The organism is Streptomyces sp. NPDC046915, assembly GCF_040644935.1.
GTDB lineage: Bacteria > Actinomycetota > Actinomycetes > Streptomycetales > Streptomycetaceae > Streptomyces.
In genome coordinates, this window is record NZ_JBEYXB010000023.1 from 1 (window position 1) to 56997 (window position 56997).

The 56997-nt window shown below is 69.3% G+C and carries 49 protein-coding genes and 2 pseudogenes (1 of these 51 only partly in view); 28 read left to right on the top strand and 23 right to left on the bottom strand.

Annotated features, from left to right (window positions below; all coding sequences use genetic code 11):
• The first annotated feature begins 189 nt into the window (after positions 1-189).
• Together ABZ915_RS39780 and ABZ915_RS39785 are read left to right on the top strand one after the other, a co-directional pair.
• A complete protein-coding gene (locus tag ABZ915_RS39780) occupies positions 190-810 on the top strand; it encodes a hypothetical protein (protein WP_361813625.1) in 621 nt (206 codons plus the stop codon).
• An 89-nt stretch (positions 811-899) separates the two neighbouring features.
• A complete protein-coding gene (locus tag ABZ915_RS39785) occupies positions 900-1361 on the top strand; it encodes a hypothetical protein (protein ID WP_361813627.1) in 462 nt (153 codons plus the stop codon).
• A 453-nt stretch (positions 1362-1814) separates the two neighbouring features.
• Here the strand turns inward: ABZ915_RS39785 and ABZ915_RS39790 are convergent, their stop codons facing one another.
• Positions 1815-2861: a terpene cyclase gene (locus ABZ915_RS39790; RefSeq protein WP_361813629.1), complete on the bottom strand. Its 1047-nt coding sequence runs from the start codon at positions 2859-2861 to the stop codon at positions 1815-1817.
• Positions 2862-3351: 490 nt separating this feature from the next.
• On the opposite strand from ABZ915_RS39790, the gene ABZ915_RS39795 reads away from it, so the two are divergent.
• Entirely contained in the window at positions 3352-4653 is a 1302-nt protein-coding gene (locus ABZ915_RS39795) for a hypothetical protein (RefSeq protein ID WP_361813631.1), read from the top strand.
• Here the strand turns inward: ABZ915_RS39795 and ABZ915_RS39800 are convergent.
• Both ABZ915_RS39800 and ABZ915_RS39805 read right to left on the bottom strand, forming a co-directional pair.
• A complete protein-coding gene (locus ABZ915_RS39800) occupies positions 4637-6355 on the bottom strand; it encodes an asparagine synthase-related protein (RefSeq protein ID WP_361813633.1) in 1719 nt (572 codons plus the stop codon). The two genes, ABZ915_RS39795 and ABZ915_RS39800, sit on opposite strands and share 17 nt — an antisense overlap.
• 61 nt (positions 6356-6416) lie before the next feature.
• On the bottom strand, positions 6417-6971 hold the full coding sequence (locus tag ABZ915_RS39805) for a lasso peptide biosynthesis B2 protein (protein ID WP_361813635.1): 555 nt from the start codon (positions 6969-6971) through the stop codon (positions 6417-6419).
• 375 nt (positions 6972-7346) lie between these two features.
• On the opposite strand from ABZ915_RS39805, the gene ABZ915_RS39810 reads away from it, so the two are divergent.
• Entirely contained in the window at positions 7347-7655 is a 309-nt protein-coding gene (locus ABZ915_RS39810) for a hypothetical protein (protein WP_361813637.1), read from the top strand.
• A 195-nt stretch (positions 7656-7850) separates the two neighbouring features.
• Positions 7851-8432 carry a glycoside hydrolase family 25 protein gene (locus ABZ915_RS39815; RefSeq protein WP_361813639.1) on the top strand — a complete coding sequence of 194 codons (582 nt, stop codon included), beginning with the start codon at positions 7851-7853 and terminating at the stop codon, positions 8430-8432.
• Positions 8433-9870: 1438 nt separating this feature from the next.
• Here ABZ915_RS39815 and ABZ915_RS39820 read toward each other — a convergent pair.
• Positions 9871-10746, bottom strand: a complete 876-nt coding sequence (locus tag ABZ915_RS39820; RefSeq protein ID WP_361813641.1) for a sigma-70 family RNA polymerase sigma factor — start codon at positions 10744-10746, stop codon at positions 9871-9873.
• A gap of 84 nt (positions 10747-10830) precedes the next feature.
• Between ABZ915_RS39820 and ABZ915_RS39825 the strand changes: the two genes are divergently transcribed.
• Positions 10831-11289 (top strand): carboxymuconolactone decarboxylase family protein, encoded by a 459-nt coding sequence (locus ABZ915_RS39825; protein WP_361813643.1) that lies wholly within the window; start codon positions 10831-10833, stop codon positions 11287-11289.
• Between the two features lie 192 nt (positions 11290-11481).
• On the opposite strand, the gene ABZ915_RS39830 is transcribed toward ABZ915_RS39825, so the two are convergent.
• Together ABZ915_RS39830 and ABZ915_RS39835 are read right to left on the bottom strand one after the other, a co-directional pair.
• Positions 11482-11847, bottom strand: a complete 366-nt coding sequence (locus ABZ915_RS39830) for a darcynin family protein (protein ID WP_361813645.1) — start codon at positions 11845-11847, stop codon at positions 11482-11484.
• Positions 11848-11920: 73 nt separating this feature from the next.
• The gene (locus ABZ915_RS39835; RefSeq protein ID WP_361813647.1) at positions 11921-12814 is read right to left on the bottom strand and encodes an NAD(P)H-binding protein; all 894 of its coding nucleotides are present in this window, start codon (positions 12812-12814) and stop codon (positions 11921-11923) included.
• Positions 12815-12921: 107 nt separating this feature from the next.
• Between ABZ915_RS39835 and ABZ915_RS39840 the strand changes: the two genes are divergently transcribed.
• Positions 12922-13902 carry a LysR family transcriptional regulator gene (locus ABZ915_RS39840; RefSeq protein WP_361813649.1) on the top strand — a complete coding sequence of 327 codons (981 nt, stop codon included), beginning with the start codon at positions 12922-12924 and terminating at the stop codon, positions 13900-13902.
• A gap of 78 nt (positions 13903-13980) precedes the next feature.
• The gene (locus tag ABZ915_RS39845; RefSeq protein WP_361813651.1) at positions 13981-15429 is read left to right on the top strand and encodes an IS701 family transposase; all 1449 of its coding nucleotides are present in this window, start codon (positions 13981-13983) and stop codon (positions 15427-15429) included.
• On the opposite strand, the gene ABZ915_RS39850 is transcribed toward ABZ915_RS39845, so the two are convergent.
• The gene (locus tag ABZ915_RS39850; RefSeq protein WP_361813653.1) at positions 15426-16517 is read right to left on the bottom strand and encodes an IS630 family transposase; all 1092 of its coding nucleotides are present in this window, start codon (positions 16515-16517) and stop codon (positions 15426-15428) included. The two genes, ABZ915_RS39845 and ABZ915_RS39850, sit on opposite strands and share 4 nt — an antisense overlap.
• A gap of 115 nt (positions 16518-16632) precedes the next feature.
• Between ABZ915_RS39850 and ABZ915_RS39855 the strand changes: the two genes are divergently transcribed.
• The gene (locus ABZ915_RS39855) at positions 16633-18081 is read left to right on the top strand and encodes an IS701 family transposase (protein ID WP_361813651.1); all 1449 of its coding nucleotides are present in this window, start codon (positions 16633-16635) and stop codon (positions 18079-18081) included.
• Positions 18082-18091: 10 nt separating this feature from the next.
• Here the strand turns inward: ABZ915_RS39855 and ABZ915_RS39860 are convergent, their stop codons facing one another.
• Positions 18092-18658 (bottom strand): GNAT family protein, encoded by a 567-nt coding sequence (locus ABZ915_RS39860; RefSeq protein ID WP_361813655.1) that lies wholly within the window; start codon positions 18656-18658, stop codon positions 18092-18094.
• Between the two features lie 244 nt (positions 18659-18902).
• On the opposite strand from ABZ915_RS39860, the gene ABZ915_RS39865 reads away from it, so the two are divergent.
• The gene (locus tag ABZ915_RS39865; protein WP_361813657.1) at positions 18903-19877 is read left to right on the top strand and encodes a hypothetical protein; all 975 of its coding nucleotides are present in this window, start codon (positions 18903-18905) and stop codon (positions 19875-19877) included.
• 257 nt (positions 19878-20134) lie between these two features.
• Here the strand turns inward: ABZ915_RS39865 and ABZ915_RS39870 are convergent, their stop codons facing one another.
• Together ABZ915_RS39870 and ABZ915_RS39875 are read right to left on the bottom strand one after the other, a co-directional pair.
• Positions 20135-22042 (bottom strand): lamin tail domain-containing protein, encoded by a 1908-nt coding sequence (locus ABZ915_RS39870; protein WP_361813659.1) that lies wholly within the window; start codon positions 22040-22042, stop codon positions 20135-20137.
• A gap of 389 nt (positions 22043-22431) precedes the next feature.
• On the bottom strand, positions 22432-24102 hold the full coding sequence (locus ABZ915_RS39875; protein ID WP_361813661.1) for a trypsin-like serine protease: 1671 nt from the start codon (positions 24100-24102) through the stop codon (positions 22432-22434).
• Between the two features lie 487 nt (positions 24103-24589).
• Between ABZ915_RS39875 and ABZ915_RS39880 the strand changes: the two genes are divergently transcribed.
• Complete coding sequence (locus ABZ915_RS39880) at positions 24590-25357, top strand: hypothetical protein (RefSeq protein ID WP_361813663.1); 768 nt, start codon at positions 24590-24592, stop codon at positions 25355-25357.
• A 155-nt stretch (positions 25358-25512) separates the two neighbouring features.
• Here ABZ915_RS39880 and ABZ915_RS39885 read toward each other — a convergent pair whose 3' ends face one another.
• From ABZ915_RS39885 to ABZ915_RS39900, 4 genes are all read right to left on the bottom strand, one after another.
• On the bottom strand, positions 25513-25920 hold the full coding sequence (locus ABZ915_RS39885) for a hypothetical protein (protein WP_361813665.1): 408 nt from the start codon (positions 25918-25920) through the stop codon (positions 25513-25515).
• Positions 25921-26222: 302 nt separating this feature from the next.
• Positions 26223-26762 (bottom strand): hypothetical protein, encoded by a 540-nt coding sequence (locus ABZ915_RS39890; protein WP_361813667.1) that lies wholly within the window; start codon positions 26760-26762, stop codon positions 26223-26225.
• A 680-nt stretch (positions 26763-27442) separates the two neighbouring features.
• Positions 27443-27925 (bottom strand): nuclear transport factor 2 family protein, encoded by a 483-nt coding sequence (locus ABZ915_RS39895; protein ID WP_361813669.1) that lies wholly within the window; start codon positions 27923-27925, stop codon positions 27443-27445.
• 400 nt (positions 27926-28325) lie between these two features.
• Complete coding sequence (locus ABZ915_RS39900; protein ID WP_361813671.1) at positions 28326-29336, bottom strand: NADP-dependent oxidoreductase; 1011 nt, start codon at positions 29334-29336, stop codon at positions 28326-28328.
• 138 nt (positions 29337-29474) lie between these two features.
• Between ABZ915_RS39900 and ABZ915_RS39905 the strand changes: the two genes are divergently transcribed.
• Both ABZ915_RS39905 and ABZ915_RS39910 read left to right on the top strand, forming a co-directional pair.
• Positions 29475-30068, top strand: a complete 594-nt coding sequence (locus ABZ915_RS39905; protein WP_361813673.1) for a TetR/AcrR family transcriptional regulator — start codon at positions 29475-29477, stop codon at positions 30066-30068.
• 257 nt (positions 30069-30325) lie between these two features.
• On the top strand, positions 30326-30979 hold the full coding sequence (locus ABZ915_RS39910; RefSeq protein ID WP_361813675.1) for a hypothetical protein: 654 nt from the start codon (positions 30326-30328) through the stop codon (positions 30977-30979).
• A gap of 307 nt (positions 30980-31286) precedes the next feature.
• Here ABZ915_RS39910 and ABZ915_RS39915 read toward each other — a convergent pair whose 3' ends face one another.
• Positions 31287-32405, bottom strand: a complete 1119-nt coding sequence (locus ABZ915_RS39915; protein ID WP_361813677.1) for an NAD(P)/FAD-dependent oxidoreductase — start codon at positions 32403-32405, stop codon at positions 31287-31289.
• Between the two features lie 53 nt (positions 32406-32458).
• Here ABZ915_RS39915 and ABZ915_RS39920 point away from each other — a divergent pair, with 53 nt between their 5' ends.
• On the top strand, positions 32459-33151 hold the full coding sequence (locus ABZ915_RS39920) for a TetR/AcrR family transcriptional regulator C-terminal domain-containing protein (protein WP_361813679.1): 693 nt from the start codon (positions 32459-32461) through the stop codon (positions 33149-33151).
• A gap of 99 nt (positions 33152-33250) precedes the next feature.
• Here the strand turns inward: ABZ915_RS39920 and ABZ915_RS39925 are convergent, their stop codons facing one another.
• Positions 33251-33928, bottom strand: a complete 678-nt coding sequence (locus tag ABZ915_RS39925) for a TetR/AcrR family transcriptional regulator C-terminal domain-containing protein (protein WP_361813681.1) — start codon at positions 33926-33928, stop codon at positions 33251-33253.
• 117 nt (positions 33929-34045) lie between these two features.
• On the opposite strand from ABZ915_RS39925, the gene ABZ915_RS39930 reads away from it, so the two are divergent.
• The 6 genes from ABZ915_RS39930 (at position 34046) to ABZ915_RS39955 (ending at position 40422) form a co-directional block, all read left to right on the top strand.
• Positions 34046-35128, top strand: coding sequence for a hypothetical protein (locus tag ABZ915_RS39930; protein WP_361813683.1), 1083 nt, complete (start codon positions 34046-34048; stop codon positions 35126-35128).
• 11 nt (positions 35129-35139) lie between these two features.
• The gene (locus ABZ915_RS39935; RefSeq protein WP_361813685.1) at positions 35140-35700 is read left to right on the top strand and encodes an ester cyclase; all 561 of its coding nucleotides are present in this window, start codon (positions 35140-35142) and stop codon (positions 35698-35700) included.
• A gap of 118 nt (positions 35701-35818) precedes the next feature.
• Complete coding sequence (locus ABZ915_RS39940) at positions 35819-36655, top strand: MBL fold metallo-hydrolase (RefSeq protein ID WP_361813687.1); 837 nt, start codon at positions 35819-35821, stop codon at positions 36653-36655.
• A 243-nt stretch (positions 36656-36898) separates the two neighbouring features.
• Positions 36899-37441 (top strand): isochorismatase family protein, encoded by a 543-nt coding sequence (locus ABZ915_RS39945; protein ID WP_361813689.1) that lies wholly within the window; start codon positions 36899-36901, stop codon positions 37439-37441.
• 41 nt (positions 37442-37482) lie between these two features.
• A complete protein-coding gene (locus ABZ915_RS39950; protein WP_361813691.1) occupies positions 37483-37680 on the top strand; it encodes a hypothetical protein in 198 nt (65 codons plus the stop codon).
• A gap of 78 nt (positions 37681-37758) precedes the next feature.
• Positions 37759-40422 (top strand): SpoIIE family protein phosphatase, encoded by a 2664-nt coding sequence (locus ABZ915_RS39955; protein WP_361813693.1) that lies wholly within the window; start codon positions 37759-37761, stop codon positions 40420-40422.
• Positions 40423-40473: 51 nt separating this feature from the next.
• Here ABZ915_RS39955 and ABZ915_RS39960 read toward each other — a convergent pair.
• Positions 40474-40661, bottom strand: a pseudogene (locus tag ABZ915_RS39960) (pyridoxal phosphate-dependent aminotransferase); the annotation flags it as partial.
• A 185-nt stretch (positions 40662-40846) separates the two neighbouring features.
• On the opposite strand from ABZ915_RS39960, the gene boxC reads away from it, so the two are divergent.
• The 5 genes and pseudogenes from boxC to ABZ915_RS39985 form a co-directional block, all read left to right on the top strand.
• Entirely contained in the window at positions 40847-42577 is a 1731-nt protein-coding gene (gene boxC, locus ABZ915_RS39965; RefSeq protein WP_361813696.1) for a 2,3-epoxybenzoyl-CoA dihydrolase, read from the top strand.
• 4 nt (positions 42578-42581) lie between these two features.
• Positions 42582-44003: a benzoyl-CoA 2,3-epoxidase subunit BoxB gene (gene boxB / locus ABZ915_RS39970; RefSeq protein WP_361813698.1), complete on the top strand. Its 1422-nt coding sequence runs from the start codon at positions 42582-42584 to the stop codon at positions 44001-44003.
• A gap of 10 nt (positions 44004-44013) precedes the next feature.
• Positions 44014-45591: a benzoate-CoA ligase family protein gene (locus ABZ915_RS39975; RefSeq protein ID WP_361813700.1), complete on the top strand. Its 1578-nt coding sequence runs from the start codon at positions 44014-44016 to the stop codon at positions 45589-45591.
• Positions 45592-45630: 39 nt separating this feature from the next.
• A complete protein-coding gene (locus tag ABZ915_RS39980; RefSeq protein ID WP_361813702.1) occupies positions 45631-46650 on the top strand; it encodes an NAD(P)/FAD-dependent oxidoreductase in 1020 nt (339 codons plus the stop codon).
• A 34-nt stretch (positions 46651-46684) separates the two neighbouring features.
• Positions 46685-46909, top strand: a pseudogene (locus ABZ915_RS39985) (4Fe-4S binding protein); the annotation flags it as partial.
• A 361-nt stretch (positions 46910-47270) separates the two neighbouring features.
• Here ABZ915_RS39985 and ABZ915_RS39990 read toward each other — a convergent pair.
• Entirely contained in the window at positions 47271-48101 is an 831-nt protein-coding gene (locus tag ABZ915_RS39990; protein WP_361813704.1) for a PaaX family transcriptional regulator C-terminal domain-containing protein, read from the bottom strand.
• A gap of 395 nt (positions 48102-48496) precedes the next feature.
• Here ABZ915_RS39990 and ABZ915_RS39995 point away from each other — a divergent pair, with 395 nt between their 5' ends.
• Entirely contained in the window at positions 48497-48745 is a 249-nt protein-coding gene (locus ABZ915_RS39995; protein ID WP_361813706.1) for a hypothetical protein, read from the top strand.
• A gap of 344 nt (positions 48746-49089) precedes the next feature.
• Here the strand turns inward: ABZ915_RS39995 and ABZ915_RS40000 are convergent, their stop codons facing one another.
• Together ABZ915_RS40000 and ABZ915_RS40005 are read right to left on the bottom strand one after the other, a co-directional pair.
• Positions 49090-49782, bottom strand: coding sequence for a response regulator (locus ABZ915_RS40000; protein ID WP_361813873.1), 693 nt, complete (start codon positions 49780-49782; stop codon positions 49090-49092).
• A gap of 8 nt (positions 49783-49790) precedes the next feature.
• Complete coding sequence (locus ABZ915_RS40005; protein WP_361813708.1) at positions 49791-51440, bottom strand: ATP-binding protein; 1650 nt, start codon at positions 51438-51440, stop codon at positions 49791-49793.
• 99 nt (positions 51441-51539) lie between these two features.
• Here ABZ915_RS40005 and ABZ915_RS40010 point away from each other — a divergent pair, with 99 nt between their 5' ends.
• On the top strand, positions 51540-52529 hold the full coding sequence (locus ABZ915_RS40010; protein ID WP_361813710.1) for a tripartite tricarboxylate transporter substrate binding protein: 990 nt from the start codon (positions 51540-51542) through the stop codon (positions 52527-52529).
• 147 nt (positions 52530-52676) lie between these two features.
• Positions 52677-54113, top strand: coding sequence for a gluconate:H+ symporter (locus tag ABZ915_RS40015; protein ID WP_361813712.1), 1437 nt, complete (start codon positions 52677-52679; stop codon positions 54111-54113).
• 39 nt (positions 54114-54152) lie between these two features.
• Here ABZ915_RS40015 and ABZ915_RS40020 read toward each other — a convergent pair whose 3' ends face one another.
• The 3 genes from ABZ915_RS40020 to ABZ915_RS40030 all read right to left on the bottom strand — a co-directional run.
• On the bottom strand, positions 54153-54590 hold the full coding sequence (locus tag ABZ915_RS40020) for an ester cyclase (RefSeq protein WP_361813714.1): 438 nt from the start codon (positions 54588-54590) through the stop codon (positions 54153-54155).
• 143 nt (positions 54591-54733) lie between these two features.
• Positions 54734-56071, bottom strand: coding sequence for a carotenoid oxygenase family protein (locus ABZ915_RS40025; protein WP_361813716.1), 1338 nt, complete (start codon positions 56069-56071; stop codon positions 54734-54736).
• Between the two features lie 3 nt (positions 56072-56074).
• Positions 56075-56997, bottom strand: partial view of an MFS transporter gene (locus ABZ915_RS40030; RefSeq protein WP_361813718.1) — the 3' portion only. Its footprint extends 358 nt past the window's final position; 923 of the gene's 1281 nt are visible here — the last part of the coding sequence; the start codon falls outside the window, past its right edge; the stop codon is at positions 56075-56077.

Below are 56997 nucleotides of genomic sequence, written 5' to 3' on the forward strand. Positions count from 1 at the left end.
TCCCAGGCACCCATATACCTGCACGTCAGAAGGGCTGGGATGGTTCCACCGTCGCCGAACGGGCGTCGAGCGTTGCGCCGGGCTCCCGTGCCGGCCGATGCTCTTGGTGTCGCACCGACCAGGGCCGGACCGACCCACCGGCGTCGCCGCGACAGCCAAAACCCATGCACTCATTCACGGGGGACATCCATGCCCAAGCGCACCCGAGCAGGCGCGCTCATCGCACTCACGGCCGCAGGTCTCACCTTCGGAACCGCGCTCGCCGCACCGGCGAACGCCGCCACGAAGGCACCCGGATTCCTCGCGGCCAAGGACCTACCGCCGCACCCCTCCTCGTCCTGGACGGCCGGCAAGGTCACCGCCGGCGTGCCGGAGGCGGTGGAGCTGGACCGCTGCCTGGGCATGGTGCTCGGCGACGACCGGGACTCCTGGCACCGCGACTTCCGGACCGACCTCGACACGAGCGCCCGTCAGGTCGGCGTCGAGTCGTCGAGCGTCAGCGTGGCGAAGGGCCGGTTCTCGCGGCTGAACCAGGACATCAAGTCCTGCGCGGCACGGACCGAGAAAGCCGACCCGGACCTCGAGGTCACGTTCAAGGACTACGGCACGCTGCCCGTCGAGGAGGGCGCCCATCTCTACGGCCTGCACACCGAGACCTCCTGGGGCGCGAGCGACATCCGCCTCCTCGCGGTCGGGCGGGACGGCAGGACCGTGACGGTCGTCGACTGGGGCCGGCTGGGCGGCTTCAAGGACGCGCCGGTGAAGGCCTTCAAGAAGACGGCCACCACGGCCGTGAACAAGCTCCACTGACCGCACGACCCGGGCCGCCCTCTCGCCACGGGGGTCGGGAGGGCGGCCCAGCAACGATCACCACACACTTCGGAATACGGAGAACACACATGAACAGCAAGACCCGCACCGCCCTGACCGCCGGCGTCCTCGCCGTCGCCCTCGGCCTCGGCGCCACCGCCCAGGCGGCCTCCGCCGGCACCCCGCGCAGCGTCAGCGGCAAGCCGTCCGACAACATCACCCGCATCGCCGACTTCTACGGCGCCTACATCGACGCGGTGACCGACGAGGACAGCGGCAACCTCGGGGCCGCACTGCGCGGCCACTACCTCACCGCCGGCTTCCAGAAGGAACTGAACGCCTGGGAGAAGAGGGAGCACGCCGACGGCGTCCTGCGCGCCCAGAACGTCCCGCTCGCCTGGAAGGTCACCGACAACGGCACCGCCGACTACACGGAGGCCGTCATCACCCTCACCTGGAGCAAGAACAGCACCACCAGGCTGGTCGTCGACATGACCCGCGGCAGCCGCAAGATCTTCCACATCGGGGAGAAGGGCATCGGCGGGAAGTAAGGACAGCGCCGCACCGTGAGGACCTGGAACGGCCGCAGCCCGAAGCCCAAGCCGGCTTCGTGCAGCGGCCGTTCCACCATGTCCGTCCCCGATGGCCCGGGGCACCCGGGCCGCCGCGCGCGACGGCGCCGCCGGGCGGGTTGTGGTTCCGCTTGCGATCCGCGAGCGGGAGCCGCTGGCACAGTCGGCCGATACGCTGCGAGCGATCTACGACCAGCCTGCCGGACGCAGTCATCCTCCATCCCGAGCGGGCAAGGCTGCACCGCAGGAACAGTTCGATCGGCGGACCACCCCTGTGGCGGAGTGACGAACCGTGGCCCGAGTGCTCCTTGCCCGACGAGAACAGCTCTGTCGGTGTGCCTGCCGCGGCCATGGTGACGGTCGCGCAGATCTTCCGGTGCGACGCACCCTCACGGCATGACGAAGACGGCTACCTTACGCAGGCGTGCGCGCTCACTGCTGAGCGCGTGACCGACTTCCCCTTCCGTGAGGAACTGCCGGCAGAACTTCGTCGAAGTATCCGGGGCCTTTGCTGGGCAGGACGTCAAGTGCGCTGGTGTAGCGCAGGGTCTGGGTCTGCCAGCCGTGGTAGCCGCTCATCCACGCGGCCATGATCTGGACATACGTGTCCACGGCCGCCCGTTCGCGCCCCGTGATCCCGAGTTGTTCGCACAGGGCCGGCACCTGCTGGGCGAGTTCCAGGAAGCGGGCGCAGCGTTGTTCGACGTCCCGTCGGGCGGCGGTGACGGCTTCGTCGCGGGTGCAGTGCCGGGCGTGTTCGATGACGAGGACGACGTTGTCCATGTCGCCGCGGGCTTCCTCTTTCTCGAGTGAGTACACGTCGTTGCACATCAGGGTGACGTCGATGGCGGCCTGGCGCATGATGCGCAGTTGCGGGCTGTGGAAGGCGGCCGCGGGGACGGTGATGCCGGCGGCGCGTTCCCCCAGGGACAGGGGCAGATCGGTCCCGGCGATGCCACGGCGCACCTGGAGGTAGCTCTCCATGTCGCCGGGCGTGCCACGCAGCCGGTTGGCCGCCTCGTGGGGGTGGGCGGCGAAGTAGTACTCCCACTCGTGCGCGCACCGGGCCACCCAGGCGGGATGTGCGCCGTCGGTACTACGTGCCCATACGTCGGCGAACGCCGTCGAGCACGCGCCCGCGTCAGGCCGCGGAGTGGCGCCGTGAACGATGTCGATCAGCTGCCGGCAGACGGCTGCGGCTCGGGCGGGATCCTGACCGAGGGGGCCGTCGAACTGGTCGTCGAAGACGAAGAAGAACGCCATCGCGTCCGCGCACAATTCCAGCGCGGCACCTCGGGCGTGCGGGAACCCGAGCGCGGCCAGACGCGGCATGTCCCAGGAGGTGTACCACTCCAGCGACCTGCCCGGCCCGACCAGTCCCAGGTGCTGGACCCACGCCAGGTTGTGACGGCGCGCAGCGTCAAGATCCGGGTTGAGGGCGAGAGGGAAGGGCAGGCCGAAGTCGATGTTCTGCGGCACGCGCCCTCCCGAGCGGCTGGGGTCATGGTCAGCATCTCGGGATCACCCGCGGTCAACAAGGGCGACATCGCGTCAGGTCATGCCGGTGGCGACTGTCTTGTTCGGGCTGCGTGAGGAGGGAGTCGGCGTCGTTGGCTTGGTGGGTACATGCCGCTTTGCCCCGGGCGGTGCCGCTCTGGGCCCGCCTCCCGGCCGTCCTGCGGGCACCGGGGGAGCGGTGCTCAGCGCGGCTGCCGCGAAACCGGGCACGACCACGCTCAAGCTCGAGCGATACCTGACCTGCCCGGCAGCCACCTAAAGCGCCGGTGCAGACTCCCCCTCAGGGCTGCACCGTCCGGACCACAGAGCCGACACGAAGCGGTGATCTTGTGGTCAGCCGGACGCAGGTCAGGTGGATCACCACGGATCATGGTGTGCGAACCGTTGGCGGCCGTCACCGTCGGCGCGGGCAGAACGCCGCGGACGGCAGGTGGCCTCAGGAGACGATCGCGTGAAAACACCGCTCAAACCTCGGCCCGGCCCGCGTCCGCGACCGCCCTCGCTGAAAACCCGGCGGGCCCAGCTGGACATGGCTGTGACCCTGCTGGTCCTCATCATGACAACGCTGCTGCTGTGCCGGTTCGGCTTTGCCGACTTCTCCCATGCCCTGACCTTCCCCGGTCGCCTCACCGGTGCCGTGCTGATCATGTTCGCGTTCACCACACTCCTGGGCGTTGTGGCGGTCCTGGACCACTGGATCCGGCACAGTTTCCAGTACTCCGGCCTGGTCGCACTGGTCGGCGCACTCGCGGCGTTCCTGCCCAACGCACTGCTCTGCCTCCGGACGCTGAAGAACGGTGATTCCCTGTTTTTCCCGGTGCTGTTCGGCGCACTCGCAGCGGGCGCGGCATGGGCTGTCTTCAGCGTGTGGCGGACGTTGGCCGCGGTCCCCGCTCCGAAACGGGTGGCTGCCGCGCTGATCGTCTCCACGCTCTTCGCCGTCGCCAACTTCGGCTACCAGAACCTCTATCTGCCCTACCGGCGTGTAACCCGGCCTCTCATCACGTTGGCCGTGGGAAAACCTGTGCCGAGCAAGGACGGCAAGGCCTTCGCCGTACCGGTCGACATCACGCTCCAGAACCAGGCCGACGTCGGTTTTTATGTGCTCGGCACCGAATTCCACGCCATGGGGCAACGGGTGCCGCTGAGCCCGAAGGACCGGCTCCGCGAGCAGTGGCGGAGCGATGCCGAGCGGTGGGCGAACTCCTCGGGGGAAGTGAACCCGCTCTCCCGCAGGGAGATTCACCAGGCCGGTCAATTGGTGGAGGCAAAACCGTGGATGTTTCCTGGAGACTGGATCGAGTCGAGCGACGCATTCACCACGCGAGTGGTGGTGCAACTGCCCATGAACACGCCCTATGACCAGCTGGCGTTCTATGCCACCGCAAGCCTCGCGCGCAAGGACCAGATCGTTCTGGATCCACCGCTCCGGTTCGTGACCACTTCCTGGAAGGGTGGCAATGTCGCGGCATGGGTGAAGAAACAGAAGGGCGACGCCCTCGTCTACCAGGCCCGGGTGCACGAGAACAACGCGATCGACGAGAACACGAGGGACCCGCGCTTCGTCACCGTCTACTGGAGGTTCGGCACACAAGGTGCGGCCGTGCAGTCAAGCGTTGCGCGTATGGGCGAGGAGAGTCGCCTCAGGTTGTCCGGAGAGGAAACACGCGAGCTGGTGAGCCGGTACGGTCTCGTCGATCTCGCCGCCGGCCCCGTCGAGCGGACCCTGTGGGACATCAAGAGCCAGCGGTGAGTCGCTCCAGCCAGGCCACCAGGGCGAGCGAGCTGTTCACACGGTCCCAGGAGTACGAGTCCCCTATGCCGAGCTGAGCCTCCCGTACCGCCCGGCACAGCGTCTCGACGTCGAACATCTCCATGACCAGCGGATGCCGGGCGGAGCGGCACAGGGCGATGAGTTCGTCGCCGTGTGTCCGCAGGCCCCGGGTGTAGAGGTCGTTGAAGGGAACCTTGACCGCCCTGCCACGGATCGGGGCAGGGAGCAGATCCGCCATGGCCTCCCGGAGAACGGCCTTCGGACGGCCCGGCCGGAACGAGACCGCGGCAGGAAGGCGGCTCATCGTGTTGATGACGTCCGGGTCGAGGAAGGGGTGGGAGAGGAAGAACCCGTCTCGTGGGGCGCGGTGCCACGACAGCGGGTCGGGAGCGGCGAGGTAGTTGGCGGCCTCGTACAGCGACTGCTCCGGCCTGCGCCCGAACGCGAAGCGGCTCTCCGCGAGACCGGCCTCCCGGTAGCCGTGCGCCCGCGCGAATCCGGCTCGCAGCCAGGGGGGGCGGTTGAAGGTGCCGAGGCCACCGAGCACCGTTCCGCCGCGGACCAGCGCGGTGACCCTTTCGGCCGTCACCGGAAGAGCCGGCTGGACGACGTAGGCGTGGACGACGTCGCGCAGGCCCCGCTCGGTACCCGCGGCCCAGGCGCGCGCCTGCCGGGTCATCTGCCGGAGCCGGCCCGTGCGGGCGAGCCGGTGCAGGTGGAAGGGGTTGGCGTCCGCGACGGGATCGGCACCGCAGCCGGTCAGGAGGGTGTCGCAGCCCAGTTCCGCGGCCGCGGCGTGGAGTCTGCTCCAGAAGGGGGCGCGGAAGGCGTGCGCATGAGGCTCGTCCGCGTCCCCCGCGTGGTGCTGGAAGTCGTCGAAGTCCGCCACGTCGTCGGCATCTACGATCACCTGGCGTGCCGCGGGTGCGTGCCGGCGGATGGTTTCCATCGCGATGTCGAGGTACGGCTGCTCCGCGGCCAGCTCTCCGTGGGAGAAACGCCCGGCGAGCAGCGTGAGCTCTCCGGGACCACCGCCTCCCTCGGCCAGCAGACGCGCGGCGAGCAGGGCGACGCTGGTGGAGTCTGTACCGCCCGAGACATGGCATACGGTGGCCGTGCCCATACGGCGTCCGACGGCGTTCTCGAGCGCCAGGCGCAGCTCCTGCGCGGCCTCACCGAGGCCGGGTCCGTCCGCCGTCGGCGCGGGCGGGCCGGTGGTCCGACGGACAGGGCCCGGCGTACGACGGCGCAGCCGGCCGGTGAGGGACAGCTCCACCACCTCTCCGCCGAGGACGCGGTGCACCCCGGCGAACGGGGTGAGGTCCGTGTGCGGTTGCGCCAGATTCCCGGTGAGGTACCGGCAGAAGTACCGGGGTTCCAGCTCCGTGGCGCTCCCCAGGCTCCGGGCCGAGGTGCTCACGGCATTCACGAGGTCGCCGGACGTCCGGAAGAACAGGGGGATGCGCGCCTGCTCGTCGCGGGTCAGGAGGACTCGGTCGCGGCACACCAGAACGGCGGCGTAGTCGCCGGCCGGAAGCGGCGGGGCGGCTCCCTGCCGGCCGAGGGCGTCGAGGAGGCGGTGTGCGCCGACCGACCGGTCGCGGGCCGAGCCGACCCAGCCGACGACGGCCGCGGTGCCGGCCGACGAGGAGACCGTCGTCACGAGTCCCTGACGCGCCATGGCGTCGGCGGTCCGGACCCGCGGTGCGCCGCGGGTCCATTCGACGCGAAGCGCATCCAAGTTACTGTCCGCCGCAGTCGATCGAGAGCACCGGTGTGAAGGCGTGCCCGCCGGGATCGGCGTCCGGGATGCACACGCCGGCCGAAGTGGTCCAGGCATGCATGGCGAACGGGTGTTCGTGCACACCGACATGGAGTACGGCGTGCAGGCCGTACCGCCGCAGCAGGACGAAGGCCGTCACGGCCTCGGACTTGCAGTCGCCGTTGACGAGCCAGCTCATGCGGCTGTGCATCTGCACCGCCCGTTTCAGCCGTCCGACCTCTTCCTCGGACGGAAGGTCGGCACGGGTGTAACCCGGGGCGGCCAAGGACAGCAGCCGGAGGACACGCCCGAAGCCAAGGGTCCGGACGAGCAGGTGCACCCCCCGTAGCCAGGGTCCGACGCGGGCGTCCGCGCGCTCCTTCCGGCGGCCCGTCGCGCATCCGGCTCGCATGAGAACGGTGATCAGCTCGGCGCGCTCCTCCGGACTGCCCTCAGCGAACTTACGGACGTCCGCCTCCGCCATCCCGAGAAATCGCGTCCGTTTCCAGTCGGCGATCAGTGCCCCGTCGGACATCCGGACAACACGGCAGTGCGGTGACAGGATCCTCGCCATGGCTGCCAGGGCATCGGTATCCACTGCCACCGCACATCCTCCGGGGTTCCGCCTTGGATGACGTCAGGACTGGTATCCGTGACCGTCGTAGAATCCGCCGCTGTAACCCCGGATCAGACGGCCGTTGCCGAGAAGGACCAGCTGATGCGGCCTGTGACGCCGCAGCAATCGGAGAAACATCGCCTACCTCCAGAATCGGGCAGGACCGATCAACTCCAGGCTACGCCGCCACGTATGACCCGCAACCGGACCGGCCGCTTCCCACGTGCGGTACGCAGGCGCGCCGAGGCCAGCACGTCGCCTTGACCATACGGCCGGGGCCGTTCCCGAAGGAGTTTGGGCATCTTCCGGGGCCAGGATGCCCCCCACACCTCGCTCCGGCCGAGCTGGTCCGCGCAGCGACGCCAGCGGCAGAAGTCGGCGGCCGCGCGAGCGATGGTGAACATCCGCCGGGTCGTGGACGGCGGCATCGTCACCGAGGTCACCACCCGCGAGTTGCGCGGTCCGGCCACCGGACAGATCGTGGAAGAGACCGTGGAGGACCGCACCGTGCCGGACTGTCGCGCGGACGCTGGTATCCGCAGCGGCAGCACCGCGAGCACTACGGCAAGAATGGCGTGGTGGCCGTGGAGATCACCGGCCTGAGCGGGCCCGCCGACGCAGATGAGCAGCCCGTGGACCTGCTCGCGCTCGCCGCGCGCCTGGACCACAGCCTGTTCGCGGTCGAGTACCCGCCTGAGCGCGAGCCACGGTGGTGTCGTCGACGCCGAAGTCGTCGACGGCTGCCCCGCGTGGCTGCCTCACGGTGCTCCCTCCGGATCAACGCATCGGAGGACCACCATGACGATCAAGGGCTACGACGTATCCGCCTTCCAGAAGGCGAACTTCCCCACCGCCGGCACCAGCTTCGCGTTCATCAAGGCCACCGAGGGCCGTTCCTACGTCAACCCCAAACAGAAGGAGCAGACCGCGCACGCCCGCGCAGCGGGCCTGGTCGTCGGCTTCTACCACTTCCTGCACCCGGGCCACATCAAGGAGCAGGCGGCCCACTTCGTGCAGGCCTGCGCGAGCATCGAGCACGACCTGCTGGTCGTCGACTGGGAGACCAACCCGGACGGCACCGCGGCGACCTGCGCGGAGAAGGATTCCTTCATCGCCGAGGTCAAGCGGCTCCGCGGCTCCGACCACAAGGTCGGGCTGTACTGCAACCGGGACTTCTGGACTCGCCGGGACACCACCGGCAATGCGGGTGATTTCCTCTGGATCGCCGAGTACGGCGTGCACGCGGGCAAGCCCCACATTCAGGCGAAGTGGACGTTCCACCAGTACACCGACGAGCCGCTGGACACCAACGTGGGCAAATTCGCCTCCAAGGCCGAGCTGCTCGCCTTCGCGGGCGGCACCAACGGCAGGGGGAACTAGATCGATACAGTGCAACGCCACCGCGAAGGTCTCCAGGACCAGCGGCTGAACGGCGATCTCGTGGGGATCACCCCCATGTGTGCCCGGTCAACGTCCGGATCAGCACGCCGGGAGCGGCGGTCAGGGTGAGGGCGGTCCCGCCCAGGAGGAAGGGCAGAGCGGGGACCCAGAAGCAGCGGAGTGAGGAGCAGCTCCGTGGAGGTGATCAGCGGGGGATCGTTGCCTGACACCAGCCAGAGCCGACGGGTCGGCAGCGCAGCGAGGGATTGGCTGGGCACCCCGCGCCGATAGATCATCTCCCGGCCGTCGGCGTCCACGTGGACGTAGCGCTGTTCCCATGGAGTGCTGCTGGAGAAGGACTTCTCGGTACGGCTGTACTCGGCCTCGACCCGTCGCCCCTTGACGGCACCCCAGATCTGGGTGATAGCCAGCCGGCACAGGACCCACCCGCCACCGGCCAGACCCACCCCGAAGATCGCGCACAGGAAACAGAAGAGCGCCACCGGCCAGCCCGCCAGGAAGCCCACCGCCACGCAGTAGCCGGCCAGAGCCGTAAAAGCCGACCGCAGCAGCAGCTGTTGCGGGGCGTAACGGTCCCTCAGCCGCGGCTTCACCTCGTCGAGCGCCGGTCCGGTCCCACCGCCGCTCCGTTCGCCCCTCTTCCTGCGCCTCACGGTCTTCCGGCGCACGAGTCTGCGGCGTCCTGCCCAGTGCGATCCGGTGCTGCTGCTCCGCTGCCGCTTCGGCCGGCGGGGCTCCGACGAGACGGGCGTTCAGCCGGTTCAGTGCCGCCAGCCCCTCGTCCAGTTCCCGTCTCGCAAGCGCCGGGTCGCGGACAGCCTCTCGCGCCCTCTCATAGGCATCCAGGGCACGGGCGTACTCGACGGCCATCACGTGCGTGGTGCCCGGACGATCCGTGGTGAACGGATGCCCGGCCGGCAACTCTCCGAATACCGTCAACTGCCCTCGAAGCGGACGGCTTCCTCCCGCGCCTTGCGCCGGCGCCGGCCCGGTGAAATCACCTGGCCATCATCCTCCGGGGGATCGCTCGAGGCCAGGGGGGAGCCGCCGACCGTCGGTCGACACCTCGTCCGTGGCGCCCCGGCAGAGAGGTGCTGCGGAGTGGTGCCGAACAGCCCCGACGCACTGACGGCCCGCCACCGGCCCCGCATTTCCGGCCGAACCGGCCACCCGCGGCCCACTCCAGCCCATTGCGGCAACGTGGGCGCTCCGGCAACGTGGCGATAGCCGCTCCACCCGGTGGGCGGCCTGGCGGGAGTGCTGCTCGACACGTTCGTGCTGCAACGGCCGCTTTGCTTCGGCCGACCACCTATGACATCGCTGACCGACGGCGCTCGTGACGCGTCCCATGTCCTGCCGGATGGGACGCAGCAGCTGGTCGGCCAGCGCGTCGGCAGCGGCCTTCGCCGGTAGGGCGTCATACCGGGTCCGGCAGGTCCATGAGCGCGAGTTCGGCCGGGTCGACCACTGCGGTGATCTCGGTGATGTGGCCGTCGGTGACAGTGAAGGCCAGAAGGGAAAGGGGGGTGCCGTCCTCGCTCCAGGAGATGACGCCGGGGCGGCCGTTGACGGTCGCCGCATGTCCTCGTGCCGCGCTGCCGGCGACTCCTGCGCGGGCGGCGACTTCGGTGGCCCCGAGCGTGACGAACGTGCCGTTCGGGGTGTGGACGGTGAACTTCACTTCGGGGTGGAGAACCTGGAGCAGCTGCTCGAACCGGCCGTCGCGGGCCGCGGTCAGGAAGGCCTGGACCACCTCGCGTTGTTGTCGTCCGGCGCTTGCCGGCTGCTGCGCGGCTTGTACCTTCCTGCGGGCGCGGCTGGCGAGCATTTTGGTCGCGTCGGCGGATCTGCCGAGAATGGTGCTGATCTCGCCGTAGGACACGGCGAACACGTCGTGCAGCACGAACGCCAGCCGTTCGTCAGGGCGCAGCGAGTCGAGGACCGTGAGAAGCGCGAGGCCGACGGAGTCCCCGAGTGCCACGAGGTCTTCTGGAGCAGGCGCATCGTCGAGCGTCACGGTGACTTCGGGTAGCCGGTCGTCGAAGGAGACTTCTGGGCGCGTCCGGTCCGACCGCAGGACATCAAGGCTGATGCGGCCGACCACGGTGGTCAGCCAGCCGCCGAGGTTGTTGATGCTGTCGGTGTCCTGGCGGGAGAGGCGCAGCCACGCCTCTTGGACCACGTCTTCCGCATCGGCATGTGATCCGAGCATGCGGTAGGCGACGGCGCGGAGCCGGTCGCGGTGGGACTCAAAGGCATCGGCGATCGGGTCCGCGGGATGGGTGCCGGCCATGGTGTTACCTCCCTGGAAGCTGCTCCGTCATAGGGATGACGCGCACAGGCGCCGCAACGTAACCCGATAGGAGAGCACTCCCACATGGAGAACCGGCTCAAGAACAAGAACACGAACAACCCCGATGTATGGACCGCGATCCAGCACCTTCAGAAGGCGATCGCGGCCGGGGGCGTCGACCCGAAGCTGCTCGCGCTGGTCCACCTGCGCGTCAGCCAGATCAACAGCTGCTCGGCGTGCGTCTACGCCAGTGTCGCTGGAGGGAAGAAGGCCGGTGACACCGACGAGCGGCTGCACAACGCAGCGGCGTGGCGTGAGGCGCCGTTCTACACCGATGCGGAGCGCGCGGCACTGGCACTGGCCGAGGCCGCCACCCGGTTGCAGGATGGTGCGCCGGGCGTCACCGACGAGATCTGGGAAGAGGCCAACGCCCATTTCACCGAGGAGCAGATCGGCGCGATCAACCTGGAGATCGCGCTGACCAACTTCTTCAACCGGATCAACCGCACCATCAAGGAACCGGCCGGCAAGACCTGGGGCTGAGCCGGGGGCGGGACCGCGAGGCCGGGCAGGCGTGAAGCCCCTGGTAGGACTGGTCTGCCAAGACGATGTCCGTTCGAACCAGAGGCTTCACGTTGGTCAACCATGCTGCCGCGCCCGACGTCCCACGCCGCTGCGCCGCCCCACAGGCCGCTCCGAGAGGGCATCGGCCCAGTTGCGAGGGCCGGCGGTGTGTCAGGTGGTGATGGTGGCGACGGGTTCGAGGCCGTAGGTTCGGGCGTAGCCGTTCTCGGTGCCGACGAGGAGGTCGATGACCTCGAAGTAGCGGTCCCAGAACGGGGTTTCGCGCAGTGCGTCGATGAGGAGCTGGTAGGCGTGGTGGTCTTCGGCTTCCCACACCCAGACGTCGGTGACGCGCGCGGAGTAGAACTCGGTGTCGTAGAAACGTGACCGGACACCGGTGGTCTTGGCCTCGATGGCCGGCAGGACCTGGGTGGTGAAGGCGTCCACGCGTTCCTGGACGGTCAGGGCGAGCCACTCGGGTGTGGTCTTGACAAGTATGAAGGCCGTGACCGGCGGTTCGGTCTTTTCAGCGGGCATCAGGATGCCTCCCAAAGTGGCAGGTGGTCTTGGTTCGCCGGGCTTCATGTGTTCCGGCGACGGGTGTTGGGCTTCAGGAGAGGACGGCGGGCTTGAGGGTCTGGGCGCACCACTGCTCGAAGCTGGTGGGGAAGGTGGTGTCCGGAGTTCGGGCGATGCCGGCGTCGAGACCCTTGTCCTTGGCCCGCTTCATGTCGACGATGCCCTGGACGAATGCGTCGTTGAGGCCGTAGCCGACGAGGGTGGTGTACAGCTCGTCGAGCGGCTGGCGTTCGTAGCGGACGGGGCGGCCGAGCTGTTCGGTCATGATGCGGGCCAGGTCGTTGGGGGACAGGTCCTGCGGCCCGAGAACCGGGACACTGTCGGTGCCGGTCCACGAGCGGTCCAGCAGCAGGCCGGCCGCGGCGGCCGCGATGTCGGCGACAGCGACGAGGGGGGCCTTGCGGTCGGCGTCGACGGAGTCGGTGAAGACGCCCTTCTCGCGGATCGAGTCGGATTCCTCCAGGAGGTTCTCGAAGAACGACGGGCTGGCCAGGGCCCGGTAGGCGACGCCGGTGTCGGCGATGAGGTCGTCCATGGCGAGGGAGGCGGTGACGAGGCCGGCCCGGTCGGCGAGCGGGGTGCCGCGGCCGAGCGCGGAGACGCCGACGACGTGGCCGACGCCGTGGGCGGCGAGCGCCTTGACGGCGGGGCGGGTGAAACCGCTGTAGGCGTCGTGCGGGGTCAGGGAGGCGTCCGGGGGAACGAGCCAGAAGACGGCGTCCGCACCTTCGAACGCCTGGTCGAGGACCTCGGCTTCTGCGTGCGAGCCGGTGACCACCTCGACACGTCCGCGCGCCACGTCCGGAAGCCGGGCGGGATCGCGCACGATCACGCGCAGTTCCTCGCCCGCGGCGGGGGCGGACTCCAGGAGCCGGGAGAGCAGGTGACGGCCGATGTTCCCGGTGGGAGCAGTAATGACGATCATGAATACCTCGTAGGTCGTGCTGGTTCGGTACGCCCCTCATCCTGCTGAGGATCTCCGTGCTGCCACAATGGGAACTTCGGCACGGAATCATTGACTGAAGTGGAATAATGCTGGTGAGCAGCCCGGATCAGGTCATCGACGCCAATCTCGCCATCGCGCTGGACGCTCTGCTGGCCGAGCACAGCGTGACGCGCGCCGCCGCACGTCTGCACACCTCGCCCGCCGCGATGAGCCGCACCCTCGCCCGTCTGCGCCGCATCCTCCAGGACCCCCTCCTGGTCCGGGCCGGACAGACGATGGTTCCCACCCCGCGCGCCGAGGCCCTGCGCGAGGAAGCCGCCACAGTGGTACGCAGCCTCGGAGCGCTGCTCAGTCCCGGCGCGAGCGTCGACCCCGCCGGCCTCCGCAGCACCTTCACCCTCCAAGCCGCCGACCTGGTCGGCGCGGCACTGGCGCCCGGACTGCTGCAACTGGCCCAGCGGGAGGCGCCGGGGGTCTCGTTCCGGATCCGGGCCGAGGAACTGGAGGCCGGACCCGCCCTGCGCGACGGCCGCATCGACCTGGAGATCGGATCCATCGACCACGTGGACCCCGAAACCCAGGTCGAAGAACTGGTCAGCCTCCGCATGGTGGCGGCCGTCCGGCCCGGCCATCCGCTCACCGAAGGGCCGCTGACCCCAGCCCGGCTCGCTGCCGCCCAACACGTCGCGGTCAGCCGCCGTGGCCGGTTCACCGGCCCTCTCGACGCAGCCCTGGCCGAGCAGAACCTCCACCGGCGGGTCAGCGTCGTCCTTCCCAGCCATCTGGCCGCGATGACCCTCGCCGCCCGCAGCGACATCGTCTGTCTCGTACCCGCCGCACCTCCCGGCGCCGCCCCTTCGCCCCTCACCCACGACGCCGGCGCCCTCGGACTGCGCCTCCTCGACATCCCCCTGGCACTGCCACCACTGACCATCGGCATGGCCTGGCACCCCCGACACACAGCCGACGGAGCCCACCACTGGCTCCGCAACACCGTCCGCCGGACTCTCTGCACACCGACAGCACACCCGAACCAACGATCCGAGGATCTAAACGAAGGGGCCTAGCGGTGGTTTGTTGACGGCGGGTTCTTGCGGGAGTATGCCGTGAGGTGAAGGCGTCAACTACGGCCGGGGGAGCCCGAGATGACGAAGCGGCTGCCGTGTCCACCCGCACCCGGTCCACTGGAAGCGTACGCCGTCCGCTTCGATGATCTCTTCGGGACGCTGGCCCAGCGACGTGGGTTTCGCGAGTACCTGGCCGGGCTGCTGCTGCCCCGCGATCGGAACAAGACGCTGACCTGCCTGGCCGGCGCCGAACCGGTGGCCGGTGCGCAGCACGCAGCGGTGCAGCGGCTGCAGTTCTTCCTGTCCGAGTCGAACTGGGACCAGGAAACAGTCAACGCCCGCCGCCTGGAACTACTGCTCGCCGACCCGGCCACCGCCCCGCACCCAGGCGGGGTGCTGGTCATCGACGACTCCGGTGACCGCAAGGACGGGACGGCGACCGCGCACGTGGGCAAGCAGTATCTCGGCTCGGTCGGGAAGATCGACCGTGGTGTGGTCACCGTGACCACGTGCTGGGCGGACGAGCGCGTCTACTACCCGGTGCACGCCTGCCCCTATACCCCGGCCCATCACTTCCCCCGCGGCAAGAACGACCCCGGCTTCCGCACCAAATTACTGATCGCGGCCGATCTGGCCGCACGGGCCAAGGCAGCCGGGCTGGTCTTCCGCGCGGTGGCCGCCGACTGTGCCTACGGCGACCAGGACAGCTTCCGCGCCGACCTGCACGCCGCCGGACTGCCGTTCGTGATGGCCCTGAAACCCCGGCACGGCACCTGGGCCTACGGCCCCGACGCCCACACCCCCGTCGATGCCGCCTGCCTCCTGAGCTGGCAGGACCCGGAACATCCCGGGGACTGGACGCGCATCGAGCGCACCTTCCGGGACGGGCACACAGTCACGTGGTGGGCCGCCGAGGCCCGGCTGGGCTGGTGGGGCCCGGACGGCAACGTCCGCCTGGTGGTGGCCACCGCCGACCCGGCCACCCTGCCGGCGAAGGCAACCTGGTACCTGGCCACCGACCTGCCCCGTCCCGACTCCCCACGCGCGGCCGACTCGCCCTACCCGCCCGCCGCCCTCGCCGAGATCGTGCGGATCTACGGGCTGCGCCACTGGGTCGAGCAGAGCTACAAACAAGTCAAGGACGAACTCGGCTGGGCCGACTTCCAGGTCCGCTCCGATGCTGCCATCCGGCGCCACCAGACCCTGGTGAACTGCGCTTTCAGCTTCTGCTGGGACACCTGGTTCGCCCCGCCCCCGCCCAGTCCAGCCCACCAGTCACACGGTCCTGACTCACTGTCGGGCCCGTTAGAGAGGGGGAGAACCGGGACCCCAGCAGCCCCAACCGGCCTGCTGGCCCCAGGCACTCCGAGCCGTCCGTGGCTGGCTGACGCCCTGGGCCACGCTGCAACGCTACTGGCGGGCATGGTCGACGAAGCCCCCGCCCCCAGCACTCCAGGAACTGATCAACACCGTCGGCAACGGCAGACCTCTCAACCTCTACTGCCCGGTCTAACAAACCACCGCTAGTGACCTGAGTCGGAGATTCGTCGGCAGTAGGAGGCGACTTTGTCGAGGATCTCGTCGGCGGTTTTGGTCCAGGCGAAGGGCCTGGGGTTGTCGTTCCAGTCTGCGAGCCAGCCGCGGATGTCGCGTTCGAGGGCCTGGACGGAGCGGTGGACGCCGCGCTTGAGTTTCTTCTGTGTGAGCTCGGCGAACCATCGCTCGACCAGGTTCAGCCAGGACGAGCTGGTGGGCGTGAAGTGCAGGCGGAAGCGCGGGTGGGACAGCAGCCACTGCTTGATCGCGGGCGTCTTGTGGGTGACGTAGTTGTCCAGGATCAGATGGACCTCGAGGTCGGCGGGCACCTCCTTGTCGAGCTTGGCCAGGAACTTCTTGAACTCGACGGCCCGGTGGCGGCGATGGAGGGAGCCGATCACCTTGCCGGTGGCGACCTCCAGGGCGGCGAACAGGGTGGTAGTGCCGGCGCGGACGTAGTCGTGACTGCGGCGCTCAGGAACTCCGGGCACCATGGGCAGCACGGGCTGGGACCGGTCGAGGGCCTGGATCTGCGACTTCTCGTCCACACAGAGAACGAGGGCCTTCTCCGGCGGATCGAGGTAGAGGCCCACGACGTCGCGGACCTTGTCGATGAACAGGGGGTCCGTGGACAGCTTGAACGTCTGCGACCGGTGAGGCGCGAGCGCGAATGCCCGCCAGATCCGGGAGATGGCCGACTGTGACATGCCGGTGGCCGCCGCCATGGACCGGGTCGACCAGTGGGTGGCGTTCTTCGGCGTCTCCTCCAGCGTTTTGACGATGACCCGTTCGACGTCTGCGTCGGTGATCTTCCGCGGGACACCGGGCCGGGGTTCGTCGGAAAGGCCGTCCAGGCCGCGTTCGAGGAAACGCCTCCGCCAGGTGCGGACCGTGTCCGGTGTGATCCGCAGGCGACGGGAGACTTCCATGATCGAGTGCCCGTCGGCGCACTCCAGCACGATCCGCGACCGCTGGGCCAGTGCTTGGGCCGTTGTGCGGCGACGCACCCAGCCTTCCAGCACGGCCCGCTGGTCATCAGTCAGCGACAACGGCGGAATCTTCGGACCCGGACGGCTCATACCCAACCAACGACGAATCTCCGACTCAGGTCACTAGCGGTGGTTTGTTGACGGCGGGTTCTTGCGGGAGTATGCCGTGAGGTGAAGGCGTCAACTACGGCCGGGGGAGCCCGAGATGACGAAGCGGCTGCCGTGTCCACCCGCACCCGGTCCACTGGAAGCGTACGCCGTCCGCTTCGATGATCTCTTCGGGACGCTGGCCCAGCGACGTGGGTTTCGCGAGTACCTGGCCGGGCTGCTGCTGCCCCGCGATCGGAACAAGACGCTGACCTGCCTGGCCGGCGCCGAACCGGTGGCCGGTGCGCAGCACGCAGCGGTGCAGCGGCTGCAGTTCTTCCTGTCCGAGTCGAACTGGGACCAGGAAACAGTCAACGCCCGCCGCCTGGAACTACTGCTCGCCGACCCGGCCACCGCCCCGCACCCAGGCGGGGTGCTGGTCATCGACGACTCCGGTGACCGCAAGGACGGGACGGCGACCGCGCACGTGGGCAAGCAGTATCTCGGCTCGGTCGGGAAGATCGACCGTGGTGTGGTCACCGTGACCACGTGCTGGGCGGACGAGCGCGTCTACTACCCGGTGCACGCCTGCCCCTATACCCCGGCCCATCACTTCCCCCGCGGCAAGAACGACCCCGGCTTCCGCACCAAATTACTGATCGCGGCCGATCTGGCCGCACGGGCCAAGGCAGCCGGGCTGGTCTTCCGCGCGGTGGCCGCCGACTGTGCCTACGGCGACCAGGACAGCTTCCGCGCCGACCTGCACGCCGCCGGACTGCCGTTCGTGATGGCCCTGAAACCCCGGCACGGCACCTGGGCCTACGGCCCCGACGCCCACACCCCCGTCGATGCCGCCTGCCTCCTGAGCTGGCAGGACCCGGAACATCCCGGGGACTGGACGCGCATCGAGCGCACCTTCCGGGACGGGCACACAGTCACGTGGTGGGCCGCCGAGGCCCGGCTGGGCTGGTGGGGCCCGGACGGCAACGTCCGCCTGGTGGTGGCCACCGCCGACCCGGCCACCCTGCCGGCGAAGGCAACCTGGTACCTGGCCACCGACCTGCCCCGTCCCGACTCCCCACGCGCGGCCGACTCGCCCTACCCGCCCGCCGCCCTCGCCGAGATCGTGCGGATCTACGGGCTGCGCCACTGGGTCGAGCAGAGCTACAAACAAGTCAAGGACGAACTCGGCTGGGCCGACTTCCAGGTCCGCTCCGATGCTGCCATCCGGCGCCACCAGACCCTGGTGAACTGCGCTTTCAGCTTCTGCTGGGACACCTGGTTCGCCCCGCCCCCGCCCAGTCCAGCCCACCAGTCACACGGTCCTGACTCACTGTCGGGCCCGTTAGAGAGGGGGAGAACCGGGACCCCAGCAGCCCCAACCGGCCTGCTGGCCCCAGGCACTCCGAGCCGTCCGTGGCTGGCTGACGCCCTGGGCCACGCTGCAACGCTACTGGCGGGCATGGTCGACGAAGCCCCCGCCCCCAGCACTCCAGGAACTGATCAACACCGTCGGCAACGGCAGACCTCTCAACCTCTACTGCCCGGTCTAACAAACCACCGCTAGCCGTTGCGGTTCAGCTCTTCCACTCGGAGGCGAGCATCGCGTAGACGTACTCGCTGCCCCAACGGTCTCCGTCGAGGTCGTTGTCGACCAGATGCGCCTCGCGGCGCATGCCAAGACGCTCGCACACGCGTACCGATGCCGTGTTGAGGACATCGAGTCGGGCGAAGACCCGGTGGACCCCCAACTGGTTGAAGGCCAGCGAGACAAGGGCGCGCGCCGCTTCGGTGGCGTAACCCCGTCCGGCGCACCGAGGGTTGAAGATCCAGCCGATCTCTGCCTGGCGGGCGTGCGCACTCTTCAGGGTGAGGACCACTTCGCCGACGACTCCTGGCTCGTCCGCCCGGCACACGGCCAGCAGGAGCACATCACCATCGGCCTGCCATGCGGTCCCGTCGGCCCGCGCGGCAATGGACTCGGCACAGCCCTCGCGGGTGAGCGGCGGCCGGTAGAGGTAGTGCGCGACCTCTGGCAGGGACTGGTACGAGTACCGATCATCGATGTCACCCGGTGCGAACAACCGCAGGACCAGCCGTTCGGTAGCGATGGTTTCCGGGACGTACTGTGAGACGGCGGTCATCGAATCCCCCATGTCCTGCAACTGGCTTGTCCGGACAGACTAGTCAATACCGCGCGGCCATCGGCTCCGCGGGCGTCCCGCTTGCAGAGGTCGGCTCGGGACGCGACGCCGTGGTGCGCAGATGGGGTGGTCCGCAGGGCGGAGGGGCGAGTCGGACCAGCGGGGGAGCGGGGTGCGCCTGGGGGCTGATGCGGAGGGGTGCGTGGGCGCCGCAGGATGGGAATCTCCAGCGGAGGGAGACCTGGTGGAGCGTTGGGACCGGATCGGGCGTGTGGCGGCGTATGGGGCGGCGGCGGCCCTCGTGCCGTATCTGGTGATCAAGGTGTCGTGGGTGGTCGGTTCGTTACTGGGGCTGCTGCCGGTCGGGCAGGGGTTCAGCCTGGGCGGGTGGCTGGTGCTCAACACCGTCACGATCGGTATGGCTGCGGCCGGGATCGCGCTGGGGCTGGCGCTGGTACGGCCGTGGGGGATGCGGATCCCCGGCCGGCTGGTGGGATTCTTCGCCTGGGTCGGGTCGGGGTTCTTGGTGTCGATCCTGCCGTTCGTGGTTGTCAGCGCGCTGGTGAACACCGGGACGGGGAGTTCGGCAGGCTCCGGGAGCTCGGGAGGTGATGCAGCGATGCCGGGCTGGGAAGCGGTGCTGCTCCAATGCAGCTTCGTGGGAACTGGGATCGCGCTGGCCGTCGCGCTTCCCGCCTATCTGTGGCGGCGCTGGCCCCGCGCGCTGCGCCGGCCGGAGCGACCCCGCACTCGCACCTCCTCGGGACCGCTGTGGCCCGCCGTGACCGGCGCCGTCCCCGGCCTGGCCTGGCTCTACTGGGCGGCCGGTGGCCTCCTGGGCATCTCGTACCGCGATGAGCGGCCGGCGAGCTGGCATGTGCTGGCCGGGGTCAGCGCGTGCTGGGCTCTCGCCGCGTCCTTTGCCGTACTGGCTCTCGTCCGGCGCCGGCCGACCCGGCTGCCGTATCCGCTCCTGCTTGCGCTGGCGTGGCTGGGATCGGGCTCGATGTTCGCGTGGAGCGGCTGGAGGCTGCCGGCCACGGTGTACGTGGCGCTGGCGCACCCGAGCGACGTCAGCTATCCGGAGAACGTCGCGGTCGCCGTGGCGCTGCACGTCACGGCCGTGCTGACGGGGGTGGGGATCATGCGGACGCTGGTGCGCGGCGGCTCTGAGCGGGCGAGCGTGCCCGACAGCCCCAGCAGTCGGCCGAGCGGGTAGGCCGCCGTCCGTGAAGCTGGCCGTTCAGGACGGCCTTGCACCAGGAGCACCTCGATGCTCCCGTGGCAAGGCCCGCGGTGACGTCAACACGTCTACAGGGCGCAGGCGGTCCCGGGCAGGCACGACGAAGCTCCTGGTAGTCAGCGGGTGGCGTTGGTCGTCACCCCGTCTGCCAGGAGCTTCATCGCTGCGTACTGCTTGGGCGCCTCACCTCGGAGGCGGCACCGTGGGTGCGCCGTCTCCCGTGGTCGGCAGGATCAGCAGGGGAACGTGCCGCTGTAGATGGCGTGTCCGTAGGAGGAGCTTCCGGAGCCGAAGCCGTAGATGCCGTCGTCGCTCCAGACCGCCTCACGGAAGCCGTTGACGCAGGTCGACGTCGGCGCGATCGCGAAGCCCTCCAGGTTGTCGGTCGGCATGACGGCCGGGTTCGTGTAGGTCATGTCCGGAACGATCGCGCCGCCGGCGTTGACCTTCATGAACGTGTGTGTCTCGCCGCAGGTGTTGTCGCAGGTCGCGATGATGCGCTGGGTTCCGGCGTCGAACGTCACATCCATCACGGAGGCCTTGCCGGTCGCGATCGTGCCGAACGTGGTGAACGTGCCGTCGGAGTTCAGGCCGTAGACATGCAGCGTGCCGTCCCACTCCAGGCCGGCGAAGAACAGGCCCGACCCGTGCAGCGGGTAGTTCGCAGGGTTGTAGGCGGCGCCGGTGAGCGGGTCGACCCAGCCGTTCGCGGTCAGCCAGCTGTCCGGTACGTAACCGACGCCCTCGAAGCCCAGGTTGGCGTCGTCCTTGCTGCCGGTGTTGAGCTGCGGGAACTGCGAGGTCATGTCCCACTGGTGGATCGGCGTCAGCGTCGATCCGGTCGCGGCCGGGTCGAACTCCATGATCGTGTCCTTGGGGACCGTGTTGTTGGAGTTGTCACGCTCGGAGGTCACGTAGACGTGGCCATTGGTGCCGACCGTCAGGCCCTCGGAGTCCGGCTGGCCGCTGCCGCCGGCGAAGCGGATCTGCTTGCCGCTCGCGCTCCACGACGCGTCCGGGATCCACTTGCCATTGCTCTTGACCAGCTTGTACAGCCAGTTCTTGTTCTTGGCGGCCCACAGCACCGACGGGTTCGCCGGGTCGAACGCCAGGCCGCTCAGGTCCCGGCCTTCAGGGCCGGTGGAGGTGGTGAACGCGCAGACGTTGTCGGCGATCGTGACGTCCAGCCCGCCCGGCCACGCCAGGGTGCCCGCCGGGGTGGAACCCGTACCGGAAGGCGCCTCGGGGGTGCAGCCGCTGGTGAGCGAGCCGCCGCCACCCAGCAGTTGACCGCCGCCACCGCCGGTACCACCGCCACCGCCGCTGCCCGAGCAGGAGTTCGCGCTGCCGAGCGTCGCGGTCGTGGAGGTCTGGAACCAGCCGGTGCCGTTGGCGCAGCGCTCGTCCGACGGCTTGGCGCCGTTGGCCGCCCAGGTCACCGAGTCGACGGTGCTGCCATTGCTGTCGAGGAGGAAGACCGAGTCGTTGTCGCCCAGACCGAGGGTGGAGTTGAACGTGACATAGCCTCCCGCAGGGATACTGGTCGCGCTCGGCGAGGAGGAAGAGACCGAGACCGGGGAGTGGGTGGTGTCACCGTCGACGTACTTCCACGACCCGACGCCGACCGTGCTCGTTCCGCCGTTGTACAGCTCCACGGTGTCCGCGCCGTCCGAGGTGACCTCGTTGATCCGCACCCGGCTCGCCGCCGGTGTCGACGACGGGCAGCCCGAGGCGTTCGAGGCGCCGAAGGTAGCCGCCGCGGTCGTGGTCACCCACCCCCCGGTGCCGTCGCCGCCGCAACGCGCCATCGCCGGCTTCGCCCCGTTGGTGGCCCACTCAACGCGGTCGACCACCGTGCCGTCGGCGGTGTAGATCACCAGCTTGTCCGAATCACCGAGCCCCTTGGGCGAGTTGAAGGTGACGAAGCCGCCTGCCGGGATCGTGCTGGAGGACGGGCTGAACGTCTGCGGCGAGAAGCTGTCGTCGGACATCTTCCAGCCACTGATGCTCACCGCGATCGAGCCGGTGTTGTACAGCTCCACCGTGTCGCTGTTCGACGAGGTGACCTCGTTGATCCGAACATTCTGGTAGCCGGCCTGGTCCGCGGCAGCCGCAGGCTGAGCGGCAACCGTCCCTGTCACGAGCAGTCCTGAAAGCGTCAATGCCGCGGCGCATACAGAGGCGACGCCGGCACGCGAGTGTGAGGTAGACACGAGGCGGAACTTTGACGACACGATCTTGAAACAGGGTGTACTCCAGCTGAATGCCACCTACTGGCCACCGGAACGCTAGGCGCACATCGCCACCGCGCGCTCGGGTCGTGCCGCTGTCCGCCTCGCCGCCGTCGTACGCCGCGGCGGTCGAGCGGGTGCCTCGTCGGCGCGGGCATCGCCTACGGCTGACCACCGTCCGCGCAGTCCCGCAGTCCCGCAGACCGGCGGCCGACTCCGGGCTCGATGATTCAGGGCACGCCAAAAGCCCCGGCCGGCGCGCGAGTTGTCCCGTGGCCGACCGGGTGGCTTCGGTGGGCTCAGGAGGTCGGGGCGACGAGCATGTGCTCGGTTCCCAGCCGGTTGGCGAGCGTATCGGTGTACATGGTGGTCTCGCCGTCGGACCAGCGGATGACGAGGTCGTCGGTACGACCGTTTCCGGTGTAGTGGCCGGTCGTCATGGCCGTGTCGTGGGTCCAGAGTTTGCTGGGGGCCAGGATGCGCTGCTCGGTGCCGAGGCCTGACGTGGTGGTGCCGACGTAGTTGTCGAGTTCACCGTCGGTCCAGCGCACCATGAGGTCCCATTTCGGGTTGCCGGAGAACTCACCGCTGGTGAGGAGTGTGGCGCCCTTCCACGTGTCGTTGGGGGCCTTCAGCTTGTGCGCCTGGCCGAAGGCGCCGGCGCTGACGTTGGTGTAGAGGGTCAGTTCCCCGTCGGCCCAGCGCACGATCAGATCGGTCACGTTCTGGGAGGCGCTGAAGCGACCCGCCGCTATCTGGATCGCCTTCTTCCAGGTGCTGTTGGGTTTGATCATCCGGGTGCCCGCCCAGTTCAGTCCCTTGGAGCCGACGTCGCCGTAGAGGGTGACCTCGCCGTCGGACCAGCGCACCAACAGGTCGAACTGGTCGGACCCGGTGAAGTCACCGGCGGTGATGGTTGCCGCGTGGGTCCACGTGCTGTTGTGGGCCAGCAGTTGCCGCTGGGTGTCGTAGCCGCCGTGTCCGTTGCCGGGGTGGAGTGTGACCGCGCCGTCGGCCCAGACCACGATCATGTCGCTGTGGCCGGTCCGGCGGAAGTCGCCTGAGGCGAGCAGCTTGGCATGCTGCCAGGTGAGTGCCGAGCCGGGCAGCCAGGGGCTGTCCGTCGACGGCTGGTACGGCGGCTTGCTGTCCGGCAGTCGGTGGGCGGCGGCGTCGTTGAACAGGTCCTCGGCGTCCTTGCCGTAGATCGGCGAGTACGTCACCCAGTCGTCGTCGGCGTCGTTGCCACCGCCGTTGTACCCGCCCGTGTTGCCGATGACTTTGCCGGTGCCGGTGGTGCGGTTGTAGCCCTCGATCCACGGCCCGCCGGAGACGCCACCGTAGAAGCCCTTGCAGGTCATACGCATCTGCCGGAAGCCCGGCAGCCGCGAGGTGGTGACCGGGCAGCGAACCGGCTCGTGCTTGGGGTTGACGCTGTCGGCGCTGGGATAGCCGATGACGGTCACCTTGTGGGTGTAGCTGGTGGTGGGCGTGAACGTCAGAGCTCCCGTGACGTCTTCCACCTCGCCCCGGTTGTTGGAGCCGACCCACGCGAAGGCCAGGTCGAGGTCGGAGGTGGGCGCTTTGGTGTTCTTCTCGTAGCGCGGGTCTATGTACACCTGGGAGACCGGAAACACGCCGTGCGGCTGATCGGCGGCGGACTTGCCGTTGCGGTACTGCGGCACGAAGATACGGTGCCTGGCCCCCTCCAGGCCGCGGCCGCAGTGCCCGGCGGTCAGGACGATGTCCTTGGCGGCCGTGTGCACAACGCTGCCCGTGCAGTACGTGCTCTTGCCGCCCAGCGGCTTGCCGTCGAAGAAGAACGTGCCCACCATCGGATGGCCGCCGAAGTGCTCCGGGTCGGGCGTGCCCGATGGTGGTGGCCGGTGCGCGCCGGTGACGCCGGCTGCGCCGTGCGCCGAGGCGGGAGCCGAGGCCGGTGCGGCGTCGACCGGGACCGCTTCGTTCATGCGGCCAGCTGTCCAGTACTGCTCCTCCTCACTGAGACTCGGCCTTTCCGAGGGGGCGTTGGGCACCGCCGGTTCGGCGGACTCCGTGCTCGTGGACGGCACCGACGGGGCGGGGGAGGCGGCCGGCGGCGGAGTGCCGGTTGCGGCGGATGCCGGGCAGGTGCCGAGTATGCCGGCGCACAGGCCGAGCGCGAGGGCCGGAATCCATCTGTGTCTGGAACGCAACGAGGTGTCTTTCCATCTTGGAGGAAGCCGAACGGCGAGCGCTCCCCAACTCGCCGGAGTCGCACATCAGTTCGGCATATCGATCAATGGCATACTACCGAGTATTTACTGACATAACATCGAATAACAGACGGGCGAGACGATGGATCGACGCCGTACGGCCGCGTTGGCGGCGCTCCCGCTCCTACTGCCCCTCCTGGCGGCCGGCCCCGCCTCGGCCTCCCCGTCGGCACCACCGCTGCCACTCCGTAGCGTCCGGTCGGTGCATCCCGGAGACACCCTGACGGTCACCGCCAAGAGTGGACAGGCCGCGTACGGTGACACCGTCCACTCGACCGTGTTCCTTGCGGCAGGGCGGCTGCGCATGATGACACCGGTACTGGAGGCCACCGTCACCATCGCCTGCGATGCCCGGCCCGGCACGTATCCGGTCACGCGGACCGCAGCCGGCGCCGAGGGACCGGCCGGTCATCCGGCCCATTGGGCGCGGCTGCACGTCGAACCAGCCGACGAGGCCGCACGCCGCGCCTGTCGCGACAAGGTGAAGAAGATTCCCCCACCGGACCGGGAAGAACACTGGCCGGCGGACGACACCTGGCCCCAGTCGGAGTGGGACGTGCGGACCTTTCAGGCCGGCAACCGCATCACGATCACCGACAACGATGACGAGGGGATGGACGGGGACATCACCCTCAATTCCCCTGCGTTCACCGACCGGCCCACTCTGCGCGGCGCCCGAGCCGTCCTGACCGCGACCACCACACTACGGTGTGACGCCGCGCCCGGGCTTTACATCGTCTACCGGCACGATGTCGACCAGGACCAAGGCCACTCCGGCAAACCGTGGGCCCGGCTGCGCATCGCCCCCGCGGCACGAGCGAGTGCCTGCTCCACGCAGGCGGCGGCGCACTCCTCCCGGACGTCCCGCACCGCGGTGGTGGCGTGGACCGCGGGCAGCGTCCTCCTCATCGCCGCAGCGGGCGCGGCGCTTCTGCTGCGGGCCCGGACCCGCCGTCTGAACTCCGGCTGAAAACAGCCCAAGCAGGTCAAGGTCTGGGACGGCGTCGGTGTCGTGGAGTCAGCGATGCCTACCGCGTCCGGCTGTTGAAGATCAGGCCGTGCTCAGCTGTAGATGTCGCGCCCGGGGGCACACAGGGGATCGGTGGGCGCGTAGTCGCGCCGGATCTAGGCGGTCCACTGTCCGCCCCGGACCGGAATGGCCCAGCACAGCTGAAAGTACCTGTGCAGTACTGTCCGCTTGGTGATCTCTGCCGGGGTCTGGTCCTGTGGTTGGCCCGGGCGGTCCCGCAAGACCGTCAGCCGCGGATGCTCCAGCATGCGCCTGCGGATGACGTCCGGAGGCTCTTCCACTCCGTACAACGTGCCCGACGTCTGCGGCGTCTGTTTGAGAGCGATGTCGTCGAGCGGGCCGAAGAAGGCGGGGCGGCCAAGGATCCATGCGCGACGCCGGGCAGGCTGGAACACGATCGGCTCGACCTCTCCCGGCTCGGTGACCGTCAGTCCCCAAAAACTCTCCACCATGTCGGTCCGGCTCGAAGGCAACCGATCCTGCCAGTAGACGACCCCCAGCACGGACGCTCCGGCCAAAGCACCGGCCTGCGGCGGGCCGTGCACGGGGCGGTGCCCGGCACGCCGCTGCCAGCCACAGCGCGCAGAGCACCGGAAGGCACACCAGGGTGGCAGCGAAACGCAGGACCAACTGCCAACGGAGTCGGGTCGGTTCAGGCGTCCAGGTGGCTGGGTCCTCGTAAGTCTGCATGACAGGAACTCTCTCGCACGCAGGCGGGCTGGCGCCCTGACCCGGCTCGCCCCGCGCTGGCATTGCCCCTACCTGGAAGGGCCTTGTCCAGCGTGATGGCGTAAGACGTCGCTTCTTACGGTGCGTCTGAACACGCACGCTGGAAGGCAGCGAAGGCAGCGAAGGCGGAGTCGGCAGGGAACAGCCGCAGGACGGTGGCCCGGTTCGGCGTCGTGATGACGTACTGCCGCGCCAGGTAGGAGAGATCTCCCCAGCTTTCCCGGGCATGGGCGCGCATCAGGACCTGGCCGCATCTCGTGCAGGCGATCCAGGGGACGAGGGCGAGACCGGCCAGGTCGTGTTCGGCCCCGCCTATTGCCTCGGGGAGGCTGCTTTCGTCGCTTTCGATCAGCTTCAGGGAGCCCGGTGTGCCTTCGTCACGGCACTGAAGGATCTGGGGTGTGAGGGCCTCCCGCTCGCCCCAGGTCTCCGCGAGCACCGAGATCTGAGCCCTGACCGTCTCACTGATCGGCACCTGGTGGCCGAGGATGCCGGAGACGAGCAGGCCAAGTCCCGCCTCCTGCTCTCCGATGGCCCAGCAGTCTTTGACTTCCTGGGCTTCGGCCTCCGGCAGCAAGGCAGCGAGCCGGTTCCAGATGACGGCGTCGTCGGTCACCTGGCAGACGCTACCGGCCGGCGCTGACATCCAGATGCGGGAGGCAGGTGGGCATGACCGCGATCGCCCGTACAGCCAACTTGGCAGGCCGTCAACGGCGTGGTTCCCGGCGGGATGCCTGAGGCACCCTGAACTCACCGTGGTCCGGACCGACTCCGCTTGTCAGTAGCGCAGGCGAGCGGTGTCTCCGTCGATACGGACGATGCACTCCTTGAACAGCGCCATGGGCTGGCTGCCGTCGTCAGGGACCAGCGTGAGTCCGAGGTCCATGATGGGCTTGATGACTTGCACGGTTCGGGTCCCGTCGGGGTCTGGGCCGTCCAGGGCTTCCCAGCTTTCGAACCGGCTGCGGACTGCTTCCCAGCCAGGGCTGGGGATGAAGTGGCAGAGGAACATCGGCTGATCAACTGCGTACTCCCGTAGTTCGCCGATTCGAGTGTCACCCTGCATGAGCCACCACGTCCCGTTCACCACTGCCCCCTCAACCACGTCCTGTGTAAGCCTCGCCGGGTCGAATTGTGGCGCGAGCGCAGGCCAGATGGGTACGCAACTGCCTCGCACAGGACCGTTCATGAGCGGCTGCTTCGCTGGCAGGCCGCCGCATCGGGATACCGCATAGCGGTGGGATACCAGCGGCATCGCAGTCCCCTCCGTACAGATATCTCAGTAGTCGCTGCGCTTCACTCGGTGTTGTCCAGGCCGACGAACAGGTTCGCGATACGCCACTCGCTGTCGGTGTACTGCAGCGTGAATGTGTAGAACCCGGTCGTGATCAGGGTCGGGCTCCCGCCGGCGTTCGACGTCAGCATCAGGTAGGCCCACACCACTGCTGTGTCGGCGTCCGCACGGCGGAGGACCATGTTGGTCAGGTTGTGCCTTCGCTGATCGGTTTGCGCTGCCGTCGCACCCCGCACCAGGTCGAGAATCGCCGCGCGGCCGACGAAGGGGCCTTGCTCGACCTCGTCGGCGGTCATAGCCGTCCAGGTGGCGTCCTCGGTCAGGACGCCCTCCAATGCCACCAGATCTCCGTGATCCAGGGCGAAGGCGTAGCGTGCCAGTGTCTGCTGGACGGCGAGCTGCTCTGCGGGGCCGAGGTGCACCTCTCCCGCAGGCGTTGTGTTGAGGTGGCTGCTTCCCCAGCCGAAAGCCGCAGTTGTCGTCATGTCAAGCCTCGCTCGTGCTCGGTTGTCGGGTGAAAGACGGGGCGCGGTCGGCGAAAGCGGCCGCCGGCGTGCGATGGGAGGGTGGAGCGCGTGACGTGAGGGGCACGACGTCCCGCGACCGGCCGCTTTGCCGTCAGGACGCCGGACCGCTGAGCCGGCGACGGTGATGTGGCGGCCGGTGGTGTACGCGGCGCCGGCAGGGATCAGTAATGCGACCCGATCTCGGTGATCGCCTGCGGCGAACCGAACCGAGCCGAGCGAGCAGGCCGGCGCGGTTCGCCGCGGCGGGCATCGCGGGCACCTGGTCGCCAGAGGTGTCCCAAGTTCTCCGCATCGGCGCCCCGATGGCCACCAGTGCCCCGAGGTCGACCACCGGACGCGCATGCGAAGCGGCTGGTTCCTAAGCGACCGTGAGCACGATCTTGCCCTGGATGTGCCCTCGCGAGGCGCGTTCGTGCGCCGCCTGGGCATCCGCGAGCGGAAACGTGCTGTCTATCGCGACGCGAACCGTGCCCGCGTCGAGCAAGCGTCCCACTTCAGCAAGCTGCGCGCCGTGCGAGCGGACCTGGGTGCCCGAGACCGTGACGCCCAGTTTCGCGGTCTCTTCCTCGTCGTATTCGCCGAAGAACACGGGGAACAGGGCGCCGCCGCGCTTGAGCGTGCGCAGGAAGCGGCTGCTGTCACGGCCACCGACGGCGTCGAGAACAAGGTCGACGCCGTGCACGAGTTCCTCGGGGCGACTCTTGGTGTAGTCGATGAACTGGTCGGCGCCGAGCTCGCGCAGGAACGATTCATGCGTGCCGGATGCCACCGCGATGACATGTGCGCCCTTCCACTTCGCCAGCTGTAGTGCGAAGTGCCCCACGCCGCCCGCGGCGCCGTTGATGAGCACCGTCGTGTCGGCGCCGAGGGCCACAGGGCGATGCCGTGCCGCCTGGAAGGGCGACGGGTGATCGTGTCCGAGCTCGATCAGGAACTGCCAGGCCGTCAGCAGGGACATAGGTGCTCCGGCGGCGTGCACGTGATCGATGCCGGTCGGCTTGCGTGCGAGGTCGGACGCAGGTGTGGCCACGTACTGGGCATACGCCCTGCCGTCGAAGCTGGGAAACCGAAGGAGGCCGAAGACTTCATCACCGACGGAGAGGCCCTCCACGTCCGCGGCGACGGCCTCGACGACACCCGACACATCCGTCCCCGGAGTCACGGGCAGGTCGAACTTCGGCCTCGTCTCCGGAGGTATGTTGCTCAGCCCGTCGCGCAGGTACCAGTCCGGAGGATTGATGCCGACCGCGTGAACGCGGACGAGCACCTCACCCGGCCCCGGCTCGGGAATCGGCACCTCGTCGTAACGCAGAACCTCAGGGCCGCCGTGCTCATGCAGACGGATCGCCCTCATCATGTGTGTTGACATCGTCTTTTCCTCCTGCCCCTTCCGGGGGGTACGCTGAGTGGATCAGTGATCCGGTTATCCGGACCACTGATCCGAATATATGAACCACTGATCCGGATAGTCAAGTGAACCACTGATCCGGATAGTCAAGAGGGGTAGATGCGGGCCGACGCCAGGAAGAACCGTGACCACCTGCTCGCAGTCGCGGGCGCCGTCATCACCGAGCAGGGTGCCGAGGCATCGCTGCGCGACATCGCACGCAGGGCCGACATGGGGCTCGCCACGTTGCTCCGTCACTTCCCTACACGTGAGGCGCTGCTCGACGCCTTGCTCCGCACGAGCTTCGACGAGCTGACGGCAAGGGCAGGCGAGCTCGAGAAGTCGAGCTCGCCCGAGGACGCTCTCGTCTCGTGGCTACGAGACTGCGTAGCGTGCGCACACGAGTATCGGGGCGTGACAGCGCTGATGACGGCTGCCCTTGAGGACACCGAGTCCGCACTCCATGCTTCGTGCGTCACCATGCGCGCGGCAGGCACGGGGCTCCTCGCCCGTGCCCAGGCCGCGGGCATGGCCCGGACCGACATTGATGGCACCGATCTGTTTGCGCTGGTAGCGGCGCTCGCGTGGCTCGGCGATCAACCCTCGTTCGCGCCACGCGCCGATCACCTCCTCGATGTAGTCGCGAGCGCGATTCTGACGAGCGCAGGGAGCGGCGACGCCGAGGGGGAGCGCCGCCCTCAGGTCCATGGCTGAAATCGTCTCGCGCGCGACCGGCGGACTCGGCCGCGCGCTCGGCAAGTAGCGGTTCGCTGCTGAGTTCGCCAAGGCGGTCAAGGTCCCCCGCATCGAGTGGCGCGCTCGCCGGGATCGGACCGCGACCGCTGAGAAGCGGCTGACGAAGGCGGTCGCGTCCAACCTGGTCAGTGCCCTGGCAAGCGCCCTGGTCGGCGCCTGACGACGGCGTGCCGCAGTCGCACGTCGGGCTGACCCCGGGCTGATGGATCTGACCCTTGGACGCGCAGGAACAGATGATCTCATGGGGCACCATCTACAAGGCCCTGCGGGACACACTGCCCGCCGTGCGCTACCACGACGGACAGCCGGTGACCGCGCTCACGCCCGCACCCAGAGGGGCCACCGTCCATGTCGGCGATGCCGCGCATGCCGTGGACCTGGCGATCATCGCGGACGGATCCGCGTCCCGGCATCGCGGGCTCGTCGCGCCGGAAGGTGCCTCCCGCTACGCCGGCTATGTCGCCTACCGCGGCGTCATCGACGAAGCCGACCTCCCCCATGACCTGGCCGCGCGCTTCCGCGACCGGTTCAGCTTCTACGACGCGAACCGCACCCGGTTCCTGTGCTACTTCATCCCAGGCGACTTCGGCACGACCACACCGGGCCGCCGCCGGATGAACTGGGTCTGGTACGTACGGTCCGACGCACCCGAACTCTCGCGCATCACCACAGACCGAAACGGCATCGGTCACGGCCTCTCGCTGCTATCAGGGCTGATCGGCCCAATGTCCGCGCCGAACTCCTGGTCCGCGCACGGTCGACACTGCCGCAGGCTCTGCGCGAGCTGGTGGAGCACGCCCGCGAGCCCTTCCTGCAAGCGATCCTCGATGGCCGCGTCTCCACGATGCGCAACGACCGGATGCTGCTGACCGGGGATGCGGCCTTCGTGGTGCGGCCACACACCGCGGCCAGTGCGGAAAAGGTGGCCGGCGACGCCATCACCCTCGTCCACGCACTGCAGCAAGCACCCTCCGCGGCATGGAGACGACCGCCGGCACCAACCGCCGAACCAGCTGGCGCCTTGGCCGGCTGGCCAACCCGCTGCCGCCCGCGGCCAGGCGCCGAGTTCCTGGCGACAGGCGCGGCCATGGCCGGCAGACCGACACCGCAGTCACAGCTCTTCCCCCTTCCTCCCCAGCACCGGGCCCACGCTCGGACAGCCCCTCGGCTTGGTAGTCAGGATGGCTGGACTTGGTCGAAGAGGGCGAGGGCTGCGGCGGGGTCCGGGCTCACGAGGCGTTCCAGACCGGCCGTCGTGATCTTCGCCCACCTGCCGGCCCGTGCCCACATCTGTTCCTCGAAGGCGCGGACGGCCTCGTCCAGGTCTCCGGGGCCTGTGGCGATGGACTCGGCGAGTTCGGCGCCGTCCAGCATCGCGAGGTTCGCGCCCGCTCCCAATGGGGGCATCAGGTGGGCGGCGTCGCCCAGTAGCGTCACCCCGGGCACGTGGGTCCAGGTGTGGGACACGGGCAGGACGTAGAGGGGGCGGTGGACGAAAGCGGTGCCGTGGTGGAGGAGGTCGAGGACGGGAGCGGCCCAGCCGTCGAAGAGAGCCAGCAGGCTCGATCGCACGGCCTCGGCGTCGGCCAGGTCCAGGTTCGCGTGCCAGTCCAGCGGCGCGCGGAACTGGGCGTACACCTTCACATGGCCGCCGCTGTTGCGTTGGGCGACGAGCTTTCGGTTCACGCCGTGCACGGACACGGAGCCGTCGCCGATCAACCGGGCGAGGTCGGGGTGGCGGGTGTCTACGTCGTCCAGGGAGGTCTCGACCGTGGTGACGCCGGTGTAGTGCGGCGTCACCGGCGAGACTGCCGGGCGGGTCCGGGACCAGGCGCCGTCCGCGCCGACCACGAGGTCGAACGTCTCCTGTCGGCCGTCCGCAAAATGGATGAGTACGCCATCCCGGGTCCCCGGCACAACCTGAGTCACGCCCCGCCCCCACCGGACGTCGAGAGGTCCGAGCAGCAGGTCACGGAGTTGCCCGCGGTCGATCTCGGGATTGGCCTGTTCATCGGGACGGGGGCGCCAGTCGCGCAGGACGGTCCCGTCCGTGTCCAGGATGCGCATGGCCTGTCCCTCGGGACGAGACAGCGCCTGGAATTCCGCCAGCAGCCCTGCCTTGTCCAGTGCGAGCTGGCCCAGCCCTTCATGGAGGTCCAGAGTGCCGCCCAGGGGGCGGGCGTCGGGGGCGGGATCGCGTTCGAGGATGGCGACGGGGTGATCGTGGCGGTGTAGGACGCGGGCGAAGGTGAGGCCGCCGGGGCCGCCCCCGACCACTGCGATGCGATGTCTCATGGCGATACACTGTATTGAATCATGACGCTGCATCGCAACAGTACGATGTGACCATGACTGTGTGGGACCGGCCGGAGCCGCCGACTCGCCCCGTGCCGCTCGACCGGGAGCGGATCGTCGCCGCCGCCATCGCGCTGGCCGACGAGGGAGGGCTGGAGGCGGTGTCGTTGCGCAAGGTCGCCGCCCGGCTGAACGCCGGCCCGATGCGGCTGTACGGATACATCTCCACCAAGGAGGAACTGTTCGACCTCATGGTGGACGAGGTCCAGGGCGAGATTCTCCCCGAGGAGCAGCCGGGTGACTGGCGGGAGGCGCTGCGCGTCCTCGCCCACCGCACCAGGCAGGCCGTTCTCCGTCACGAATGGCTTGCCGACCTCCTCGGCGGCCGCCCGACCCTGGGCCCGAACGGCCTCGCCGTGACCGAGGCCAAGCTGGCCGCGCTCGACGGCCTCGCCGACGTCGACACCGTCATGCGCGCCGTGGAAACTGTCAGCGCCTACTTCACCGGCGCGATCAGGCGCGAGATCGCGAACCTGCGGGCCGAGCGCGCCACGGGCCTGTCCAAGTACGACTGGCAGCGCGCCTCCGGCCCGCATGTGACGAGAATGTTGGCCACGGGCCGCTTCCCGGCGCTGGCCAAGGCCGTGTACGACGGCACGGACGTGGACGCCGAGGCATCCTTCGCGACCGGCCTGGACTGGGTCCTCGACGCCGTGGCCGCCAAACTCGCCCAACCGCCGGCGTGACGCTTTGCTCTTGCCCGCGCGTCCTTGCCGAGCGTCAGTGGTGGGCACGGTGCCGATGGTCAACGCACCCCACGTTCGTCGGCTCGGCCCGCCGTCGCGCTACGTCGCGGAGAGGCGTGCGGTGACGGCGTCGACGGCGAGGTTGAGCGTGAACTGGTATTCGGCGTCGCTGTCGAAGCGTGCGAGGTCGGCAGCGGCTTCGGCGACACGGGGGAGACCTGATTGTTCCAGTGTGGTGCGGCGCTGTGCGATGCCTGCGACGTCGGTGATGCCGTAGGTGGGTCCTGCGTGCACCTCACGAAGCAGGGTGCCGATCAGTGTGGCGACGAGGGTGCGGAGGATCGGAACGGCATCGCGCGGCGGGCAGCCTGCTGCGCGGAGCACGGTGAGGACTGCTTCGACGGGGGCAAGTCCCTCGAGCGAGGCGAGTTGGCGTGTGAGCACGAGCGGCGCGGCCTGGGGGTGGGCCAGGGCGCTCTCGCGGAATGCGTGACCGATGGCCAGCAGGTCGTCGCGGAGGTCTCCGGTGGGCTCGGGCAGGTGCATGGATCCGAGGATCTCCTCGGCCACTGCGTCGAGTAGGCCGTCCTTGCCGGCGACGTGGTTGTAGAGGCTCTTGGGGTCGACGCCGAGGATGCGGGCGACCGAGCGCATGGAGACCGCGTCGATGCCGTCGATGTCTATGACCTTCAGGGTGGCGGTGACGATCGCCTGGCGGGTCAGTTGCGGAGCTCCCTTGGGGGGACGTCCCCGTCGGGGCTCTCGTGTCGCGGTCATGACCTCATGATGCCTGCCGTTGATTTAATCCACAACGTGGGTATAGTGCCACTCGATTAATACCCACAGCGTGGATTAACAGGGGTGGCCATGCAGTTCCCATGGGGTTCCGCCGAAGTGGCAGACCTGCCTACGGTCGGCACCGGCGTCGACACGTTGTCCGACTTGTCGAGGTCGGACGAACCGCCGGGCGGCCGCCTGCGGACGGCACGTGCCGAGGCCGGGGCGTTTCGCGGTGAGTTCGCCTCGACGGGTACGCCGGACAGCGTCGTCACCTGTGATCTGGTGACGTTGCCGTACCCCACGAGGTTCGGCCTGTTCCGCGCGTCACGGGCGATCGCGCCGTTCCTGTCGATCACCAACCGCATGCTGGTGATCCGCTGGCACGACAGCGACGGCCGCCCGCAGGTGCTGCTCTTCGAGCCGAGCGACGTCGAACTGGGCCGCTATACGCCGTACTTCGACAACCTCGCCCAGAGGACTCCGGGCGTCCTCGCGCGGCAGATGGTCCGCGAGCACGGCACAGTACTGGGGCACCTCGCGCGCCTCGGTATCCAGCCGGACGAAGTCGACTACCTGATCTTCGACCACCTGCACACCCAGGACCTGCGCCGCTGGGTGGGCACGACCGCCCACCAGGACGACCTCGGCGCGCGCCCACAGGCCGCGTTCCCCAACGCCAAGGTCATCGTCCAGCGCGACGAGCTGGCCGGCATGGCCGAGCTCCACCCGCTCCAGAGGCCCTGGTATCAGCCGGCGACCTACCGGCACGTTCCACCGGAGGCGTTCCTGCCGATCAGCGGTTCGGCCGTCCTCGGCCCGGGTGTGGCCGTGATCAAGACGCCGGGGCACGTTTTCGGCAACCAGAGTCTCGTCGTCAACACCTCAACGGGCATCTGGGTGAGCAGCGAGAACGTCATCGCCGCCGAGGCCCTCACCCCCGAGCACTCCAGGCTGCCGGGCATCGCCGGGTGGGCCCGGCGATGGCAGCAGGAGGTGGTGCTCAACGCGAACACGATCGAAACGACCGCCGACCAGTACAACTCGGTCGTCCTGGAGAAATCGCTGGCCGACCGCAGCCAGGCCGCGCGGTTCCTGCAGTTCTTCCCCTCCAGCGAGCTGACCGGCGCCTGGACGAACCCCGGCACCACACCCACGTTCAGCCACGGTCGCATCACCCACGGCGCGCAGTCGGCCTGAGGAGGCACACCATGTCCAGATTCGTCCTGCCGTCCGAGGACGTGCTGCGCGCCCGTGAGCAACTCGTGCTCGATCACTTTCACGACGAGGTCCGCCAGGACTGGGATGCCACGCTTTCGACGTTCCCACATCCGCACTACGAACTGATCGCCCAGATGACCGTCCACGACGGCGACACCGAGGTACGCGAGTACTACCACGACACGCGCGTGGCATTCCCCGACCAGGACCACGAGATCATCGCGCTCCGGCACAGCGTCGACGCCGTGATCGTGGAGTTCTGGCTGCTGGGCACCCACAACGGACCGCTCGGCGACATCCCGCCGACCGGGTCGAAGCACCGCACCCGCATGACGGCGTACTTCATCTTCGACGAGCAGGAAAGCCTCGTCACCGAGAGGATCTACTTCGATCAGCTCACCATCCTCAAGCAGCTCATCGGCGGCGTCGACAAGCGCAGCCCAGGTGGTCTGCTCAAGCTCGGCCGCATCCTCAAGGGCGTCCTCGGGGAGGCCGGTACCGCCCCAGACCCGCGGCTGCTCGAAACCACACCCCCCGGCTTCGTCCGTTGACAACCACCGACCGCAGAAGACCGCCCATGACCCCGGCGCACACAACGACGGCTCAGGGTGTCAGGCGCGCACCCGTCGGCGGCATCGCTGCCATGGCCGGCATGAGGGAGGCACTCGGATGAGGATCCACCACCTGAACTGCGGCACCATGCGCCCCTGGGGCGCCCCCGAGGGCCTGGTCTGTCATGTCCTGCTCGTCGAGACCGGTACCGGACTTGTCCTCATCGACAGCGGTCTCGGCCTGTTGGACCGGACGGCACCCGGCCGGCGATTCGGCCCGGCCCGGCACTTCGTGCGCCCCGTGTTCCAGGAGGCTGAGACGGCCATCCGGCAGGTCGAACGCGCCGGCTTCGACCCGACGGACGTGCGCAACATCGTGCTGACCCACTTCGACGCCGACCATGTCGGAGGACTGGCCGACTTCCCGTGGGCAGACGTCCACCTCACCAGCGCTGAAGCCGCCGCCGCGCTCCGCCCGGCAACCCGGATCGAGAAGGAGCGCTACAAGCCCGCCCAGCGCACCCACCGGCCGACACTCATCAGCCACACGCCCCGGACCGGCGAGACCTGGCGCGGATTCGCGGCCGCCACCGAACTCACCGCGATCACGCCCGGAATCGTACTGATCGCCCTGCCCGGCCACACCCGGGGGCACGCCGCGGTCGCCGTCGACGGCGGAGACCACTGGGTGCTGCACGCCGGTGACGCCTTCTACCACCACAGCCAAGTCGATGGCACCGGCAGAACACCGAAGTCACTGATCGCGATGGAACGCATCGCCGCCCACGACTGGCACAAAGTGCAGACCAACCACGAGCGGCTCTCCGAACTGTGGCAGACCGCAGACGCCGACCTCATGCTCATCAACGCCCACGACCCCCACCTTCTGACTCAAGCCCGAGCCCGCACGAGCCGCCGGGCGGATGGCCCGCAGTGCGGTGCCACGCCGCCATGAACTGCCGTATGCAGGGGGTATCCGTCCGCCGCTGGCCGATTCCTTACGGGGCAGGAAACGGTGGGACAGCCGCACAGTGCGCGGTCTCATGGCGCGGGCGCTGCCTCAGCGCCGCGCTGTGTCCGCTGGGGCCCACTCGTTGGGGGGTCGGGCGAGGCAATCGGCCCAGTGCTGCCGGTGATCATCTGGCTTGCGTGCACATCATTTCTGCGGGCCGGCATCACGCGACAGAGAGGACGAGCCGTGCGACGTGGACTGATCGTGGTGGATGTGCAGAAGGACTTCTGCGAGGGCGGCAGCGTCCCGGTGAAGGGCGGTGCGGACCGCGCGGCGGCCATCGCCGAACTGGTGCGGCGTTCGGCGGGCGGCGCGTACGCGCATGTGGTCGCCACGCGCGACCACCACATCGACCCGGGCGGGCATTTCTCCGACCGTCCGGACTTCCACCCCCACTTCGCGCCCGTCACCGCGGACGGCATCGTCGACGAGGTGTTCTACAAGGGCGCCCACTCGGCCTCGAAGAGCGGCTTCGAAGGCTCGACCGAGGGCGGAACCCCGCTCGCCGACTGGCTGCACGACCGCAAGATCGCAGCGGTGGACGTCGTGGGTATCGCCACCGACCACTGCGTGAAGGCCACCGCACTGGACGGCGTCCGTGCCGGCTTCGCCGTCCGCGTCCTGCTCGGTTACACCGCCGGAGTCGCTTCCGACACCACCCGCGCGGCCGTCGACGAGATGAGGCAAGCGGGCGTGCATCTGACCGGCCATCCGGTCGTGCTCTCCTGATCGACGAGCACCGCGCGCCGCCTGCCTTCCGCCTGCTGGCCGTGCTGACGGGCCTGGGCGCCACTGCCCTGCTCAGCCGGTACACCATCACCGCCGACGCCTCCTGCGGCAACACGGCGGTGCTGCGGCTCGCCGAGGCTCTCGTCGGCCTCGCCTTCGCCATCGCTGCCTCCGCGGTCCTGTCAGCGGTCTGGGTGTGGCCGTACTGCTCGTGGGGCTCCCTGATTGCACATGAATGAACACGCAGTGTATCCGCGGGTGGGTGCGCTCCGTTCGGGGGTGATGTCGCCGTACGCCTTTGGTGTTATATGAGCCGTATGCACCAAATGCTCCGACGGGTGCGATCCCGGCGTGGGACACGCAGCGTCGCCAGCCAGATGTTCGTTCTGCAGGTCGTGGTCGTCCTGGTTCTCGTGGCGACCGCGGTCGTCGCCCTCCTCTTGCAGTCGCGGAACGACGCCGAGCGCGAGGCACAAAAGCGCTCACTCGCCGTGGCAGCCTCGGTCGCTTCGGCCCCCACGGTGCGGCAGACATTGGCGGACGCTCATCCGAGCGCCGTGCTCCAGCAGCAGGCCGAGGAAACCCGCAAGCGCTCCGGCGTGGACTTCGTCGTCGTGATGAGCCCCACGGGCGTCCGCTACACCCACCCGAACCCCGCCCGGATCGGGCAGCACTACATCGGCAGCATCGCGGCGGCACGGCACGGCGGCATCGTCACCGAAACGACCGCCGGAACGCTGGGCCCTTCGGTCCGGACCGTGGTCCCCGTGACCAACCCCGAGGGGAAGGTCATCGGGCTGGTGTCCGCGGGAATCACCATCCACCAGGTGAGTCTGGCGGCCGGACGCCAGATGCCGCTCGTCCTGACGGCCGCGGGACTGGTGCTCACGGCGGCCACCGGAGGAAGCGCCCTCATCGGGAGGCGTCTGAGCCACCAGACACACGGTCTCGGACCGGTGCAGATGACGCGCATGTACGAGCATCACGACGCCGTTCTGCACTCGGTACGCGAAGGTGTCCTCATCGTCGATCCGCAGGGCTGCCTGCTCCTGGCCAACGACGAAGCCAGGCGCCTGCTGGGGCTCGCGCCCGATATGGACGGCCGGCCCGTGACGGACCTGGGACTCGACCCGGAGGCCGAACAGCTCCTCCTGTCGGGCAGGGCGACCACGGACGAGGTGATCGAGGTCGGCGACCGGCTGCTGGCCGTCAGCCAGCGCCCCACGGTGCAGCCGGGACCGGGCGGCTGGGTCGCCACGCTGCGGGACACGACCGAACTCAGCACGCTGATGGGCCGGGTGGAGGTGGTTCAGGAACGGCTCAGGCTGCTGTACGACGCCGGAATACGCATTGGCACCACCCTCGACGTGACGCGCACCGCCGAAGAACTGACGGAGTTCGCCGTGCCCAGGTTCGCCGACTACGTCACCGTCGATCTGGCCGACGCCGTGCTGCGCGGCGAGGAACCGAAGCCCCTGCGCGCCGCGGAGTTGCGCCGTGCCGCACTGCGCGGCGTCCGGTCGGGTGTGCCGTTCTACCAGCCCGGCGCGCTCATCCATTTCGACCCCTCAACCCCACAGGCGGCGGGCTTTGGTTCCGGGCAGATGGTGCTGGAGGCCGACCTGGCGGCTTTTTCCGGCTGGCAGGCGCAGGACCCGGACCGCGCTCGCAGACTGGTGGCACACGGTGTCCACTCGATGATCACCGCTCCGCTGCGAGCCCGCGGAGCGATCCTCGGCGTGGCGACCTTCTGGCGTTCGAAGGAGCCGACACCCTTCACCCATGAAGACCTCTCACTCGCGGAGGAGCTGGTCGCCCGTGCGGCGGTGAGCATCGACAACGCGCGCCGCTTCACGCGGGAGCACACCATGGCGGTCACGCTCCAGCGCAGCCTCCTGCCGCATGCCCTGCCGGAGCAGAACGCGGTCGACGTGGCACACCGCTACGTTCCGGCCGAGGCGGGGCTCGGTGGCGTCGGCGGCGACTGGTTCGACGTCATACCCCTCCCCGGGGCACGGGTCGCCATCGTGGTGGGCGACGTCGTGGGACACGGGCTGCACGCCGCCGCCACCATGGGCCAGCTGCGTACCGCCGTCCACAACCTCTCCACGCTCGACCTGCCGCCCGACGAACTCCTCTGGCACCTGGACGAGCTGGTCACCCGCATCGACCAGGACCGGGACGGAGACGGCGCGACACCGACGCTCATGGGCGCCACCTGCCTGTACGCGATCTACGACCCGGTCTCAGGGCGGTGCACGATGGCCAGGGCGGGCCACCTGGAACCCATTCTCGTGTACCCGGAGGGCCGGGCCCACCTGTCCGGAGTAGCAGTCGGCCCGCCGTTGGGGCTGGGAGGGCTGCCGTACGAGAAGACCGAGGTGCTCCTGCCAGAAGGCAGCAGCATCGTGCTCTACACCGATGGTCTGGTCGAGGACCGGCACCGTGACATCGACGAGCGCATCGAACGCCTGCGCCGTGCCGTCGAGCCGGCGGGGCGCACGCCGGACCAGATGTGCCAGGCGGCGATGGACACCATGTTGCCGGGGCCGCCGCGCGACGACGTGGCCCTGGTCGTCGCCCGTACCCGGTTGTTCGACGACAAGCACACCGCGTCCTGGGACGTGCCGTCCGACCCCTCGGCGGTTGCCGGAGTCCGTGCCGCCGCCGCTGAGCTCCTGCGGGACTGGAGCCTGGAAGAGGAGGCGTTCACCCTGGAGCTGATCCTCAGCGAGCTGGTCACCAACGCCATCCGGCACGCGACCGGCCCCATCGGCGTGCGCCTGATCCACGACCGCAGCCTCATCTGTGAGGTGTCCGACGGCAGCAACGTGTCTCCGCACCTACGCCGGGCCACCACGATGGAGGAAGGCGGCCGCGGCCTCTTCCTGGTAGCGCAGTTCGCCGACAGCTGGGGGACTCGCTACACATCCGGCGGAAAGGTCATCTGGACCGAGCAACGGCTGGCCACGGAGCCTTGACTCGCCGGTTCGACGTGCGCGGCCTCGGCGGCGCGATCCATGTCTTGGATGCCCCCTCATCACGTCGGGCAGCATGGCCGTACGGTCCACAGTGATCCCGTCCCAGTCCCACCGCTTGTGGGCGAACTCGCTCCGCCACGAACAGAGGGCAGGACATCGCCGGCGTGGGCGCGCCACTTCTCGCTCGTGCGAGTCCGCAGTTGGGCGAGGGAGAGTTGGCGCAGGGGGTCGGCCGGCAAGCTGATCCTGGGGCAGGGCGTGCGGGAACTTCCGCTGCGTGGCGGCGTGCGGATGGTGGCCGTGTTCGCTTGCCATGCTCAGGATCCATCCTCGACCCATTGTTCTACATAACCTTGACGGGTAGCTTTGAAAATGTAGAAGATCCTCCCATGGGAACCCGTGCTAGCGCGAGGAGGCGCTCGTCATGGTGGTGGCAGGCAAGCCCGACGTGGCCGAAGCCACGAGCGGAGCACCGGACTCCACGGCCTCGGTGGTGGTGACCTTCGACCGCAGCCCGCACGCGTACCGGCACTGGAGGCTCCGCACGGACGGACCGGTCGCGTGGCTGGAGATGGACGTCGACGAGCAGGGAGGCCTGGTCCCCGGATACGAGCTGAAGCTCAACTCCTACGACCTGGGCGTGGACATCGAGCTGTACGACGCGCTACAGCGGTTGCGGTTCGAGCACCCCGAGGTGCGGTCCGTGATCGTCACCAGCGCCAAGGAAAAGGTGTTCTGCTCCGGGGCCAACATCCGGATGCTCGCCGCCTCTACGCACCACTGGAAGGTGAACTTCTGCAAGTTCACCAATGAGACTCGCAACGGCATGGAGGATGCCTCCGAGCACTCGGGGCTCACCTTCATCGCCGCGGTCAACGGCTCCTGCGCGGGCGGTGGTTACGAGATCGCGCTGGCCTGTGACCGGATTCTGCTGATCGACGACAACTCCTCGGCGGTGGCGCTGCCCGAGGTACCGCTGCTGGGCGTGCTGCCCGGCACGGGTGGCCTGACGCGGGTGGTCGACAAGCGCCGGGTGCGCAGGGATCTGGCCGATCTGTTCGCCACCCGCAGCGACGGCGTCAAGGGCAAGACGGCCGTGGACTGGCGGCTGGTCGACGAGGTCGTCCCGCGCCGGGACTTCCGTACGGTCGTCGAGCGGCGCGCCCTGGAGGCGGCGCGGGACAGCTCACGGCCCGCCGACACCCAGGGCATCGAACTGACCCCGCTGGAGCGCGAGGTCACCGAGGACGGCATCGCCTACCGCCACGTACGCGCCGATTACGACCGTCCCCTCGGCCTGGTCCGCATCACCGTGCGGGGACCCGACCATGACGCACCCGCCGACGCCGCCGCGATCCAGCGCCAGGGAGCCGGCGGCTGGTTGCTCGCCCTCACCCGCGAACTCGACGACCTGATCCTGCGGTTGCGGACCAACGAGGTCGAGCTGGGGACATGGCTGCTGCGCACGGACGGCGATCCCGCGCGTGTACTGGCGCATGAACAGGCGGTGTTGCGCGCCGCCGCCGAGGGCGACTGGCTCGGCAACGAGATCCTGCACTACTACAAGCGCACCCTGAAGCGCCTCGACGTCACCAGCCGCAGCCTCGTCGCGCTGATCGAGCCGGGGAGCTGTTTCGCCGGGCTGCTGCTGGAGTTGGCCCTCGCCTGCGACCTGCAGTACATGCTGGACGGCCCGCCGATCGAGGACCCCGACTCCGAGGAGCGGGCCCAACTCTTCCTGTCCGAAGCGAACTTCGGGCACTTCCCGATGGGCAACGGCCTGACCCGTCTCCAGTCCCGGTTCTACCAGGAGGACGACCACCTCGACTGGCTGCGCGGCGAGACCGGGCAGCCTCTGCAACCCGCCCGGGCTCGTGCGCTCGGCCTCGTCACTGACGCGCCCGACGACATCGACTGGGAGAACGAGGTCCGGCTGGTGCTGGAGAACCGGGCGGCGTTGAGTCCCGACGCGCTCACCGGGATGGAGGCCAACCACCGCTTCGTCGGCCCGGAGACCATGGAGACCAAGATCTTCGGTCGGCTCAGCGCCTGGCAGAACTGGATATTCGTACGCCCCAACGCCGCCGGCCCCGAAGGCGCGCTGCGCCGCTACGGCACCGGCCAGAAGGCGGTCTACGACCGGAAGCGAGTGTGACCCGATGCCCACGAAGATCGACTACGACTCCAAGATCCCCAACAACGTCGGCCTCGCCGACGACCGCCGGCTGCAGCGCGCGCTGGAGGGCTGGCAGCCCAAGTTCCTCGGCTGGTGGAGCGAGATGGGGCCGGCGCTGGAGAACCACGGCGTCTATCTGCGCACGGCGGTATCGGTCGGCCGGGACGGCTGGGCGCACTTCGACCATGTCAACGTGCCCGACTACCGCTGGGGCATCTTCCTCGCCGAGCCGACCCCCGACCGCCGGATCGCGTTCGGTGAGCACCAGGGAGAACCCGTCTGGCAGCAGATCCCGGGCGAGTACCGCGCCGACCTGCAACGCCTGATCGTCATCCAAGGAGACACCGAGCCTGCGTCGGTCGAGCAGCAGCGGCTGCTGGGGCTGAGCGCGCCGAGCCTGTACGACCTGCGCAACCTCTTCCAGGTCAACGTGGAGGAGGGGCGGCACCTGTGGGCGATGGTGTACCTGCTGCACGCCCACTTCGGCCGGGAGGGCCGTGAGGAGGCCGAGGCGCTGCTCGACCGAAACTCCGGCAATCCGGACTCGCCGCGGATCCTGGGCGCGTTCAACGAGGAGACCGCGGACTGGCTGGCCTTCTACATGTTCACGTACTTCACGGACCGGGACGGCAAGTACCAGCTCGGCTCGCTGAAGGAGTCCGCCTTCGACCCGCTGTCGCGGACCTGCTCGTTCATGCTGAAGGAGGAGGCGCACCACATGATGGTGGGGACCACGGGAGTCGACCGTGTGGTGACCCGTAGCGCTGAGCTGATCCGACAGCACGACAGGTTGGACATCGCCGCCTGCGGCGGCATCCCGCTCGACATCATCCAGAAGTACATCAACTTCCACTACACCGTGTCGTTGGATCTGTTCGGCAGCGAGACCTCCACCAACGCGGCGAACTACTACACCGCTGGGCTCAAGGGCCGCTGGCGGGAGGAGCGCCGCAAGGACGACCACCGACTCACCGACGACAGCGTCCTCCTGGACAAGCCGCGCGAGGACGGCTCCTGGGCGCAGGAGGAGGTCTCCTCGTTGCTCGCCCTCAACCTGGACCTGCGCGACGAGTACATCTCCGACTGCCGGAGCGGTGTCACCCGCTGGAACCGGATCCTCGATGATCACGGGATCGACTTCCGCTTCCGGCTGCCGCACCCCGGCTTCAACCGGAACGTCGGCTTCGCCGCGGGTCACCACGTCACTCCCGACGGCACGATAGTCGACGAGCAGACCTGGGAGGCCTCCCGCAGCCACTGGCTGCCCACGCCCGAGGATCTGGCGTTCGTACGGTCGCTGATGCAACCGGTCTACGAGCGGGGCAAGATCGCCAACTGGGTCGCGCCGCCCGTCAACGGCATCAACGGCAAACCGTTCGACTACCAGTACGTCCTCCTGGTGTGAGGTGACCCGGATGCCCGAGCTGTTCAACGCGGCCGACTGGCTGGTCGACCGGCATCTGAGAGAGGGCAACGGCGGACGCGCGGCTGTCGTCACCCCCACCCGGACCCTGACCTACGAGGAGTTGTCCGGCGAGGTCCGCCGGGTGGCGACGGGACTGCGGAACCTGGGGGTACGGCCTGAGGAACGCGTCCTGCTGTGCATGACGGACGACATCGAACTGTTCACCGCCCTCCTCGCCGCCTTCCGTATCGGCGCCGTCGCCGTCCCCGCCTCGACCATGCTCACCGGCGGTGAACTGGCCAAGCTGGTGGCCGACTCACGCAGCCGGGTGGTGCTGGCCTCCGACGAGTTCGGCCCTGTCGTCCGCGCGGCGCTCCAGGACGCGCCGGAGGTCGAGCACGCCGTACTGACCGGCGACGACGTCAGCGGACTGCCGGGTCATGTCCGGGGCCACACCTGGCAGCAGCTGGCGGACGCCGGCACGGACGACGGGCCGTACCCGGCCTGGCCGGACTCGCCCGCCCTGTGGCTGTACACCTCCGGCACCACGGGCACCCCCAAGGCGGCCATGCACCGGCACCTCGACATCAGGGTCGTCGCCGAGCACTACGGGCAGCAGGTGCTGGGCATCGGACCCGAGGACCGCTGTCTGTCCGTGGCCAAGCTCTTCTTCGCGTACGGCATCGGCAACTCGCTGTTCTTCCCGCTGGCATCCGGCGGCACGGCCCTGCTGGAGCCTTCCAGACCGTCCCCGGCGCTGTTCGCGAAGCGGGCGGGCGGCGACCGGGCCACGGTCCTGTTCGGTACGCCCAGCTTCTTCGGGCCACTGCTCGCGAGCGCGGACATACCGGACGACGCGTTCGCGGCGGTGCGGGTGGGCGTCTCAGCCGGCGAGCCCCTGCCCGCGCGGATGTACGACGGGATGCTGCAACGCTTCGGTGTCGAGGTGCTCGACGGCATCGGGTCGACCGAGATGCTGCACATCTTCATCTCCAACCGGTCGGGCCGGGTCCACCCGGGCTCCTCCGGCGAGCCCGTTCCGGGGTACGCCGTGGAGCTGCGCGACATCGAAGGCCGTCCGGTGGAGGGCGAGGGCACACCCGGCGAGCTCCATGTCCGTGGTGAGTCCGCGGCCACCGGCTACTGGTGCCGGGCCGAGACGACCCGCCGGGTCTTCCTCGGCGACTGGGTGCGCACTGGTGACACCTACGTCCGCAACCCTGACGGCACCTACACCTGCCTGGGCCGCACCAACGACCTGCTCAAGGCGGGCGGCATCTGGGTCGCCCCCGCGGAGGTGGAGGAGCGGCTGCTGGCCCATCCGGACGTGGCCGAGGTCGCCGTGGTCGGTGCTCCGGATGCGGACGGTCTGCACAAGCCCGTCGCGTGCGTGGTCCCCAAACCCGGCCGCGAGGTGGACCCGGATGCCCTGGTCGCGTGGTGCCGGGAGGGCCTGGCCGCTTTCAAGCGCCCGCGCGGCGTGATCGGTCTGCCCGAGCTGCCGCGTACGCCCACCGGCAAGATCCGCCGCAACGTGCTGCGCGCCATGGTCCGCGACGGTTCCTGGGCGGAGACGCCTTCAGGCTGACGGCCTCCCCGTCCACCTCTTCTCGCAAGGAGGACATGCATGTCCCCCCAACCGGCCGATCACAGCACGGATCTGCTCATCGTGGGTGCCGGCCCGACCGGTCTCTTCGCCGCCTACTACGCCGGCTTCCGCGGCCTGTCCGTGACGGTGCTGGACTCGCTGCCCGAGCCGGGCGGCCAGATCAACGCCATGTACCCCGAGAAGCAGATCTTCGACATCGCCGGGTTCCCCGCGGTGCGAGGACGGGAACTCGTCGACCGGCTCCTGGAACAGGCCGCCCCCTACAACCCGTACTACTTGCTCGGCCACCGGGCCGAGACGCTGGAGCGCACGGCGGAGGACATCTTCTCCGTGCCCACCCACCAGGGCGTGCGGGTGCGAGCCCGCGCCGTGCTCGTCACCGGCGGCATCGGCACCTTCACCCCGCGCCCGCTGCCGGCCGCCGCCGCATACGAGGGAGCAGGACTGGCGTACTTCGTACGCCGGCCGGAGGGCTACACGGGCCGGGACGTGGTGATCGTCGGAGGCGGAGACAGCGCCTTCGACTGGGCGCTCACCCTCCACCCGATCGCCGCCTCCGTGACCCTGGTGCACCGCCGCGACACCTTCCGGGCGCACCCCGCCACCGTGGCCGCGGTTCGGACAGTGGGCGTGGAGATCGTCACCGAGGCCGAACTGACGCGGGTCAGCGGCGACGGCAGCGGCATCAAGGCGGTCGAGATCGCCCGCCGGGACGGTCGGACGCACCGCATGCCCTGCGGCGGGATCGTCGCAGCCCTCGGTTTCACCGCGCACCTCGGGCCTCTGCTCGGCTGGGGGATCGACATCGCCCATCGCCGCCACATCCTGGTCGATCCGGCCATGCAGACGTCCGTCCCCGGCATCTACGCGGCCGGCGACATCACCGACTACCCCGGCAAGGTTCGCCAGATCGCGGTCGGCTTCGGCGAGGCCGCGACCGCCGTCAACAACGCCGCGCATCACATCGACCCCGAGCAGCCGTTGTTTCCCGGCCACTCCACCGACGTACCCGCGACCGCTCCGGCCGGCGCCGCGTAACACCGACCCCCGCGCCGAAGAGGACCGAACGCCCATGCCCTACGTCATCGCCGAGCCGTGCATCGACATCATGGACCGCTCCTGCATGGAAGAGTGCCCGGTCGACTGCATCTACGAAGGCGACCGCAAGCTCTACATCAATCCGCTGGAATGCATCGACTGCGGGAACTGCGAGCCCGTCTGCCCGGTGCAGGCGATCTCGCAGGACCGCCGGGTGCCGCCTGAACTGAAGGACTTCGTTGCCGACAACAAGCGGTTCTTCACCGAAGCACTGCCGGGCCGCGACGAGCCGATCGGCGCACCCGGAGGCGCCGGCAGGTTGGTCCGGTCGGCACGGACACCGAACTCGTGGCCGCGCACGACCCTCGCGGCTGAGCACCCGAGAGGGAGATTCCGAGACCGTCCACGCTCAAGCCCGCCTGGCTCGAATGGACGGACACCCTCTCCGGCGACCGTCCCTGGCGTGACGTCTGCGACGAGAGCGGCGATCCCGTGCACGAAGCTGCTGGCGAGTGACACCAGCAGGCTGAGTATCGACACGCCCGTCGCGTCGCCGCCCCGGCGTCTTCCTCGGCCTGCATTTCCGAGAAGGTCGCTGCCGGGGAGCGGCATACGCGGCATCACCCCGCGGCGTGCCCGCCCAGCAGTTCCGCCCAGCGCCGCAGCGCCACCGGACTCCATTCCGCGTGCCTGTCGTGGAAGAGGCCGGCCGCCTTCGAGCCGCTCCAGTTCGGCGGTAGCAGCTTCACCGGCAGACGCGGGTCGAGGAAGGGGAAGCGGCGCCACTCGTGCACCAGCATGGTCTGGGCGTGGAGGACGGCGTCGTCGTCGGCAGGGCGGAGCCCGGTGAACTCGTCGATGAACGCCTCGTAGCGCTCCTCCACCTCGCTGAGTTCCCAGGCGCGCGCCACCATGGCCGCCTCGCTGCCCACCGCGCCGTACGAGGCGATGAAGGACATCGCGTCGTCGGCGAGCCCGAGTTCCCTCAGGACCCCGAGCGTCTCCGCCTCGCGGTCGGCGTGGGGAGTGATCCACACTCCGGGTTCCGGGGAGCCGAAACCGGCCCAGGTGAGCTGGGTGCGTACCTTGTGGCGCAGGTCGCGCCTGGTCTCCGGAACGGAGGCGAGGACAACCAGCCAGGTGCCGTTCCAGGTGCGCTCGCCGTTGCCGAAGTCATAGATGCGCTGCGCGCCTTCGGTCAGCAGCCGTCGGCCCGGCGGGGTGAGTGCCCAGCGCACCCGGCGGCCCACTCGCTCCGAGACGAGCCATCCCTCCGCCGCGGTCCGGGCGAGCGCCTGGCGGGCCGACTTCTCCTCCACGCCGAACAGGGCCAGTGCGTCCACCAGCGCCGAGGTCCACACCGGTGTGCCCTGCGGCAGGACGTACTCACCGAGCATCGTCATCAGCAACGACCTGGCACTGACGTCACCGACCTCCCGACGTCGGCTCACGACCGGACGGGTACCCTCCACCATCGACCCTTCACTTCCCTCGCTGCCAGCCGTTCGACCTCTCACGCCGTCGCATCACGCCGACGTCATCAGCGTATCCGGACGCTCCGACACGAAAGTCCGAAGCCCATTGGGATTAGACAATAACGTGTCGTTGCGGAAAACATCAGTAGAGTGATGCTCGCGTCGACGAGTGACCAGAGCCAGGCGGAGCACATGGGGACCGCGGCGGATGTACAGGTACCCTCTCCAGCCTCCCGCCGCACCGCTCGCCAGCCGGGGACCGGGTCGCGATCGACGCGCGGCTGGACCCGGAGGCGACGATCTGGGACTCGGCGGCCGACGCCCTGCTGCACGGCAAGGCGGAGCTGGACCTGCTGCGCGGGGAGCGGCCGGTGACCACCGACGGGCCGGCCGAGTCGGATCTCGACGCCTATGACCCTGCCATCGACGTCTTCGGAGACCTCGCGCCGGCGCGCTACTGGCTGCGCGTCGACTTCGCACCGTATCCGGACGGGACCCCCGCGACGCCGGAGCTCGTGCGCAACACGGCGGTACTGCACCGGGCCTCCGGCGGCTGGCTCATCGTGCACCTGCACGAGGACGTACGGCAGGTGGGAGGGGTGCCTGCGGTCGGCTCCTGACCGCTGCTGTGTAGTGCGCACGATCCGGGCACCCCGTCCGTTCCCAGGCTTGACGGGTCGGACAGCGGCCCCCATACCAGGCTGCCGGGAATCATCCCGAGCGCCACCGCCGACAGGGCCCAGCCGATACGGCCCGCGTCGATGCCGAAGGCGGTGCCCAGGTCGCATCTGGTGTCCTCCTGGTCCTTACCACCGGCTTTCCCGACTCTCCTTCGAGGGTGGCGGCACCATGGAAGGCCTCGACGTGGTCTCTGTGTGCGGCATGCACAAGGTCCTCGACCGGGCTGTGCAGGGCGCCCTGGCACCGGGCGGGACCGGCACGGGTCCGCCGGGACAGGGGGCGTTCACCCCCGCCAGAGGTAACGGCGCTCGGGCCGGCCGGCGGCGCCGTAGCGCAGGGAGACGTCCGCGCTTCCGGTGGTGTGGAAGTGCTCCAGGTAACGGCGGGCGCTGACACGGGAGATGCCGGTTGCCGACGCGCACTCGGCGGCCGACAGGGTGCCGTCCGTGTCGCGCAGCGCGCGCTCGACGAGGTCAGCGGTCTCGACGCTCAGGCCCTTCGGGAGCGTGGAGAGGGTGATCAGGGCGGGCCCGGCGGACAGTACGCGGTCGATGTCGGCCTGGTCGCGCACCACCGTGGTCAGCAACCGGCCCCGCCGGGCGGCGTACCGGTCCAGGCGGGGGCGCAGGTCCTCGTAGTCGAAGGGTTTGAGCAGGTAGTCGACCACGCCGTGGCGGACCGCGCCGCGCACGGTGTCGGCCTCGCGGGCGGCGCTGACGACCATGACGTCGCAGTCGTGTCCCGCGGTGCGCAGCCTCGGGATGACGTCCAGGCCGAAGATGTCGGGCAGATAGAGGTCGAGGAGGACGAGATCCGGGCGGAGTTCGTCGACCGCGGTGATGGCCTGTTCGCCGGTGCCCGCCGTACCGACGACCCTGAAGGGTGAGACGCGTTCGACGAAGGTGCGGTGGACCCGGGCCACCATGAAGTCGTCGTCGACGACGAGGACGTCGATCGTGCCGGACGTGCCGGACATGTGGTCCGTCATGATGTCGCTCCTTCCGTCACCGCTTCGGCGGGATGACTTACGGACATACGGGCGGTGAACCGGGCACCGTCGGCGGTGTTGGTGACCGTGATCTCCCCGCCGCGGCGCTCGCAGACGAGCTGGGTCAGGGCGAGGCCGATGCCTCGCTCGCCCTCGGCGGCGGCTTTGGTGGTGAAGCCGTGCTGGAAGACCTCCTGGGCCAGTTCGGGGGCGACGCCGGGGCCACAGTCGCACACCACGATCTCCACGCTGGACGCGTCCTGCCGGAGCGCCACCTCGACCCAGGGCTCCCGGGCGCTGGGATCACCCACGGCGACGGCGTCGAGGGCGTTGTCGACCAGGTTGCCGACCACGGTCGCGATATCGGCGGCGTCCTCGGGAGCGAGCCGCCCGAGGGAGGTGTCGTCCGAGATCCTCAGCGCGATCCTGCGCTCGGCGGCGAGGGAGTCCTTCGCCATGAGGAGGGCGGCGATGGGCGGGTCGTGGACACGGGAGCCGATGGTCATGTCGAGGGACTGGCGGCGCCGGGTGAGCGCGCGGACGTAGCGGACCACCTCCTGTTGCTCCCCGATCTGGATCAGTCCGGAAATGGTGTGGAGCTGGTTGGCGAACTCGTGGGCCTGGGCGCGCAGCAGCTCGGATGTGCTGCGGAAGGAGCCGATCTCGCGTTCCAGCCGGGCCAGTTCGGTCCGGTCCCGCAGAGTGGTGACCGAGCCGAGCAGGCGGTGGTTCTTCGTGACGGTCATCCTGTTCATCACCAGCACCCGGCCGTGTCGTATGACGACTTCGTCGTGTTCCTGTTCCGTCCTGGACCGGGCTCCGGTGAGTACGTCGCGCAGCCGGCCGTCGATGCCGAGGTCGTCCAGCGACCGGCCCACGCAGTTCGCGGGCAGGTCGAGCAACTGTCTGCCCACCTCGTTCACCAGGGTGAGACGTTGCTGCGGATCGAGGGCGACCACGCCCTCGGCGATGCCGTACAGCATGGCCTCGCGGTGTTCCGCGAGCCCGGTGATCTCGCGGGGCTCCAGTCCGAGCGTCTGCCGTTTGACGCGGCGGGCCAGCAGCCAGGACCCGGCGAGGCCCAGCCCGCTGGCGATGCCGAGATAGGCGAGCAGGTACGAGGACGCGCCGCTGAGCCGCTGCCACACGGTCGGGGACGCCTCACCGATCATGACGGTGCCCAGGACCTGGCCGAGGTTCCCGTTCGAGGCGCCCAGCACCGGGACCTGGGCCACCAGTTCGTGACTGCCGTCCCAGGTGAGCGAGCCCGACCAGCCGCGCCCACGGGCCACACCCGGTCCCAGCCGCAGCCGGTCGCCGACGACCGTGGGATTGGTCGAACTCACGATGTGTCCGGAGCCGTCCGCGATCGTGACGGAGGTGACACCGGACTGCACCAGGGTGGAGTGCGTCAGCGGGGCAAGGGTCTCTTCCGGGGCCGGCCGGGGGAGTTGGCTGCGCACCAGCGGATTGGCGGCCAGCTGCTCGGCCAGCGCACCGACGCGGCGACCCTCCACCCGGTCGAAGGTGGCCTCCGACTGAGCCAGGGAGACAGCCGCGACCGCCAGCAGGACGACGACCACGATGGCGAGCTGCAGCACCAGCATCTGACCGGCGAGGGTGTGGCGACGGAAGCCGGTGACCATAACGAACTCAATCTCTCCTGCTGACACAACCTGGGCGGCCCACACCAAAGGGCCGCACAATCATGACGTCCGTCCCGCTCGCGGCGAAAGAGAGGTGTCATGCCGGGTCGCCCCCGCGCTCTTCGAGGCGCCCTCCTGGCCTTGGCCCTCTTCCTCGTCGCAGGCTGCGGGCTGCTGCCCGACACCGCACGGCAGGCTGACACCGGACTGCGGATCATGGTTCCGAACACGCCCGGCGGCGGATACGACACCACGGCCCGGACGGCGGCCCGGGTGTTGCAGGAGACCGGAGTGGACCCCGACATACAGGTCTTCAACCTACCGGGGGCCGGCGGTACGGTCGGCGTGCAGCGCATCGTGAACGAGCGGGGCAACGGCCGGCTCGCCCTGCAGATGGGCCTGGGAGTGGTCGGCGCCTCGCACATGGCGCACGCGAAGGCGTCCGTCGCCCAGACCACTCCACTCGCCCGGCTGGCCGAGGAGGCGGGGGCAGTGGTCGTGCGCCGGGACTCGCCCTACCGGTCGATCACCGCCCTCATCGCCGCCTGGAAACGGAACCCGGCGCGGCTGAGGATCGGCGGCGGCTCCTCGCTCGGCGGGCCGGACCACCTGCTGCCCATGGAGTTGGCCAAGGCCGTCGGTATCCGGCCGCAGCGGGTCCACTACGTGGCCTACGAAGGCGGCGGCGGAGACCTGCTGCCCGCCCTCCTGGACGGCGAGGTCGACTTCGCCACCACCGGATTCGGCGAGTTCCTCGACCAGATCGACGCCCGCCAGCTCCGAGTCCTCGCGGTGACCAGCGAGAAACCGGTCGACACACTGCCCGCGGTGCCCACGCTCAAGGCGTCCGGCATCGACCTCGTCTTCGGCAACTGGCGCGGCATCGTCGCCCCACCCGGTATCAGCGCCGCCGACCGGAGGCGCTGGATCACCGAGTTGAGCGCACTGCATGCCTCCCGGCAGTGGAAGGCGGAACTCCGCCGGCACGGCTGGACGGACGCGTTCGCCGTCGGTGACTCCTTCGGGGCGTTCCTGTCCGAACAGGACGCGTCGGTCGCCCGCCTGGTCACGGGCCTCGGTCTGAACTGACCGGACCTCCGACCGCCCATCCCCCCGACTCCGTCAGCCATAGGCCCCGTTGGCCGTGGCCCGCCTCCTCCTGCCCGCCTCCCTGTCCTTCTCCATCTCCATGCCCGTCACCCCCGTCCCCATCCCTGTCCCGCGAAAGGCAACCGCATGACCTCGCACGCCTGGTGGCTGCTGCTCATCCTCACCATCGCGATCGCGGCCCTGATCTACCTCATCAACTCCCGCCTACGTGTTCACCCGTTCATCGCGCTCATCGTCGTCGCCCTGGGTACCGGCCTCGCGGCCGGCGAGCCCGTCGCCAAACTGGTCGAGTCGCTTGAGGACGGGGCCGGCGGGACGCTCGGTGACGTGGGTGTCACCCTGGCCCTGGGCGCCATGCTCGGGCGCCTGCTGTCCGACTCGGGCGCCACCGACGCCCTGGCCCGCGCCCTCGTCGACCGCTCCGGTCCCGGCAGGCTGCCGTGGCTGGTCACGGCCGCGGCGTTCGTGATCGGCATCCCGATGTTCTTCGAGGTCGGCCTGATTGTGTTGCTTCCCCTGATCTTCAGCGTGGCGCGCCGGATGGACGCCGAGGACGGCACCAAGGGTTCCCCGTACATCCTGCTCGGGGTCCCGGCCATCGCGGCGCTGTCAACGCTGCACGGGATGCTGCCGCCCCACCCCGGACCGCTCACCGCCATGACCGGTCTCCATGCCGACCTCGGCCTCACCATGGTCGTCGGCTTCGTCTGCGCCGTCCCCACCGTGATTCTGGCCGGCCCCGTCTACGGTCGGTGGATCGCGCCCCGCCTGCCCGAAGTCCGACCCGACGAGACGCTCGTCACCCAGTTCACCGCCGCCGCGCACACCGGGAAGCGGACGGGACCCGACGGCCCTGGTGCCCAGCTGAGCACGGAGAGCGCGGAGACCGGGTCCCGGTCCGGGATAGCCACCGGCCTTGCCGTCACCACGGTCCTCGTACCTGTCGCCCTCATGCTGCTGCGCACCCTCGCCGAGACAGTGCTCGGCGAGAGCAGCCCAGTGCGCTCCGCGCTGACCTTCGCCGGTGAACCCGTCGTGGCGATGCTCGCCGGACTGCTCTTCGCATTCGGCGTGACCGCCTTCGGAAGCGGCCGCCCCGGTGAGGAGGTCCGCACGTCGCTGACGGACAGTCTGAAGTCCATCGCCGGGATCCTGCTGATCATCGGCGGAGGCGGCGCCTTCAAGCAGGTACTCCAGGACTCCGGCATCGGGGAGGCGATCGCCTCCGCCGCGAAGGGGGCGCATCTCAACGTCATCGTGCTGGGCTGGCTGATCGCGCTCCTGTTGTCGCTGACCACCGGCTCCGCCACCGTCGGTATCGTCTCCGCCACGGGCATCATCGCCCCTCTGGTCGATGGAGGCGGCCTTCAAGCGTCGCTGCTCGTGGTGGCCATCGGGGCGGGCTCCCTCGGCCTGAACTACGTCAACCACGCCGGTTTCTGGCTGGTCAAGGAGTCATTCGGTATGGACCTGTCCCAGGCCACCAAGACCCAGACCGTGGTGCAGACCCTGGTCAGCGTTCTCGGTCTGGGCATGGCCCTGCTGCTGTCCGTCTTCGCGTGACGACCTCGAACGGCACGACGTGGGCCGGCCCCGGCCTGTTCAGGACAGTTCGCGGACGCCGAGTTGCTGCACGAACAGCAGGCTGTCGGCGTTGGCCCAGTACTCGGCGAGCATGCCGTCCTTGACCAGCAGGGTGTCGGTGCCGGTGAAGCGGACGCGGTTGCCCACGGCGTCGTCGGACGCGCCCGGGAAGCCTCCGGCGTAGGTGCCTTCGGCCGACCAGCGGACCACCAGGTAGTCGTCAGTGGCGATCGGACCGACCGCGATCTCGAAGCTGAGGTCGCGCAGGATGGTGTGGATGCCGGCCACCCAGCCGTTCAGGCCCTCGCGGCCGTGCACGGTGTCGTCGCCGGAGCCGGTGATGGGGGCGGCGTGCGCGACGAAGTCAGGGGCGATGATCTCGTCGGTCTGGGACAGGTCGTTGTTCCACAGGGCCTTCCACGGCTCGGCGAGCAGGGCGTTGGCGGAAGCGGACATGGCAGTTCTCCTTCGTGGTGATGGGTTTGCAGGACGTGCGGTGTGCGGTCTTTGCCCTTCGCCACAGGCTGTTGGGGTGCCGCGACCGCTGCTGACACGGCTGCTGCGGGGGAGTCAGCGGTGGCCCGGGCGGCTGGGGTGGGTCAGGCAGGCAGTTCGGTATCGGGGATCCAGTGGCCGTGGATGCCGGCGGGCACCCTGCGGGGGAGTTCGACGGCTGCCACGGTGCTCAGGTCGCCGGCGTCCAGGACGAGCAGCTCCGAGGCGTCGGCCTTGAGGTCACTGACGATGGTGAGCAGGTAGCCGTCGTCCTCCGCGGTCCCCCCTTCGGCGAGGGCGAAGACGGCCTCGCCGGGCATGCGGCCCTCGCCGTGCGGGAGCAGCTTCTCCTGGCCGGTCCGTGTGTCGAACTTGACGGTGTGATAGCCCGACAGGCCCGCGCCGGGGAAGGCGATGGCGTAGCTGTAGCGGTAGGCAGAACCGGTGCGGGCGTCGTTGATCGACGGGAACTCGATAGCCAGGTCGTTGAGGGACTCAGCGGTGGCCTTGCCCGTGGCCGGGTCCATGATCCACCGGTAGAAGGTGGAGCCGGCGTCGGGGCTGGTGCCGTATCCGGGAGCGCCGACCCACCACTTCCACGAGTTCTCCCAGGCGGAACGGTCGAAGCTAGGTGCTTCGAGGACGATCCGGCCCTGCCCGTCGGTGTAGGCGTTGGTGACGTGCAACAGCGCCCCCTGGTCGGCCACCTCGAACCAGGTGGTCTCGCCCCCGGCGCGCGGCATCACGCCGATGCGCAGCGGGACGTCGTCGTGCCAGCGGTAGGGGATGCCGGAGTGCTCGGCGTGGTCGAAGACCACCGGCGAGTTGATGAAGACGACGTGCTCGCGGGTGATGGCGAAGTCGTGCATGAGCGAGGGGCCGGAGCCGTCGACGACCTCCGACTTGACGATGTCGCCGGAGGCGTCGGCCACGTAGTAGGTCAGGTACGGCGGGAAGGGGCTGTAGCTGAAGAAGTGCAGCTCGCCGGTCTCCGGGTCCTCTTTGGGGTGGGCGGTCATCGCGCTGGTGAGCTTGCCGCCGAAGTCGTGGACGCCGATCGTGTCGAGGTCGGCGCTGACCTCCCAGGGCAGGTTGGCCTCCTGAAGCGCCAGGTAGCGGCCCCCGTGGAAGATGATGTTGGTGGCGGCGGCGCTGACCTCGAGCTCGGTTCCGGTGAACGGCACGCCGTCCAGGAAGGGGGTGCGCACCCAGCGGTTGCGGTACCACTCGGCCCGGCCGCCCCTGAGGCGGACGCCGTGGATCATGCCCTCGCCGCGGAACCAGTGGGTGGGGGTGATGCCCGGCTTGGGGTTGTGGCCGTTGCGGAAGTAGCGGCCGTTCAACTCGGGCGGCAGCGTGCCGCGCACCGTCAGCTCGCGGCCGGTGATCTCGTCGGTGACGGGGGTGAAGTGGCCGTTGATGTACGGCTTGTCCAGGGTCATGGTTCAGGCCTTTCGCGTCGAGAGAGCCGAGATGAGCAGGGTCAGGGCGGCGCAGGCCAGGAAGGCCGCGCCGTAGGAGGGGAGCAGGGTCATGAAGGACAGGCCGGTGGCTCCGCCGATCTGCCGGGTGGCGTTGACCAGCCCACCGGCCAGGCCGCTGTCGGCGGCCGGGACGCCCGCGGAGGACATCGCGGTGAGCCGGACGAACGCCACGCCAAGGCCGATGCCGATGAGGAGCGTCGGACCGAGCAGATCGACAGGGAAGGTGCCGTCGGCCGGGGTTCGGGACAGCCAGGCCAGTCCGGCCGCGAGGACCAGCAGGCCCACGGGGAGCACGTAGCGGCCGGAGACTTTGCCGGTGATCCAGGACGAGAGGGTGATCACGAGGGCGAGGGGAAGCTGGGTCAGCCCGACCTCCAAGGGCGAGTAGCCAAGGGCGCGTTGCTGGTAGAGGGGCAGGAAGTAGAACAGGCCGAGCCAGACCGCGCCCAGCAGGGCCATCAGTACGTTGGGCACCGCCACGATCTTCATGCGCGTCGGCAGCAGCGGGTCGGCGGAGCGGCGCTGGAGCACCACGAACAGGCCGAGCAGCGCCAGACCGATCACGGCGAGCGGCCAGGGGCCGGACAGGCCGTAGGTGAGTGCGACCAGTCCCGCCGTCACCGTCACCGCGCCCGGCGCGTCCAGGCTTCCGCCGCGTGGCCGGTCGGCCCCGACCAGCAGCCAGGTGGCCACCAGGGCGGCCACGGCGAGGGGCACCATCACGACGAACACCGCACGCCAGCCGTACAGGCCGGTGAGCAGCCCGCTCAGCAGCACGCCTGCCGCGCCGCCGGCACCGGAGACCGCGCCCCACACTCCGAGCGCGGTGCCACGCCGCTCCCCGTCGGGATAGATCGTCAGGACGAGGGCCAGCGCCGTGGGCG

Bases quoted from the DNA above. Each gene is read 5' to 3' on its own strand.
- ABZ915_RS39780 (WP_361813625.1), top strand. From the start codon at position 190: ATGCCCAAGCGCACCCGAGCAGGCGCGCTCATCGCACTCACGGCCGCA.
- ABZ915_RS39785 (WP_361813627.1), top strand. From the start codon at position 900: ATGAACAGCAAGACCCGCACCGCCCTGACCGCCGGCGTCCTCGCCGTC.
- ABZ915_RS39800 (WP_361813633.1), bottom strand. From the start codon at position 6,355: ATGGCGCGTCAGGGACTCGTGACGACGGTCTCCTCGTCGGCCGGCACC.
- ABZ915_RS39805 (WP_361813635.1), bottom strand. From the start codon at position 6,971: ATGTCCGACGGGGCACTGATCGCCGACTGGAAACGGACGCGATTTCTC.
- ABZ915_RS39815 (WP_361813639.1), top strand. From the start codon at position 7,851: ATGACGATCAAGGGCTACGACGTATCCGCCTTCCAGAAGGCGAACTTC.
- ABZ915_RS39820 (WP_361813641.1), bottom strand. From the start codon at position 10,746: ATGGCCGGCACCCATCCCGCGGACCCGATCGCCGATGCCTTTGAGTCC.
- ABZ915_RS39825 (WP_361813643.1), top strand. From the start codon at position 10,831: ATGGAGAACCGGCTCAAGAACAAGAACACGAACAACCCCGATGTATGG.
- ABZ915_RS39830 (WP_361813645.1), bottom strand. From the start codon at position 11,847: ATGCCCGCTGAAAAGACCGAACCGCCGGTCACGGCCTTCATACTTGTC.
- ABZ915_RS39835 (WP_361813647.1), bottom strand. From the start codon at position 12,814: ATGATCGTCATTACTGCTCCCACCGGGAACATCGGCCGTCACCTGCTC.
- ABZ915_RS39840 (WP_361813649.1), top strand. From the start codon at position 12,922: ATGCTGGTGAGCAGCCCGGATCAGGTCATCGACGCCAATCTCGCCATC.
- ABZ915_RS39845 (WP_361813651.1), top strand. From the start codon at position 13,981: ATGACGAAGCGGCTGCCGTGTCCACCCGCACCCGGTCCACTGGAAGCG.
- ABZ915_RS39850 (WP_361813653.1), bottom strand. From the start codon at position 16,517: ATGAGCCGTCCGGGTCCGAAGATTCCGCCGTTGTCGCTGACTGATGAC.
- ABZ915_RS39855 (WP_361813651.1), top strand. From the start codon at position 16,633: ATGACGAAGCGGCTGCCGTGTCCACCCGCACCCGGTCCACTGGAAGCG.
- ABZ915_RS39860 (WP_361813655.1), bottom strand. From the start codon at position 18,658: ATGACCGCCGTCTCACAGTACGTCCCGGAAACCATCGCTACCGAACGG.
- ABZ915_RS39875 (WP_361813661.1), bottom strand. From the start codon at position 24,102: ATGAACGAAGCGGTCCCGGTCGACGCCGCACCGGCCTCGGCTCCCGCC.
- ABZ915_RS39895 (WP_361813669.1), bottom strand. From the start codon at position 27,925: ATGACGACAACTGCGGCTTTCGGCTGGGGAAGCAGCCACCTCAACACA.
- ABZ915_RS39900 (WP_361813671.1), bottom strand. From the start codon at position 29,336: ATGTCAACACACATGATGAGGGCGATCCGTCTGCATGAGCACGGCGGC.
- ABZ915_RS39905 (WP_361813673.1), top strand. From the start codon at position 29,475: ATGCGGGCCGACGCCAGGAAGAACCGTGACCACCTGCTCGCAGTCGCG.
- ABZ915_RS39915 (WP_361813677.1), bottom strand. From the start codon at position 32,405: ATGAGACATCGCATCGCAGTGGTCGGGGGCGGCCCCGGCGGCCTCACC.
- ABZ915_RS39920 (WP_361813679.1), top strand. From the start codon at position 32,459: ATGACTGTGTGGGACCGGCCGGAGCCGCCGACTCGCCCCGTGCCGCTC.
- ABZ915_RS39925 (WP_361813681.1), bottom strand. From the start codon at position 33,928: ATGACCGCGACACGAGAGCCCCGACGGGGACGTCCCCCCAAGGGAGCT.
- ABZ915_RS39935 (WP_361813685.1), top strand. From the start codon at position 35,140: ATGTCCAGATTCGTCCTGCCGTCCGAGGACGTGCTGCGCGCCCGTGAG.
- ABZ915_RS39940 (WP_361813687.1), top strand. From the start codon at position 35,819: ATGAGGATCCACCACCTGAACTGCGGCACCATGCGCCCCTGGGGCGCC.
- ABZ915_RS39955 (WP_361813693.1), top strand. From the start codon at position 37,759: ATGCACCAAATGCTCCGACGGGTGCGATCCCGGCGTGGGACACGCAGC.
- boxC (WP_361813696.1), top strand. From the start codon at position 40,847: ATGGTGGTGGCAGGCAAGCCCGACGTGGCCGAAGCCACGAGCGGAGCA.
- boxB (WP_361813698.1), top strand. From the start codon at position 42,582: ATGCCCACGAAGATCGACTACGACTCCAAGATCCCCAACAACGTCGGC.
- ABZ915_RS39975 (WP_361813700.1), top strand. From the start codon at position 44,014: ATGCCCGAGCTGTTCAACGCGGCCGACTGGCTGGTCGACCGGCATCTG.
- ABZ915_RS39980 (WP_361813702.1), top strand. From the start codon at position 45,631: ATGTCCCCCCAACCGGCCGATCACAGCACGGATCTGCTCATCGTGGGT.
- ABZ915_RS40000 (WP_361813873.1), bottom strand. From the start codon at position 49,782: ATGTCCGGCACGTCCGGCACGATCGACGTCCTCGTCGTCGACGACGAC.
- ABZ915_RS40005 (WP_361813708.1), bottom strand. From the start codon at position 51,440: ATGGTCACCGGCTTCCGTCGCCACACCCTCGCCGGTCAGATGCTGGTG.
- ABZ915_RS40010 (WP_361813710.1), top strand. From the start codon at position 51,540: ATGCCGGGTCGCCCCCGCGCTCTTCGAGGCGCCCTCCTGGCCTTGGCC.
- ABZ915_RS40015 (WP_361813712.1), top strand. From the start codon at position 52,677: ATGACCTCGCACGCCTGGTGGCTGCTGCTCATCCTCACCATCGCGATC.
- ABZ915_RS40020 (WP_361813714.1), bottom strand. From the start codon at position 54,590: ATGTCCGCTTCCGCCAACGCCCTGCTCGCCGAGCCGTGGAAGGCCCTG.
- ABZ915_RS40025 (WP_361813716.1), bottom strand. From the start codon at position 56,071: ATGACCCTGGACAAGCCGTACATCAACGGCCACTTCACCCCCGTCACC.